Annotated in this window: 46 protein-coding genes, 1 tRNA gene and 1 pseudogene (1 of these 48 running past the window's edge); 20 read left to right on the top strand and 28 right to left on the bottom strand. The window is 69.6% G+C overall.

Going from position 1 to position 57,671, the window contains the following annotated elements:
- Positions 1 to 129, bottom strand: the 5' portion of a protein-coding gene (locus tag ACLQ2X_RS00240; protein ID WP_425679518.1) for a GNAT family N-acetyltransferase. The gene continues 111 nt to the left of window position 1, outside the view; only the first 129 of its 240 coding nucleotides appear in the window; it begins with the start codon at positions 127 to 129; the stop codon falls past the left edge of the window.
- A gap of 499 nt (positions 130 to 628) precedes the next feature.
- Between ACLQ2X_RS00240 and ACLQ2X_RS00235 the strand changes: the two genes are divergently transcribed.
- Both ACLQ2X_RS00235 and ACLQ2X_RS00230 read left to right on the top strand, forming a co-directional pair.
- The gene (locus ACLQ2X_RS00235) at positions 629 to 3,031 is read left to right on the top strand and encodes a phosphoketolase family protein (protein WP_425678827.1); all 2,403 of its coding nucleotides are present in this window, start codon (positions 629 to 631) and stop codon (positions 3,029 to 3,031) included.
- A gap of 684 nt (positions 3,032 to 3,715) precedes the next feature.
- Positions 3,716 to 4,891, top strand: coding sequence for a glycerophosphodiester phosphodiesterase family protein (locus ACLQ2X_RS00230; protein WP_425679517.1), 1,176 nt, complete (start codon positions 3,716 to 3,718; stop codon positions 4,889 to 4,891).
- Positions 4,892 to 4,968: 77 nt separating this feature from the next.
- On the opposite strand, the gene ACLQ2X_RS00225 is transcribed toward ACLQ2X_RS00230, so the two are convergent.
- The 5 genes from ACLQ2X_RS00225 to ACLQ2X_RS00205 form a co-directional block, all read right to left on the bottom strand.
- Positions 4,969 to 6,378, bottom strand: a complete 1,410-nt coding sequence (locus ACLQ2X_RS00225) for an ABC transporter substrate-binding protein (protein ID WP_425678826.1) — start codon at positions 6,376 to 6,378, stop codon at positions 4,969 to 4,971.
- A gap of 19 nt (positions 6,379 to 6,397) precedes the next feature.
- Positions 6,398 to 7,228 (bottom strand): carbohydrate ABC transporter permease, encoded by an 831-nt coding sequence (locus ACLQ2X_RS00220; RefSeq protein WP_425678825.1) that lies wholly within the window; start codon positions 7,226 to 7,228, stop codon positions 6,398 to 6,400.
- Positions 7,225 to 8,049, bottom strand: coding sequence for a carbohydrate ABC transporter permease (locus ACLQ2X_RS00215; RefSeq protein ID WP_425678824.1), 825 nt, complete (start codon positions 8,047 to 8,049; stop codon positions 7,225 to 7,227). Before ACLQ2X_RS00215 ends, ACLQ2X_RS00220 begins: the two co-directional genes overlap by 4 nt.
- Before the next feature lie 490 nt (positions 8,050 to 8,539).
- Positions 8,540 to 8,612, bottom strand: a tRNA-Trp gene (locus ACLQ2X_RS00210).
- 354 nt (positions 8,613 to 8,966) lie between these two features.
- Positions 8,967 to 10,022, bottom strand: a complete 1,056-nt coding sequence (locus ACLQ2X_RS00205; RefSeq protein ID WP_425678823.1) for an acetylxylan esterase — start codon at positions 10,020 to 10,022, stop codon at positions 8,967 to 8,969.
- Positions 10,023 to 10,088: 66 nt separating this feature from the next.
- On the opposite strand from ACLQ2X_RS00205, the gene ACLQ2X_RS00200 reads away from it, so the two are divergent.
- The 6 genes from ACLQ2X_RS00200 to ACLQ2X_RS00175 are packed head-to-tail and all read left to right on the top strand — an operon-like array spanning position 10,089 to position 17,951.
- Positions 10,089 to 11,018: an ABC transporter permease gene (locus ACLQ2X_RS00200; protein WP_425678822.1), complete on the top strand. Its 930-nt coding sequence runs from the start codon at positions 10,089 to 10,091 to the stop codon at positions 11,016 to 11,018.
- Positions 11,015 to 11,938 carry a carbohydrate ABC transporter permease gene (locus ACLQ2X_RS00195; protein WP_425678821.1) on the top strand — a complete coding sequence of 308 codons (924 nt, stop codon included), beginning with the start codon at positions 11,015 to 11,017 and terminating at the stop codon, positions 11,936 to 11,938. Before ACLQ2X_RS00200 ends, ACLQ2X_RS00195 begins: the two co-directional genes overlap by 4 nt.
- Positions 11,939 to 11,977: 39 nt before the next feature.
- Positions 11,978 to 13,621, top strand: a complete 1,644-nt coding sequence (locus ACLQ2X_RS00190; RefSeq protein WP_425678820.1) for an extracellular solute-binding protein — start codon at positions 11,978 to 11,980, stop codon at positions 13,619 to 13,621.
- Positions 13,622 to 13,627: 6 nt separating this feature from the next.
- On the top strand, positions 13,628 to 15,154 hold the full coding sequence (locus tag ACLQ2X_RS00185) for a GH39 family glycosyl hydrolase (protein ID WP_425678819.1): 1,527 nt from the start codon (positions 13,628 to 13,630) through the stop codon (positions 15,152 to 15,154).
- Positions 15,151 to 15,843, top strand: a complete 693-nt coding sequence (locus ACLQ2X_RS00180; protein WP_425678818.1) for a hypothetical protein — start codon at positions 15,151 to 15,153, stop codon at positions 15,841 to 15,843. The genes ACLQ2X_RS00185 and ACLQ2X_RS00180 overlap by 4 nt, the downstream gene beginning before the upstream one ends.
- On the top strand, positions 15,840 to 17,951 hold the full coding sequence (locus tag ACLQ2X_RS00175) for an alpha-glucuronidase (protein WP_425678817.1): 2,112 nt from the start codon (positions 15,840 to 15,842) through the stop codon (positions 17,949 to 17,951). The genes ACLQ2X_RS00180 and ACLQ2X_RS00175 overlap by 4 nt, the downstream gene beginning before the upstream one ends.
- A gap of 10 nt (positions 17,952 to 17,961) precedes the next feature.
- On the opposite strand, the gene manD is transcribed toward ACLQ2X_RS00175, so the two are convergent.
- From manD to ACLQ2X_RS00150, 5 genes are all read right to left on the bottom strand, one after another.
- Positions 17,962 to 19,170, bottom strand: coding sequence for a D-mannonate dehydratase ManD (gene manD, locus ACLQ2X_RS00170; protein WP_425678816.1), 1,209 nt, complete (start codon positions 19,168 to 19,170; stop codon positions 17,962 to 17,964).
- An 86-nt stretch (positions 19,171 to 19,256) separates the two neighbouring features.
- Positions 19,257 to 19,427 (bottom strand): hypothetical protein, encoded by a 171-nt coding sequence (locus tag ACLQ2X_RS00165; protein WP_013287071.1) that lies wholly within the window; start codon positions 19,425 to 19,427, stop codon positions 19,257 to 19,259.
- Between the two features lie 75 nt (positions 19,428 to 19,502).
- Positions 19,503 to 19,724 (bottom strand): hypothetical protein, encoded by a 222-nt coding sequence (locus tag ACLQ2X_RS00160; RefSeq protein ID WP_425678815.1) that lies wholly within the window; start codon positions 19,722 to 19,724, stop codon positions 19,503 to 19,505.
- A 96-nt stretch (positions 19,725 to 19,820) separates the two neighbouring features.
- The gene (locus ACLQ2X_RS00155) at positions 19,821 to 20,291 is read right to left on the bottom strand and encodes a hypothetical protein (RefSeq protein WP_425678814.1); all 471 of its coding nucleotides are present in this window, start codon (positions 20,289 to 20,291) and stop codon (positions 19,821 to 19,823) included.
- Complete coding sequence (locus ACLQ2X_RS00150; protein ID WP_425678813.1) at positions 20,288 to 20,839, bottom strand: hypothetical protein; 552 nt, start codon at positions 20,837 to 20,839, stop codon at positions 20,288 to 20,290. The genes ACLQ2X_RS00155 and ACLQ2X_RS00150 overlap by 4 nt, the downstream gene beginning before the upstream one ends.
- Before the next feature lie 487 nt (positions 20,840 to 21,326).
- On the opposite strand from ACLQ2X_RS00150, the gene ACLQ2X_RS00145 reads away from it, so the two are divergent.
- On the top strand, positions 21,327 to 22,757 hold the full coding sequence (locus ACLQ2X_RS00145) for an RICIN domain-containing protein (RefSeq protein ID WP_425678812.1): 1,431 nt from the start codon (positions 21,327 to 21,329) through the stop codon (positions 22,755 to 22,757).
- Between the two features lie 279 nt (positions 22,758 to 23,036).
- On the opposite strand, the gene ACLQ2X_RS00140 is transcribed toward ACLQ2X_RS00145, so the two are convergent.
- The 4 genes from ACLQ2X_RS00140 to ACLQ2X_RS00125 form a co-directional block, all read right to left on the bottom strand.
- Positions 23,037 to 24,698 carry an Ig-like domain-containing protein gene (locus tag ACLQ2X_RS00140; RefSeq protein ID WP_425678811.1) on the bottom strand — a complete coding sequence of 554 codons (1,662 nt, stop codon included), beginning with the start codon at positions 24,696 to 24,698 and terminating at the stop codon, positions 23,037 to 23,039.
- A gap of 456 nt (positions 24,699 to 25,154) precedes the next feature.
- The gene (locus tag ACLQ2X_RS00135) at positions 25,155 to 25,559 is read right to left on the bottom strand and encodes a cold-shock protein (protein ID WP_425678810.1); all 405 of its coding nucleotides are present in this window, start codon (positions 25,557 to 25,559) and stop codon (positions 25,155 to 25,157) included.
- Between the two features lie 121 nt (positions 25,560 to 25,680).
- Positions 25,681 to 25,920 (bottom strand): DUF5988 family protein, encoded by a 240-nt coding sequence (locus tag ACLQ2X_RS00130; protein ID WP_425678809.1) that lies wholly within the window; start codon positions 25,918 to 25,920, stop codon positions 25,681 to 25,683.
- A 67-nt stretch (positions 25,921 to 25,987) separates the two neighbouring features.
- Complete coding sequence (locus tag ACLQ2X_RS00125) at positions 25,988 to 26,755, bottom strand: thioesterase II family protein (RefSeq protein ID WP_425678808.1); 768 nt, start codon at positions 26,753 to 26,755, stop codon at positions 25,988 to 25,990.
- Positions 26,756 to 26,783: 28 nt separating this feature from the next.
- Here ACLQ2X_RS00125 and ACLQ2X_RS00120 point away from each other — a divergent pair, with 28 nt between their 5' ends.
- A complete protein-coding gene (locus ACLQ2X_RS00120) occupies positions 26,784 to 28,307 on the top strand; it encodes a 3-deoxy-7-phosphoheptulonate synthase class II (RefSeq protein ID WP_425678807.1) in 1,524 nt (507 codons plus the stop codon).
- A gap of 69 nt (positions 28,308 to 28,376) precedes the next feature.
- Here the strand turns inward: ACLQ2X_RS00120 and ACLQ2X_RS00115 are convergent, their stop codons facing one another.
- Genes ACLQ2X_RS00115 through ACLQ2X_RS00105 form a run of 3 tightly spaced genes read right to left on the bottom strand, consistent with a single transcriptional unit; the run spans position 28,377 to position 31,379 of the window.
- On the bottom strand, positions 28,377 to 29,063 hold the full coding sequence (locus ACLQ2X_RS00115; RefSeq protein ID WP_425679516.1) for an HAD-IA family hydrolase: 687 nt from the start codon (positions 29,061 to 29,063) through the stop codon (positions 28,377 to 28,379).
- Positions 29,064 to 29,109: 46 nt separating this feature from the next.
- The gene (locus ACLQ2X_RS00110) at positions 29,110 to 30,216 is read right to left on the bottom strand and encodes a Gfo/Idh/MocA family protein (protein ID WP_425678806.1); all 1,107 of its coding nucleotides are present in this window, start codon (positions 30,214 to 30,216) and stop codon (positions 29,110 to 29,112) included.
- Complete coding sequence (locus tag ACLQ2X_RS00105) at positions 30,213 to 31,379, bottom strand: DegT/DnrJ/EryC1/StrS family aminotransferase (RefSeq protein WP_425678805.1); 1,167 nt, start codon at positions 31,377 to 31,379, stop codon at positions 30,213 to 30,215. Before ACLQ2X_RS00105 ends, ACLQ2X_RS00110 begins: the two co-directional genes overlap by 4 nt.
- Before the next feature lie 248 nt (positions 31,380 to 31,627).
- On the opposite strand from ACLQ2X_RS00105, the gene ACLQ2X_RS00100 reads away from it, so the two are divergent.
- Positions 31,628 to 32,062 (top strand): type II 3-dehydroquinate dehydratase, encoded by a 435-nt coding sequence (locus tag ACLQ2X_RS00100; protein ID WP_425678804.1) that lies wholly within the window; start codon positions 31,628 to 31,630, stop codon positions 32,060 to 32,062.
- Between the two features lie 37 nt (positions 32,063 to 32,099).
- Here the strand turns inward: ACLQ2X_RS00100 and ACLQ2X_RS00095 are convergent, their stop codons facing one another.
- Together ACLQ2X_RS00095 and ACLQ2X_RS00090 are read right to left on the bottom strand one after the other, a co-directional pair.
- Positions 32,100 to 34,619, bottom strand: a complete 2,520-nt coding sequence (locus ACLQ2X_RS00095; protein WP_425678803.1) for a BTAD domain-containing putative transcriptional regulator — start codon at positions 34,617 to 34,619, stop codon at positions 32,100 to 32,102.
- Positions 34,620 to 35,213: 594 nt separating this feature from the next.
- A complete protein-coding gene (locus tag ACLQ2X_RS00090) occupies positions 35,214 to 38,150 on the bottom strand; it encodes an AMP-binding protein (protein ID WP_425678802.1) in 2,937 nt (978 codons plus the stop codon).
- 161 nt (positions 38,151 to 38,311) lie between these two features.
- Here ACLQ2X_RS00090 and ACLQ2X_RS00085 point away from each other — a divergent pair, with 161 nt between their 5' ends.
- Positions 38,312 to 39,361, top strand: coding sequence for a 3-dehydroquinate synthase family protein (locus ACLQ2X_RS00085; RefSeq protein ID WP_425678801.1), 1,050 nt, complete (start codon positions 38,312 to 38,314; stop codon positions 39,359 to 39,361).
- A 52-nt stretch (positions 39,362 to 39,413) separates the two neighbouring features.
- Here the strand turns inward: ACLQ2X_RS00085 and ACLQ2X_RS00080 are convergent, their stop codons facing one another.
- Positions 39,414 to 40,349, bottom strand: coding sequence for an ROK family protein (locus ACLQ2X_RS00080; protein ID WP_425679515.1), 936 nt, complete (start codon positions 40,347 to 40,349; stop codon positions 39,414 to 39,416).
- Between the two features lie 275 nt (positions 40,350 to 40,624).
- Here ACLQ2X_RS00080 and ACLQ2X_RS00075 point away from each other — a divergent pair, with 275 nt between their 5' ends.
- On the top strand, positions 40,625 to 43,453 hold the full coding sequence (locus ACLQ2X_RS00075) for an AAA family ATPase (RefSeq protein WP_425678800.1): 2,829 nt from the start codon (positions 40,625 to 40,627) through the stop codon (positions 43,451 to 43,453).
- Between the two features lie 56 nt (positions 43,454 to 43,509).
- Positions 43,510 to 44,280 carry a shikimate dehydrogenase family protein gene (locus tag ACLQ2X_RS00070; protein WP_425678799.1) on the top strand — a complete coding sequence of 257 codons (771 nt, stop codon included), beginning with the start codon at positions 43,510 to 43,512 and terminating at the stop codon, positions 44,278 to 44,280.
- Positions 44,281 to 44,359: 79 nt separating this feature from the next.
- Here the strand turns inward: ACLQ2X_RS00070 and ACLQ2X_RS00065 are convergent, their stop codons facing one another.
- Entirely contained in the window at positions 44,360 to 45,205 is an 846-nt protein-coding gene (locus ACLQ2X_RS00065) for a hypothetical protein (protein ID WP_425678798.1), read from the bottom strand.
- 543 nt (positions 45,206 to 45,748) lie between these two features.
- Between ACLQ2X_RS00065 and ACLQ2X_RS00060 the strand changes: the two are divergent.
- Positions 45,749 to 45,922, top strand: a pseudogene (locus ACLQ2X_RS00060) (transposase); the annotation flags it as partial.
- Between the two features lie 111 nt (positions 45,923 to 46,033).
- Here the strand turns inward: ACLQ2X_RS00060 and ACLQ2X_RS00055 are convergent.
- Positions 46,034 to 47,188 (bottom strand): acyltransferase family protein, encoded by a 1,155-nt coding sequence (locus ACLQ2X_RS00055; RefSeq protein WP_425678797.1) that lies wholly within the window; start codon positions 47,186 to 47,188, stop codon positions 46,034 to 46,036.
- A 406-nt stretch (positions 47,189 to 47,594) separates the two neighbouring features.
- On the opposite strand from ACLQ2X_RS00055, the gene ACLQ2X_RS00050 reads away from it, so the two are divergent.
- The 4 genes from ACLQ2X_RS00050 to ACLQ2X_RS00035 are packed head-to-tail and all read left to right on the top strand — an operon-like array spanning position 47,595 to position 51,381.
- Entirely contained in the window at positions 47,595 to 49,121 is a 1,527-nt protein-coding gene (locus ACLQ2X_RS00050; protein WP_425678796.1) for an FAD-dependent oxidoreductase, read from the top strand.
- A 28-nt stretch (positions 49,122 to 49,149) separates the two neighbouring features.
- Entirely contained in the window at positions 49,150 to 50,355 is a 1,206-nt protein-coding gene (locus ACLQ2X_RS00045; RefSeq protein ID WP_425678795.1) for a cytochrome P450, read from the top strand.
- Positions 50,352 to 50,582 (top strand): ferredoxin, encoded by a 231-nt coding sequence (locus ACLQ2X_RS00040; RefSeq protein WP_425678794.1) that lies wholly within the window; start codon positions 50,352 to 50,354, stop codon positions 50,580 to 50,582. Before ACLQ2X_RS00045 ends, ACLQ2X_RS00040 begins: the two co-directional genes overlap by 4 nt.
- Positions 50,583 to 50,595: 13 nt before the next feature.
- Positions 50,596 to 51,381, top strand: coding sequence for a DUF2306 domain-containing protein (locus ACLQ2X_RS00035; RefSeq protein ID WP_425678793.1), 786 nt, complete (start codon positions 50,596 to 50,598; stop codon positions 51,379 to 51,381).
- A gap of 68 nt (positions 51,382 to 51,449) precedes the next feature.
- Here ACLQ2X_RS00035 and ACLQ2X_RS00030 read toward each other — a convergent pair whose 3' ends face one another.
- Both ACLQ2X_RS00030 and ACLQ2X_RS00025 read right to left on the bottom strand, forming a co-directional pair.
- On the bottom strand, positions 51,450 to 52,541 hold the full coding sequence (locus tag ACLQ2X_RS00030; RefSeq protein ID WP_425678792.1) for a Gfo/Idh/MocA family protein: 1,092 nt from the start codon (positions 52,539 to 52,541) through the stop codon (positions 51,450 to 51,452).
- A 166-nt stretch (positions 52,542 to 52,707) separates the two neighbouring features.
- Positions 52,708 to 54,207, bottom strand: a complete 1,500-nt coding sequence (locus ACLQ2X_RS00025) for a DHA2 family efflux MFS transporter permease subunit (protein ID WP_425678791.1) — start codon at positions 54,205 to 54,207, stop codon at positions 52,708 to 52,710.
- A gap of 76 nt (positions 54,208 to 54,283) precedes the next feature.
- On the opposite strand from ACLQ2X_RS00025, the gene ACLQ2X_RS00020 reads away from it, so the two are divergent.
- A complete protein-coding gene (locus tag ACLQ2X_RS00020; RefSeq protein ID WP_425678790.1) occupies positions 54,284 to 54,727 on the top strand; it encodes a winged helix-turn-helix transcriptional regulator in 444 nt (147 codons plus the stop codon).
- Positions 54,728 to 54,752: 25 nt separating this feature from the next.
- On the opposite strand, the gene ACLQ2X_RS00015 is transcribed toward ACLQ2X_RS00020, so the two are convergent.
- The 3 genes from ACLQ2X_RS00015 to ACLQ2X_RS00005 all read right to left on the bottom strand — a co-directional run.
- A complete protein-coding gene (locus tag ACLQ2X_RS00015) occupies positions 54,753 to 56,360 on the bottom strand; it encodes a bifunctional 3-(3-hydroxy-phenyl)propionate/3-hydroxycinnamic acid hydroxylase (RefSeq protein ID WP_425679514.1) in 1,608 nt (535 codons plus the stop codon).
- Positions 56,361 to 56,383: 23 nt separating this feature from the next.
- The gene (locus ACLQ2X_RS00010; RefSeq protein ID WP_425678789.1) at positions 56,384 to 57,154 is read right to left on the bottom strand and encodes an arylamine N-acetyltransferase family protein; all 771 of its coding nucleotides are present in this window, start codon (positions 57,152 to 57,154) and stop codon (positions 56,384 to 56,386) included.
- Between the two features lie 26 nt (positions 57,155 to 57,180).
- Positions 57,181 to 57,671, bottom strand: a 491-nt coding sequence (locus ACLQ2X_RS00005) for an acyl carrier protein (protein ID WP_425678788.1), incomplete at its 5' end; no start/stop codon positions are given.

Raw genomic sequence — 57,671 nt, 5'->3', positions numbered from 1 at the left:
GGCCGCGATCGTCATCCGGAACGCCGGCGGCGCGAACCGCTCGGCCCCGAACGCCAGCCCCACGCTGACCGCCTCCCGTCCCAGCCCGCGCCCGGCAAGATCCGGCCGTAGGGCGGCGGGTACCGCCAGGTGACGACGTCAGCCGCGTACTGCGCCGTCATCGGAACAATGCGCATCGACACAGTGCAACGGCAGCCCAGCCGGCGGTCAAGCCAAAAATCGACTGCCCGGCAACGGAGACCTATGTTCAGGACGACGGGCCGACGGAGGCGCGAGCATGATCGGGACCTTGGTCGAGAACGGTCTCAGGGCGTGACGCCGCTCGACCCGCCCGGAGAGCCGCTTCGCTCAGGAGGGAGAGGTCATGAAGGGAACAGTGCGCCAACGGCCCGGACATCGTCTCCACCCGGGCAGTCACCGTCGACGCGCCACCGGAAGCGGTCTGGCCCTGGTGCTGGGCATCAAGCAGCGCGCGGAAGGCGCGTCATGAACGTGCCCGGCCGTGCGTGGCGTCGGTCGCCACCGGAGGCCGAAGGTCCCTCGGCTTGCGGCCTGCGGCCCCGAGTGGCCGGACTGCGCTGGGCATAACGTAGGTCCCGACAAGACGAGATCTGCGAAAGGAACCACCGTGACCGCGGCCGTATCCGAACTCCGTACGCTCGTCGAGCTCGACGACACCGAACTCGCTCGTCTGGACGCGTGGTGGCGGGCGAACAACTATTTGACCATCGGGCAGATCTACCTCCAGGGCAACCCGCTGCTACGCGAACCCCTGTCGGCCGAGCACATCAAGCCCCGCCTGCTCGGCCACTGGGGAACCAGCCCTGGCCTGTCGCTGATCTACGCGCACGCCTCCCGGCTGATCCGGCACACCGGACAGCAGGCGATCTACCTGGCCGGTCCGGGGCACGGCGGCCCGGCACTGGTGGCCGCCGGCTATCTGGAAGGCACCTACAGCGAGATCTACCCGGACGTCAGCCAGGACGAGGCCGGGATGCTGCGCCTGTTCCGGCAGTTCTCCAGCCCGGGCGGCATTCCGTCGCACGTGTCGGTGACCACGCCCGGCTCCATCCACGAGGGTGGCGAGCTGGGCTACGTCCTGGTCCACGCGTTCGGCGCGGTCATGGACAACCCGGACCTGCTGGCCATCGCGGTGGTAGGCGACGGTGAGGCCGAGACCGGCCCCCTCGAAGGCTCCTGGAAGGGCGTGTCCTTCCTCAACCCCGAACGCGACGGCGCGGTCCTGCCGATCCTGCACCTCAACGACGCCAAGATCGCCGGCCCCACCGTGCTGGGCCGCAAGGATCCCGAGGAGGTACGCGCCCTGCTGCGTGGCCACGGCTACGACGTCATCGAGGTCGAGGGCTCCGACCTGCCCGGCATGCACCACCGCTTCGCCGCCGCCCTCGCCACCGCCTGGACGAGGATCCGCGACATCCAGACCGCCGCCCGTGACGGTTCCTGGGACGGCACCCGCCCGACCTGGCCGCTGATCATCCTGCGGTCACCGAAGGGCTGGACCGGGCCGGACTCCGTCGACGGGATCACCGTCACCGGGACGTGGCGGTCACACCAGGTGCCGCTGTCCGGCGTCAAGGACAACCCGGAGCATCTCGCCCTGCTCGAACGCTGGCTCAAGTCGTACCGCCCGGAGGAGCTGTTCGATTCCGCCGGCGCGCCCGTCGCGGCGATCCGGGACCAGGCCCCCGACGGTGACCTGCGGATGAGTGCCAGCCCGCACGCCAACGGCGGGGTGCTGACCCGGGATCTGGACCTGCCGGACTTCCGCTCCTACGCGATCGACGTGTCCCGCCCGGCGCAGCAGCGGGCCGAGTCGACGCGCAAGCTGGGCGAGATGATGCGTGACATCTACGCCCGCAACGCCGACCGGTTCCGGTTGTTCTGTCCTGACGAGACCAACAGCAACCGCCTCGGCAGCGTCTTCGAGGTCTCCGACCGCGCCTTCATGGAGCGGGTGACCCCGGAGGATGTGGCGATCAGCCGCGACGGCCGGGTCATGGAGGTGCTCAGCGAGCACAACTGCCACGGTTGGCTGGAGGGCTACAACCTGACCGGCCGGCACGGCATGTTCGCCACCTACGAGGCGTTCGCCATGGTCAGCGCCTCGCAGACCGTGCAGCACGGCAAGTGGCTGCAGGAGGCCAAGCACCTGCCGTGGCGCGAGAAGGTGCCCAGCCTCAACGTGCTGCTCACCTCGACAGCGTGGCGCAACGACCACAACGGCTTCTCCCACCAGGGGCCGGGCCTGATCCAGGTGGTGCTCACCCAACGCGGCGACGTCGCCCGGGTCTACCTGCCGCCGGACGCCAACACCCTGCTGTCGGTGGCCGACCACTGCTTCCGGTCCCGGTCGTACATCAACCTGATCGTGATCGACAAGCAGCCGCAGCTGCAGTACCTGTCCATGGACGAGGCGATCGAACACTGCGCCCGCGGGGCGGGGATCTGGGAGTGGGCCGGCACCGACGACGGCACCAGCGACCCCGACATCGTCCTCGCCTGCGCCGGCGACGTCGTCACCATGGAGACGGTCGCGGCGGCGCAGATCCTGCGCGACCGGCTGCCCGGCCTGAAGGTCCGCGTGGTCAACGTGGTCAACCTGATGACCCTGGTCCGACCCAAGGACCACCCGCACGGCATGAGCGAGACCCTGTTCACCGAGCTGTTCACCGACGACGTCGACGTGGTGTTCTCCTTCCACGGCTACCCCGGCGCGATCCACCAGCTCGTGCACGGCCGCCCGGACGCGGACCGGTTCCGCGTCCGCGGCTTCATCGAGCAGGGCACGACCACCACCCCGTTCGACATGACCGTGCGCAACAAGGCATCGCGGTACCACCTCGTGATGGACGCCATCAACAACGCCAGGCGCCTCCCGCGCGGCGCCGCGGAACTCAAGGCGTGGTGCCAGAGTCAGCTCGACCGCCACGAGACGTACGTGGTGGAGCACCTGGAGGACATGCCCGAGGTCCGCGACTGGACGCTCGGCGACTGGGCCGCACGCGGCTGAGCCGCACCGGGACGGTGGCGTCAGCCCGGGGTTGACGCCGCCGTCCACCGTCATGTTGTCGTGGCCGACGCCGCGCAGCAGGTCGATCGCGGTCGCCCGGATCTGTCCGACGATCATGGTGACCGGAAGCGGCGGATCGGTCCGCAGTAGGCCCGCGGCGATCCGTACCGCCTCCAGGGCCGCCGCGTCGGCCCGGTCCGCGTGCCGGTCGGCGTCGGCGCCGCTGAGGTCGTCGGCGATGGCGTCCACGGCCGACCGTACGGCGGCGGTCAGCGCGCCGATCGCGGCGGCCAGATCCGGCGGTGTGGCGGTGTGCCGGCGGGTCAGGGTCACGCCGGCCCGGGCCAGCACCCGGATGTTGCGGGCGGCGTAGTCGAGCTGCCGCAGCGTCGCCTCCACCTCGACGAGCACGGCGGCGCCTGTGCGTGACGGTCGAGGAACTGGTCCGCCCGGCTCCGGCGCAGACGGGCATGGCCGCAGACGCCACCGGTTCGGGCGCCGAGCACACCATCGACGGCGGACTGCTCCTCGGACCCGCTCTGAAGGCCGAGGCGGCATGCCAACCACAGACCGGCACGGACCCCACCGCGGAGTTTCCGGCCGGCGGGTTGGCCGCGGGTGATGCCGGCGATGGCGGCCCAACGGACGACGGCAGATCCTCTAGACTGCGTCGCCGTGACGAACATGGTGCCGTCCGGCCGCGCGGACGGCCTCGGCGTCGGAACGGCGGAGCCTGCCCAGACGTGCATGACATACGCGCACCGGGGCTCGTCCGGCATGGCGCCGGAGAACACCGCGGCCGCCATCGAGCTGGCCATCGCCGAGGGGGCCGACTACGTCGAGACCGACGTGCAGCTCAGCGCCGACGGGGAGCTGGTGGTCATCCACGATGTCACGCTCGCCCGCACCACCGACGCCAGGCAGGTGTTCGCCGACCGCGCGCCCTGGAACGTGCACGACTTCACCGTCGCCGAGCTGAGGAAGCTCGACGTCGGCGGCTGGTATGACGACGCCTTCAGCGACCAGCGCATCCTGACGCTCGATGACGTGCTGGACCTGCTCGGGGGCAGGGTCGGCCTGAACCTGGAGCTGAAGGCGCCCGCCGCGAACCCGGGGCTGGCGGGGGCCGTGGCCGCCCGGTTGCGCCGGCGTCGCGACTGGGTCGGGCCGGACGGTCGGCCGCGGCAGCCGCTCATCGTCGGGTCCTTCGACGAGCAGGCCCTCCGGGACTTCCACGACCGGCTGCCCGCTGTCCCGGTCGCGCTGATCGCCTACGACGTGCCGGCGAGCACGAGGATGACCGAGCTGGCCGAGTGGGTCTTCTCGGTCAACCCGGACATCCGCCGGTTACGGCCCGAGGAGGTGGCCCGAGTCGTCGAGGCGGGCATGGCCGTCGTGCCGTGGACCGTCGACGCGCCGGAGTTGTGGCGCCGGGCCCTCGACGCCGGCGTCCACGGGATGATCACCAACTATCCGTACGCCCTGCGGAACCTGCTCCACGGACGCGACCCGCTGGCCGGCCCGGCGGAGGTGGTCATCCAGGACGTCGTCCACCACTGCCCCGGCGACGAGCCGTCGTCGGCCGGCGAGCATGTCACCCTGCGCAACGTCTGCGGGCGGCCGGTGGACGTCAGCGGCTGGTACCTGCGCAGCCAGCTCTCGGACCGGGTCATGGTGGGCGACGGCTACGTCATCGCGCCGGGCGGGCTGCTGCGGGTATGGACCGGGCCCGGCACAGACGACGCGGCCAACTTTCACAACGGCCGCGCCGCCGCCGTCTGGAACGGCACGAAGGGTGACTCCGCCGGGCTGCACCGCGCCGACGGCGCGATCGTCGGCCTGCACGCGTACCTCGTCTGACCCGGTGGCCGTGCCCGGCATGGCGAAGGGGCGGCTCCGACGGAGCCGGCCCTTCGACCCGAGGTTCCGCGCGTCGGTCAGCTGACCGACTTGTTGTAACTGTCGATCGCGGACTGCACGCTCGCCGCGGCGTCCTTCATGGCCTGGTCGGCCGGTTTGCTACCGACGATGGCCGCCTCCAGGCCGTCCTCGGACGCCTTCCGCGCCTGCGGCATCACGCCGAGCAGGCAGCCGGCCGACGCGACCGACGGCGGCAGCGCGTGCAGCTGGTCCACGGCGGTCTTGAACTGCGGATACTGCGCCACCCAGTCCTTGTCGATCTGCTCGTCGAGAGCCTTGGCGTTGACCGGCACGTACCCGGTGCCGGTGTGCCACTTGGCCTGCTGCTGCGGGCTCGAGGCGAACTTCAGGAACTCCCAGGCGGCCCGCTTCTCCTTGGCGCTGTGGCCGACACCGTTGATCCACAGCGAGGCGCCACCGATGATCGGTCCGCCCGTGGCCGAGCTGCTCGCCTTCGGGTACGGCGCGGTGAGGACGGTGAACTTGCCCTTGGCCGCGTCGATGTAACCCCGCATGGCGCCTGTGGACTCCAGATGCATCGCCACCGTGCCGGCCTTGAAGGCGGCCTGGGCGTCGTCGGTCTTGCGGCCGGTGTTCGTCGCGTAGCCGCCCTTCACGAGGTCCGCCCACCACTGCGCGATGCGCACGCCGGTCTCCTGGTCGAACTGCACCTTCGTGGCCAGGCCCTTGCGGCCGTTGCTGTTGTCGCAGTACTCCTTGCCGTCGGTGGCGATCAGCTGCTCCACCAGCCAGCCGTAGATGGCGGCGCCGAAGCCGTACTGGACGGTTCGGCCGCCGGCCCCCTTGACGGTCAGCTTCTTCGCCGCCTCCCCGATCTCGTCGAGGTTCCGCGGCGGCTTCGCCGGGTCGAGGCCGGCTTTGACGAAGGCTTCCTTATTGATATAGAGCAGCGGGGTGGACGTGTTGAACGGCATCGACTGCAGCTTGCCGTCGATCGAGTAGTAGTTGGCGATGTTCGGCTCGATGTCGCCGGCGTTGAAGTTGTCCTTCTCGATGAACTTGTACATCGGCACGGTCTGCTTGGAGTCGACCATGAAGCGGGAGCCGATGTCGTAGATCTGCACGAGCGCGGGGGTGCTCTTCTGCTGCACCGAGGCCTTGTACTTGGCGATGGTCTCGTCGTAGTTGCCCTGGTAGATCGCCTTGACCTCGGCCTTGCCCCCGCTCTGGGCGTTGAAGTCGGCGACCAGCTTGTCGATCGCCGCGGCGTTGGCACCCTTCATCCCGTGCCAGAACTCGATTGTGGTCTTGTCGGTGGCCTTCTCCAGCACCTCCGCACCCGGGGCATCGAGCGCGTCGGTTGCCGAATCGGTGCCGGACCCCGAACCGCCGCACGCCGTCAGCGCGGCGGCGGCGGACAGGGCGGCGAACGCCGCCAGGGCCCGACGGAGCTTGGGTTGTCTCACGGGTTCTCCACTTCTTGAGTTAACGCAGCGCGCCGGCGGTGATGCCGCGGACGATGTAGCGCTGGCCGAAGAGCACCACAGCCAACGTCGGGAGCAGGGACAGCGCGACCCCCGCGAGGACGAGACCCGGTTGTGCCACCTCGGCGTCGTTGAGCTGCGAGATGCCGATCTGCAGCGTCTGGTACTCGGAGTCACGGATCAGGATCAGCGGCCAGAAGTACTGGTTCCACGCCGAGAGGAACACGTAGACCGCGACCGCCGCGATCGAGGGCTTGGACAGGGGCACGATGACCCGCCACAACAGGCGCCAGTGACCGCAGCCGTCGATCACCGCGGCGTCCCGCAACTCGGTGGGGAACTGCAGGAAGGCCTGTCGCAGCAGGAACGTGCCGAAGGCCGAGGCGAGGAAGGGCAGCACCAGGCCGAGGTAGGTCAACCCGCCCCGCGCCAGGCCCCAACCGGAGATGGCCAGGTAGTTGGGGATGATGATCGCTTCCCACGGCACCATGAGGGTGGCGAGGAACAGCCCGAACGTCGCCGCCTTCGCGGGCAGGCGCAGGAACGCGAAGGCGTACGCGGCCAGGATGCTGGTGATGATCTGCGCCAGCGTGATGATCCCGGCCTGGACGGCGGAGTTGACGTAGAAGCGGCCCAGCGGCACCGAACGGAAGACGTCGGTGATGTTCTGCCAGTAGAGCTCGCTCGGCACCAGGGCGGGTGGGTAGGTCGCCAGGTCACCGGGGCCCATCACCGCCCCGACGAAGCCGTAGTAGATGGGGAACAGGACCGGGATCGCGGCGAAGACGAGCACCACGTAGACGGCGACGCGCCCGAGGCTGAACTTTTTCATCGGTAGTGGACCCGCCGTTCGAGGATGCCGAACTGGACAGCCGTGCAGCCGAGCATGACGACCAGCAGCACGACGGCCTGCGCGCTGGCCGACCCGAAGTCGGAGGACCCGAAGGCGAACGCCTTTTCGTAGATCGAGTAGACAAGCGTCGTCGTGGCCTGGTCCGGGCCACCCTTGGTCAGGATGTGGATCTGCCCGAAGCTCTGCAACGCGTGGATGGTGGACACCACGACAAGGAAGAACAGTTGTGGGGAGAGCAGCGGCATGGTGATCCGGGTCGCCAGCCGCCAACCGGACGCGCCGTCCAGCCGCGCCGCCTCGACCACCTCGGGCGAGATCGCCGCGACGCCGGCGGACAGTACGAGGACGTTGTAACCGAAGTTCATCCAGACCGTCGCGACGCACACCGCGGCCAGCGCGATCGACGGGTCGGTGAGCCAGTTGACCCGGTCGAACCCGAGGGAGCCGAGCATGCCGTTCGCCACGCCGATCGCCGGGTTGTAGATGACGGCGAAGATGACCGACGCGGTCGCCACCGAGAACGCGAACGGCAGCGCGAAGGCGGTACGGAACACGCGTACGCCGCGGATGCGCGCCTCCAGCAGCAGCACCACGAAGAGCGCGCCCAGGACAGCGGGCACCACGGAGAAGAGCGTGAACAGGCCCGTGGTGGCCAGCACCTTGCCGAACTCGGGGGACAGCAACTCCCGGTAGTGCTCGGCGCCGACGTACACCGACGGGGCGCCGAACAGGTCGTTGCCGTGCACCGACAGGTACAGGGTGCGTCCCAGCGGCCAGAACACGAACAACGCGAAGACCACGACGGACGGTAGGAGAAGGAGCCACCCGAGACCGGACTCGACGAGGCGCGCCGACTTACCCCGCCGGGTGGCGGGGGACGCGGGCACTGTGGTCGATACGCGGTCATCTGGTGGGGCGTCGACGGTGCGAGGGACGGGCACGGCAGCACAGTACCAACGGCATGGGCGGAAAGAAATCCTTCACTGCGCGACCCTGAGCTGGGGGTTCTTTTCCGCCACTCGTGGGAGCGCGACCTCGGCTCACGGTCTCACCGGCGGTCGGCGGCCGGCGCCCCGATCGCCGACTTCTTCTCACCCGAGCCGTTCGCCGTCCCGCGGATGGGGCAGCCCGCCGACATCACCGCACTGCTGCTGTTCCTCGCCTCACGTCTCCCTCGTCCCGGAGGTGTGATCCCCGGCCGGCCCGTGTGGGCGCCGGCCGAGGTCTTGCCATGCCATCCACTGTGGAGTCGAGAATGTGCGACACCGCCGGCCGCGGCCGGGGCGAAAGCAGGGGCGGCAGGACTCGAACCTGCGACCTTCGGTTTTGGAGACCGGCGCTCCACCAGTGGAGCTACGCCCCTGTGGAGTTTGTTCCGGTAACGAAAAAGCCGCCCTGTCCCTGGCGGGGTGGGCGGCTTCGCGAATGCGTCTGCGCTATTCGCGCCGCCACCCCGGCTTCCAGTTCTGCTCGCTCGGGTAGAGATCGTGGGCTCGCCCGGTCGAGGGCAGCACGACACCGCCGCGCGGCATGAACCGCGTGGTTTCGCTGCAGGCGCACCGCGACACGGGGAACTCCTCGGGTTGATCGGGATGGCCTTGCTCCATCAAAGGTAGGGGCGACGTACACGGTTGGCTATGGACATTCCGAAGCCACGTCACCCGGCCGGGGCTCACCCGCGACGACATCCGTTGCCCGCCGGCGTGTCACCGTGCCGCTACCGGGCAGCGTTCGACGTCCACGCCGGCCCGGCCGCCGTCGCGCCGGGACCGATCACCGCGTCGAGCCAGCGCAGCTGCCGCCGGACGTGGACGGCCTCCCCGCCCTCGTGGCCGTTGAACGGGTACGTGTGCATCTCCCGTGGCGGCGCGGTCGATCCGCTGGCGGCGGCGTACTGGTTGTAGGCGGCAAAGCCGGTGCTCGGTGGGCAGACCTCGTCCCGCAGGCCGATCCCGAAGTGCGCCGGGGCCGTGGCCCGCCGGGCGAAGGTGACACCATCCACATAGGACAGCGTGTGTCGGACGGGCTCCTCGGCCTCGTGGTGCACCGCCAGGTAGCGGGCGATCTCGCCGTAGGGGGAGGCCTCGGTCAGTTCGATGGCGCGCTGGATGTCGCACAGGAACGGGGCGGTGACCAGGAGCGCGGCGAGGTCGTCGACGAGGCCCGCCGCCGCGAGCGCGAGTCCACCACCCTGGCTGTTGCCCACCGCGGCGACGCGGTCCGGGTCCACCCCGGGCAGTACGCGGGCGGCGTCGATCGCCCGGACCGCGTCGGTGATCAGGCGGCGGTAGTGGTAGTCGTCCGGGGCCAGGATTCCCCGCGTGGCAGGGCTGGGCCCGCCGGGCGCGTCGTGCGGGTCCGGGGTGTCCCCGCGGCTGAACAGTCCGGCCTGTCCCCGGTTGTCCACCAGCAGGTGGGCGTAACCGGCCACCGGCCAGGTGAGCCGCTCGCCCGGCAGGCCCCGGCCGCGTCCGTAGCCGGGATACTCCACCACGGCCGGCAGCGGTGCGGGTATGCCCGCGGGACGGGTGTACCAGGCCCGGACCGGTTCGCCGGCGAAGCCGGCGAACGTCACGTCCCACACGTCGACAAGCCGCAGGCCGGTGGGTTCGGGACGGACGCCGACGAGCACCGGGGTGGCCGCGGCGGCGGCGAGGGTGGCGCGCCAGAACCGGTCGAAGTCGGCGGGCTCGACAACGGCCGGCGTGTAGCGACGGAGCTGGTCGAGGGAGATATCAATCGACGCTCTTGACACGCTGATAACGATACCCATAAATTTCCGCAAAGCTTACGGCTCATTACCGGAAAGTTCCGGCCGACGGTCAGGGGGAGGACGAGCTTGGCATCCCCGACCCTGCGCAGCCGTCGTACGCCCTGGCGGCGGGCCCTGCGCCGGGACTGGCAGCTCTACTCGCTGGCCGTCCTGCCGCTGCTGTTCTTCCTGACGTTCCGCTACCTGCCGATGCTCGGCAACGTGATCGCGTTCCGGCGCTTCCAGCCGGGCGGCAGCCTCTTCGGCGAGTACTGGACGGGGCTGCGGTACTTCCGCCTGTTCTTCACCGACCCGACCTTCTGGAGCGTGTTCACCAACACGCTCGTGCTGGGCGCGCTGACCCTGGTGTTCTGCTTCCCACTGCCGATCGTGCTCGCGCTGCTGCTCAACGAGGTGCGCAGCCGCACCCTCAAGCGGTTCGTCCAGTCGGTGTCCTACCTGCCGCACTTCCTGTCGATCGTGATCGTGGCCGCCATGGTCCTCCAGTTGCTGTCGGTGGACGGCACGGTGAACCAGATGCTGCGCGCCGTGGGCGGCGAGCCGGTGCCGTTCATGCAGCAGGCCGGCTGGTTCCGGACGATCTACGTCTCCTCCGAGGTCTGGCAGACCGTCGGCTGGGGCACCATCCTCTACCTCGCCGCGCTCACCACCGTCGACGGCGACCTGTACGAGGCGGCCCGCATCGACGGCGCCAACCGGTGGCGGCAGACCTGGCACGTGACGCTGCCGGGGATCCGGCCGACGATGGTGACCCTGCTGATCCTCAACATCGGCGCCTTCATGGCCGTCGGCTTCGAGAAGATCCTGCTGCTGTACAACCCGCTCACCTACCCGACGGCGGACGTGATCTCGACCTACCTGTACCGGGTGGGCATCGTCTCCGGGAACCTCAGCTACGCCGCCGCGATCGGCCTGTTCGAGTCCGTGATCGGGCTGACGCTGGTGCTGTCGGCGAACGCGATCTCCCGGCGCACGGTGGGGACGAGCCTGTGGTGAGCACGCGCGCGCGTACGCGGACGCCGGCGATCCGGCCGCGTGGCCCCCGACCCACCGCCGGCTACCGGGTCTTCCAGGTGGTCAACGCCGTCGTGCTGACCGGCGTCGTGGTGGTGACCCTGTATCCGTTCCTCACCATCGTGGCCCGCTCGCTCAGCGACAACGCGTACATCGTCGCGGGTGAGGTGAACCTCGTGCCGCGGGGGTTCAACCTCACCGCGTACCGCGTGGTGACGTCGGACCCGACGTTCTGGGTCAGCTACCGCAACACCGTCTTCTACACGGTGGTCGCCACGCTCATCTCCGTCGTGCTGACCACCTGCTACGCGTACGTGCTGTCGAAGAGGCACCTGCGGGGCCGGACCGCGCTTGTCGGGATCGCCGTGTTCACCATGTTCTTCACCGGCGGCCTGATCCCCAACTACGTCCTGGTCACCAGCCTGGGGCTGAAGAACACCGTGTGGGCGATCGCCCTGCCCAACGCCGTCAACGTGTTCAACCTGCTGGTGATGAAGGCGTTCTTCGAGAGCCTGCCGGTCGAGCTGGAGGAGGCCGCCGCCGTCGACGGGCTGGACACGTACGGCACGCTGCTGCGGATCGTCCTGCCGCTGTCGAAGGCGATGGTCGCCACGATGGTGCTGTTCTACGCCGTCTCGTTCTGGAACTCCTGGTTCGCCGCGTTCCTCTACCTGGACCGTCAGGACCTGCTCCCGGTGACCGTCTATCTGCGCAACCTCATCGCGGGCGCGACCGACGCCACGCAGACCGGCGGCGGCCTCGGCAGCGCCGACATCGTCCAGTCCGCCGCCACCATCCAGTCCGTGACCATCGTGCTGACGATCCTGCCGATCCTCGCGGTCTATCCCTTCATCCAGCGGTATTTCGTCTCCGGAATCATGCTCGGCGCCGTGAAGGGATAGCCCGCCCACGCACCACACCACCACCGGAAGGAAGAATCCATGGCCAAGCTTTCCCGGCGCCAGGTGCTGCTCGCCAGCGGCGCGGCCGCCGTCGTCTCCCTGGCGGGTTGCGGCGACGACACCCCGGACAAGAAGGACCTCGACCGCAACCGTGCGGGCGCGATGGAAAAGTACGGCATCGGGGACCAGTTCAAGGCCACCGCGCCGGTCACGTTCTCGATCCTCTACAACAACCACCCGAACTACCCGCTCAAGCCCGAGTGGCTGTTCTGGACCGAGTTGGCCGGGCGGACGAACGTCAAACTGGACCCGGTCGCCGTGCCGCTGAGCGACTACGAGCAGAAGCGCAGCGTGCTGGTCGGCTCCGGCGACGCTCCAATGATCATCCCGAAGACCTACCACCCGCAGGAGAGCTCGTACGTCTCCTCCGGCGCCATCCTGCCGATCAGCGACTACCTCGACCTGATGCCGCACTTCAAGGACAAGATCGAGCGGTGGAAGCTCCAGCCGGAGATGGACACGCTCCGGCAGGAGGACGGCAAGTTCTACCTGCTGCCCGGGCTGCACGAGAAGCCCTGGCAGGACTACACGCTCGCGGTCCGCACCGACGTGCTGGAGCAGTTGAAGATCCCGTCCCCGACCACCTGGGACGAGGTGTACGCCATGCTCAAGGCGATGAAGGCGGCCCACCCGGACGTCATCCCGTTCTCCGACCGGTTCGGCAAGCCCAACCCGGCCGGCAACCTGCTGAACATGCTCGCCCTGGCACACGGCCTGCCCGGCGCCGGTTGGAACTACCAGCCGACGAGTTGGGACGCCGGGGCCGGGAAGTACGTCTTCACCGGCGCCTCGGACGGCTACCGGCAGGTGGTGGAGTATCTCCACAAGCTGGTCGCCGAAGGGCTGCTCGACCCGGAGACGTTCACCCAGACCGACGACCAGGCCCGGCAGAAGCTCGCCAGCGGCAAGTCGTTCGTGATCAGCACGAACGCGCAGACCCTGGTGAACGACTACCGCCCGGACATCGCGAAGATCAACCCGAACGCCCGGCTCGGCAAGATCCTCTTCCCGATCGGGCCGGCCGGCCCGGTCAACGCGGCGAGCCGACTGGAGAACGGCGTGATGATCTCCAGCAAGGCCCGCGAGGGCAAGAACTTCGTGGCCATGATGCAGTTCGTCGACTGGCTCTGGTACTCCGACGCCGGCCAGGAGTTCGCCAAGTGGGGCGTCGACGGAACCACGTACACCAGGGACGCCTCGGGCAAGCGCACCCTCGCCCCCGACGTCAACGTCATCGGGCTCAACCCCAAGGGCAGCAAGCATCTCCAGAAGGACTTCGGCTTCTACAACGGCGTCTTCGCCTACGGCGGCAAGCTCGACCTGGTGCAGTCGTTCTTCGCACCCGAGGAACTGGAGTTCCAGAAGGAGATGAACGCCCGCAAGGCCGCGCCCTGGGTGACTCCGCCACCCGCACCCCTCAGCGACTCCGAGCGGGAGCAGACGACGCTGTGGGCGACCGCGCTGAAGGACCACGTCACCCAGAACACGCTGAAGTTCGCCCTCGGCCAGCGGCCGCTGAGCGAGTGGGACGCCTACGTCTCGGAACTGAGGGGCAAGAACGCGCAGGCCTACACCGACCTGGTCAACAAGGCGTACGAGCGGTACCGCAAGAGCCACGGCTGACCGGCGATGCGCGGCACCGTTCCCGAGCGGCCCGTCGGCCGGCTGACCGACGCGTGGCGCACCTGCGTGGGCACCGGCCGGTTCGACCTGGCCCTGCGACGCGACTATCAGGACTCGCTGGCGCTTGTGCAGCGCGACATCGGCTTCCGGCACATCCGCGGGCACGGGCTGCTCAGCGACGGCGTCGGCGTGCACCGCCCCTACACGTACCAGGGCGAGCGCCGGGTGCGGCACGCCTTCACCTACGTCGACCAGGTCGTCGACGCCTACCTCGGAATGGGCATCCGCCCCTTCGTGGAGCTGGGGTTCATGCCCTCGACGCTCGCCTCCGGCGACCAGACGGTGTTCTGGTGGCGGGGCAACGTGACGCCGCCCCGGTCGTACTCCGAGTGGGGAGCCCTGGTCCGCGCCACGGTGGCCCACCTGGTCGACCGGTACGGCCTCGACGAGGTGCGCGGCTGGCCCATCGAGGTGTGGAACGAACCCAACCTGACGGCCTTCTGGTCGGGTGCCGACCAGGACGCCTACCACCGCCTGTACGAGGTGTCGGCGCACGCCGTCAAGGACGTCGACGCGGCGCTCCAGGTCGGCGGTCCGGCCCTCTCCCCCGGGGCCGACGAGTGGCTGAAGCCCTTCGCCGAGTTCGTCACCGACCGCGACGTGCCCGTCGACTTCGTCAGCCGGCACGCCTACACCTCCGGCCCGGCGCGGCACCTGCCGTTCGGCACGCGGCAGACCCTGGCCCCGGCCACGGAACTGCTGGCGCAGTTCGCCGCGCCCCGCCGGCACCTGGCCGGCACCGCGCTGGTCGACCGCCCGGTGCACATCACCGAGTTCAACTCCTCCTACCGGCCGGACAACCCCATCCACGACACGGCCTTCCACGCCGCCTATCTCGCTCCGGTGCTGGCCGGCGGCGGGGACCTGGTCGACTCCTTCTCCTACTGGACCTTCAGCGACGTGTTCGAGGAGGAGGGGGTGCCCACCGCGCTGCTGCACGGCGGCTTCGGCCTGCTCACCCACCGGCAGGTCAAGAAGCCCACCTACCACCTGTACGCGTTCATGGCCCGGCTCGGCGACGAGGTGCTCGCCCGCGGGCCGGACCACCTCGTCACCCGGCACCCCGACGGCCGGGTCGCGGTGCTGGCCTGGGCGCCTGTCGACGTCAGCGGCCGGGAGCCGGCACCCGATCGGCACACCCTGTCGCTGTCGGTTCCGATCGGCCCGCCGGGCACCGCGTCGGCGTTCCTGCTCCGCTCGTCGGTGGGCGAGGACGCCGGCAACGCCTGGGCGGCCTGGCGGGAGATGGGCAGACCGCACTCGCCCCGGCCCCGGCAGCTCGACGCGTTGCGGGAGGCCGCCGAGCCGGCCCGTACCCATCGCGCCCTGCCGGTCGTGGCCGGGCGGGCCGACCTCGATCTCGTCCTCACCCGGCACGAGGTGACCCTCGCCGAACTGACCGCGGTGGTGGACGAGACCCCGCCGTGGTGGGACGACGACCGGTTGCTCGACCCGCCCGGGGACCGACCGTGAGCCGCGGCCCGACCGGCGGGCGGCGGGAGTTCGGCGACGGGCCGTTGTCGCGGGCCGCCGCGGTGGTCCACACCCTGCTCGTGGTCGAACTGCTGCTCCTGGTGAGCATGTTGCCCGGCCTGGCCGCGCTCGTGCTGCTCGACCGCGACAGCAGCAACCTGCCGCTGGTCGCCGCCGCCGCGCTGCCGGTCGGTCCGGCCGTCTCGGCCGCGCTGCACACGCTGCGACACCAACGCCCCGACCTGACCGAGCTACGCCCCGCCGCCACGTTCCGCCGGGCCTACCGGGCCAACCTGCCGGGCGTGCTGCGGGTCTGGGCACCGGCGCTGCTGTGGCTGGCCGTCATCGCGGTCAACCTGGCGAACCTGTCCGTCGCCGCCGTCCCCGGCTGGTGGGCCGTGCCGCTGGTGGTGGTCGGGGCGGGGGTGATCCTGGTCGGGGTCAACGCGCTGGTGATCGTCTCACTGTTCACCTTCCGCACCCGCGACGTGCTCCGGCTCGCTCTCTACTACGTGGCGCGCAAGCCCGGCGTCACATTCGGCAACGTCGTGCTGCTGGCCGCCGCCGCCGGCGTCACCGCGGTGTTCTCCGAGGCGGTACTCGCCCTGCTGGCCGCGCTCCTGGTGCTGGCGTTGCTGCGGATCGGCATCCCCATGATCGACGACATCCGGGCGGAGTTCACCGCATGAGCGTTCCGGTCACCGGCCGTGCGTCGGCCGACACCGGCGAGTCGGCCTGGCACCCCGCCTGGCTACCGCCCGCGGCGTTCCGCGAACTCGGCTCCCGGCCGGTGCTGGTGCACGGCGACGGGCCCCTGGTCGACACCGTCCTCGACGAGGTGAGCCGGGCCTGCGCCCGGTACGGCGGGCGGCTCTGGCACGGTCCACCGTGGCAGGTCGACGTCGACCTGGTGCTGGCCCTGCGCGCGGCCGGCCCGGTGCCGAACGCGGCGGCGGAGGCCGCCCGGCTCGGTGCGACACCGGCGGTGAACGGCACCGGCGACGGCTCCCTCGGCGACGAGGGATACCTGCTGGCGCGGGTGAGCGGCGTGACGGTGGTCCTCGCCGACGCGCCGGGCGGCCTGCTGTACGGGATGTTCCACGTCCTCCGGCTCGGCGCGGCGGCCTTCGACGACGACCTTCCGGCGCGGCGGCACCGGCCGGCACTGGACCGGCGGATGCTCGACCACTGGGACAACGTGGCCGTGCACCCGGTGTCGGGCCAGGTCGAGCGGGGCTACGCCGGCGGCTCCCTGTTCTGGCGCGACGGTGCCGCCCGGCACGAACCCGCCCGGCTGCGGGACTACGGACGCCTGCTCGCCGCCTGCGGCGTGAACGCGGTCTGCGTGAACAACGTCAACGTGCACGACACCGAGGCGCGACTGCTGACCGACCGGCTCGGCGACGTCGCGGAGATCGCCGACGTGCTCCGCCCGTACGGCGTCCGGGTGCATCTGTCGGTGACCTTCGCCGCCCCGGTGGTCCTCGGCGGCCTGCCCACCGCCGATCCGCTGGACGAGCGGGTACGGGCCTGGTGGGCCGCCGCCACCCGGCGCGTCTACCAGCGGATCGGCGACTTCGGCGGCTATCTGGTGAAGGCCGACTCCGAGGGCCGGCCCGGCCCGTTCGCGTACGGGCGCGACCACGCCGACGGCGCGAACCTGCTCGCCGAGGCGCTCGCCCCCCACGGGGGCGTGGTGCACTGGCGGGCGTTCGTCTACGACCACCACCAGGACTGGCGGGACCGGTCGACCGACCGGGCCCGGGCCGCCCACGACCACTTCGCGCCGCTGGACGGACGATTCGACGACAACGTGATCCTCCAGGTGAAGTTCGGCCCGATCGACTTTCAGGCACGCGAGCCGGTGTCCCCGGTGCTCGCCGCGATGCCGGCCACCCGGGTGGCGGTGGAGTTGCAGGCGACGCAGGAGTACACCGGCCAGCAGCGGCACGTCTGCTACCTCGGCCCCTGGTGGAGCGAGGTGCTGCGGTTCCGGCTCCGGGGCGCGGCCGGCGGCACGATCGCCGACGTGGCGGCCGGCCGGGCGGGCACCGGTGGCGGTCTGGTCGCCGTGGCCAACGTGGGCGACGACCCGTTCTGGACCGGGCACCCGCTGGCCCAGGCGAACCTGTACGCCTTCGGCCGGCTCGCCTGGGATCCACGGCTGGATCCCGGCGCGATCCTCGACGAGTGGATCGACCTGACCTGGCTGCCGGTCACCACAGACGATCCGGAACCGGTGCGCCGGACGATGCACGCGATCATGGACGATTCCTGGCGCACCTACGAGCGCTACACCGCCCCGCTCGGCGTCGGCTTCATGGTGCGGCCCGGCCACCACTACGGCCCGGACGTGGACGGCTACGAGTACACCCCGTGGGGCACCTACCACTTCGCCGACCGCGACGGCCTCGGGGTGGACCGGACCCGGGCGACCGGGACCGGCTTCACCGGCCAGTACCCGCCGCCGTGGTCGGAGGTGTACGAGTCACGCGAGCGCTGCCCCGACGAACTGCTGTTGTTCTTCCACCACGTCCCGTACCGGCACGTGCTGCACAGTGGCCGCACCGTGATCCAGCACATCTACGACACACACTTCGCCGGGGTCGAGGAGGTGGCGGCGATGCGGGAGCGCTGGCGGCTCGTCGCCGGGGCGGTCGACCCGGCCGTGCACGACCGGGTGGCCGAGCGCCTCGACGAACAGTTCCGCAGCGCCGTCGAGTGGCGGGACCAGATCAACACCTACTTCTTCCGCAAGTCCGGGGTGCCGGACGCGCACGGTCGCCGCATCCACTGAACCGGCGCGCTCACCAGGGGTGCACGGTGCCGTCCGCCAGCCGGTTCACCGGCAGGTAGGCCGGTGCGTACGGGTAGCGGGCCGCGGCCTGTTCGTCGATGTCCACCCCGAGCCCCGGAGTCTCGGCCGGATGCAGGTAGCCGCCGTCGAAGTGGTAGCCGTGCGGGAACACCTCGTCGGTCGCCTCGGTGTGCCGCATGTACTCCTGCAGGCCGAAGTTGGGGATGGCGAGGTCCAGGTGCAGCGCGGCGGCCATGCAGACCGGCGAGAGGTCGGTGGCTCCGTGCGAGCCGCTGCGGACGTGGTGCAGCGCGGCGAGGTCGAAGATGCGTCGCAGGTGGGTGATCCCGCCGGCGTGGACCACTGTGGTGCGGACGTAGTCGATGAGCTGTTCCCGGATGAGCTGGGCGGCGTCCCAGATGCTGCTGAAGACCTCGCCGACGGCGATCGGCGTGGTGGTGTGCGAGCGGATGAGCCGGAAACCCTCCGGCAAGTCTGCCGGGACGGGGTCCTCCATCCAGGTCAACGCGTACGGCTCCAGGCTCCTGCCCAGCCGCGCCGCCTCGATCGGGGTGAGCCGGTGGTGCACGTCGTGCAACAGCCGCAGGGTGGGGCCGAACTCCTCGCGGACCCGGGCGAAGACGCTCGGCACGTGGGCCAGGTAGGCCTCCGTCGACCAGATCGTCTCGGTCGGCAGCGCGGCGTCGGCGGGCTCGTAGAACATCTTGTCGGCGCTGACGCCGTACGTCCGGGGCAGGCCTGGCACGCCGCACTGCACCCGCACCGCGCGGTAGCCGAGGCCGACGAAGCGGGCGACCTCGCTCAGCACCTCGTCGACGGTCTCGCCGTTGGCATGTCCGTACACGGTCACGCCGTCGCGGGACCGGCCGCCGAGCAACTGGTAGACCGGCAGCCCGGCGACCTTGCCCTTGATGTCCCACAGCGCGGTGTCCACCGCGGCGACGGCGCTCATCGTGACCGGCCCACGCCGCCAGTACGATCCCTGGTAGAGGTACTGCCAGGTGTCCTCGATCCGGGCCGGGTCGCGCCCGATCAGCAGTGGCACCACGTGGTCACGCAGGTAGGACGCGACGGCCAGTTCCCGGCCGTTGAGGGTGGCGTCGCCGACGCCGGTGACCCCCTCATCCGTGACGACCTTCAGGGTCACGAAGTTCCGGCCGGGGCAGGTCACGATCACCCGGGCGTCGACGATTCTCATCCGGTCTCCCCTGCGGTCGGCGCGCCGGTCACCCAGAATTATCCATCATTGTCGATAGATTGGGTGTCCGGTGCTGGCCGGGCCCGTCAGGCCGGTTCGGGTACGCCCCCGGGCTCCCCGTCGTCGGGCATCGGCTCGACCGGCGCCTCGGGCAGTTCGCCCGGCGTGTCCGGGAGGAGTTCGCCGGGATCGTCCGGCACGTCCTCACGCGGGTCGATCGGCGGGTACACCTCGGGATCGAGGTCGGGGTTGGTCATCGGCTCAGTATCCGACGCCTCCGCCGCGACCGCTCGCCGAGCACACCAGCCCCTGCCCCTCCGATCCACGCGCGGTCACGGGGTCTCACCGTCGCCGACCGAGGGCGCGGACGACCGGTCCGCCGGCTTGCGCACCCACAGCCACGCTCCCGCCGACAGGCACGCCGCACCCCCGATCGCGACCGCCGTCTCGGCCAGCTCAGAGAGATCGTCGAGGAACGGGAAGGTGTGGGTGGCCGCCATCGCCAGCAGCCCGATCAGCAACAGGAGGCCGGCGGCAATCCGCTGGAGAATCATGTGCTTCATTGGATCATGACCTCGCCACAGCCCGCAGGCGCCGCCGCCCCGGTCGTTGCCGAGTCACCGCGAGCAGGGGCGTGGGCCCCTGCCCGCTCATCTGGTGCGCTCGATCACACCGGTCAGACGGAACCCGTCGGCGGACACGGTGCCGCTCCCCCAGAAGGACGAGGTCCCCGGGATGTTGGCCAGCGCGTCCAGGCTCGGGTCGTTGCCGCCGACCTTGGGCCCGTACGTGACGCTCCACCGCCCGCCGGCGTAGCGCAGCAACAACGTGCCCGGGTACTCGACGTACGGCGGGATCGGGTTCGTACCGCTGATCCACACGTTGCCGTTCGCGTCGCCGGCGACGGCGTACACCCGGCCGGCGGGTGCCGGTCCGGCCACCCGCTGCCACGTCCGGCCGTCCCAGTGCAGGATGACCGGTTTCGGGGAGGAGTCGAAGTCCTGGGTGCCGACCGCCCAGGCGTCGGTCGACGAGCGGGCCCACACGCCGGTGAGCCGGGCGCTCGGGATCGACGGAATCGGGGCCACCCGCCACGACCCGCCGACGCGCTGCACGATCATCGGCTCCGGGTATGGCGCGTCGGCGAGGTGCCGCTCACCGGCGGCGAAGACGGCACCGTCGTTGGTGCGCGAGACCGCCCGGAGGACACCGTTGAGCCCTTCGTCCCCGGTACCGCCACCCGGCCGAACTGACGGGTGTCGCCTTCGACGACCAGCGGCCGGCCGCCCTCGTGACCGACGAGCACGGCCCGCCCGCCGCCGGTCGCGGCCACGTCCAGCAGGTCCGAGGTCCCGGGCGGGGCGGACCACGGCGTGTGGGACGTCCAGGCCTCGCCGTCGAAGTGCCCGGCGTACGGCTCACCGAAGCGCCGGGTGCCCACCGTCCAGACGTCGCCGGCGTTTGCCGCGTCCACCTTGTACAGCAGCTGCGCCTGGTGCGGCAGCCGCCGTTCCGCCCACGTCTGCCCGTTCCACTGGAGCAGGGCGTACGGCTGGTCGATCGAATAGTTCCGTAAGAGAGTGGTAAGAACGGCTCCTCCGGCGGTGAGCGGGGTCAAGGTGCTGCGCGGCGAGAAGTCGTCGAGTGCCGACACCCAGCAGGGCACCACCGGAGGTCTCCTTGCATCGAGCGGCGGTCGCGTCACGGTCGTCGCGGCCCCACCCGGTGGCGACCGCCGGGCCCGACCATGAAAAGGAAGCGATATTCGTCGATGCATTGACACTCCGGACGGGATCGCGAACACTTGTCCGCAACGCGCATGCAACACAACCGGAAGGCATTCGTCTGCCTCCGCGTGACGCGCCGGAGCCGCTCGGGCGGCACGTCAACCACACCCTGACCGCGAAGCCCCGGGGTCGCGCGCGATCCAGCAATGTTAGCGCTAACAAGATCGCCATCCCGAGAGGACTCTACGGCTGCCGGACCACGGCGGGCAGCAGCGGCTTCGGTGATCAGTCTGATGTCCGAACCCAGAGAGGCCAGATCACGTGATTGACCACTTCCTGACGCGGATCACGTCGCCGCGGAGCCACGCAGCGGGCCCACCCCGGAGCACCCGGCCGTTACGCCGGCTGCTGATCGTGCTGGTGGCCGCGATGACGGCGATGGTCGGCGGTGTCGTCGTCTTGTCGTCGCCGGCCAACGCCGCCACGAACCAGTTCCGAGGCATGAACTGGGCTGTGCTGGGCGACAACTTCAGCACCGGTCCCCTCGTCGTGCAGGGCCTGAGCTCCTCCGACAGCAACGCGACGGTGCGGGCCAAGGCCAACGCCCTCTATGACGACATGGCGTCCACCATGGGGGTCAACACCGTCCGGCTGCCCATCAACACCCACACGGTAGGGACGGCGTGGTGGGAGGCATACCGGGGCGCCATCGACGCCGCCACCGCCCGCGGATTCACGGTCATCCTCGCCTACTGGGAGGACGGCGCCGCCTCCGGCGGCAGGATCACGAACCTCGCCGCGTGGAACGCGATGTGGTCCACCGTGACAAACACGTACGGCGCGAACCCCAACGTCTACTTCGAGCCGATGAACGAGCCGCACGGTTACAGCTCGACGGAGTGGCGCAACGTCGCGGCCAACTGGCTCAGCTACCACTACTCGGCGGTGCCCAGCCGGGTGCTGATCGGGGGCACCGGGTTCAGCCAGGACCTGCGGGACATCTGCAACGACACCCGCTTCAACTCGACGTTGCTCTCGTTCCACTACTACGCCTTCTTCTACGGCGCGATGACCTACGACGCCTTCCGGAGCCACATCCAGACCCGACTCGGCACCTGCGCCGGCCGGGCCGTCGCCACCGAGTTCGGCGCGCCCATGAACGACGGCCGCAACTACGCCGACGCGAACAGCACCGACAACTTCGTGCGCTACATCCGCGCCATGGCCCAGGTCATGCGTGACAACCGGATGGGCGGCACCTACTGGCCCGCGCTCGGCGGCAAGCCCGGCACCATCGGCTACGACTGGTACTCGATGTATTCGCTCAGCGGCGGCGGCACCGACCTTAATCTGACGGTCCGGAACACCTCCGGCGCCGACCAGGTCCGCTATGCCTGGGGCGACACCATCGGCGGCGGCCCCACGACGCCGCCGCCGACTGACACGTTCTACCGGGTCGTCGTGCGGCACAGTGGAAAGGCCATGGACGTCCAGGCACCGAACACCGAGAACGGCTCGCGCGTCGGCCAGTACACGTACAACGGCAACACGTGGCAGCAGTGGCAGTTCCAGGACGCCGGCAGCGGCTACTGGCGCCTCGTCAGCCGCAACAGCGGCAAGTGCCTCGACGTGGTGAGCGCGTCCACCGCCGACGGCGCCGAGCTGATCCAGTACACCTGTGGCAGTGGCACCAACCAGCAGTTCCAAATGGTCGCCAACGGCAGCTACTTCCAGCTCCGGGCACGACACAGCGGCAAGTGCGTGGACGTACCGGCCGCATCGACCGCGGACGGTGTGGTCCTCAAGCAGTACGCGTGCAACACCGGCGCCAACCAGCAGTGGTCGCGTACGACCGTCTGAACGACCTCGGCCGCTGCCGTAGCGACGGGCCGGATCGAGCAGGCCCGCCGGCCACGGTCACCAGCCTGCCGCCCGCCGCTGATGCGCGGCGGGCGGCGGTACGCAGCCGGCGCCGTCGGGCGCCCGTGACCTCATGGTCTGCGGGCGCCCCCGTCTGCTCGGCGTCGGGGGCACGCCACGACGCTTGCCGTCATGGACGGCGTATGTTATGGCAGGGTGGCCCTGACGTGCCAGCAGGTGGTCGCGGGTCCGCTGCGGTCGGTGCGGCCGTCCCTCTGGTCACCGGCGCAGGTGGCCGATGCCGTGCTGGTCGAGCCAGGCGACCGTCCGAGGCACGAACGTCGGCGCCCCCGGGCCGGCGCTGACGTCCGTGGCGACCAGCGGTACCTGGGCGGCGACCGGGAGCAGGGTGGACTGCCAGCACGCCGGAGTGGCACAGGCCGAGCGGTCGTCGACGCGCCAGGCGGCGGCCACGCTGCGGCCGTCCGGGTCGGCCGGGCGGTATTCCAGCCACCGGCGCAGGTCGTTACCGCCGTCGATTCCGGCGACGAGGACCAGGTTGAACGAGCCCTGGACGCGAAGCAGGCGGATCTGCTCCTGCACGCCGACGATCGACAGGCCGGTGCCCACGCACGCGGGCCCGCCGTCGCGCCAGCAGGTCCAGACCGCCGCGGGATCGGCGCCGCCGGCCGCCGGGAAGTCGTAGTACGAGATGTCGAAGACCACCGCGTTGTCGTCGCCGAACACCTCCGCCGCCGCGCTCCAGAAAGAGCGGGTGGCGAGAATGTCGCTCTGGCGCAGCGACACGACGGGTGTGATGCCGGCCCGGACGAGCCGGTCGACGTACCGGGCCACCTCGTCGAGGTAGCCGACGCGGTTCTGCCGATCGGTAGGGCTGCCGGTGTAGACGAAGCAGGCATCGCTCAGCACGACCCGCACCGCGTTGACGCCGCGGGCCCGCAGCGCGCCCACGGACGCGTCGTCGACCGGGCCGTCCCAGCGGATCGGTCCCCACGCGCACCCGCCGGGCACGGCAGACCTGACGATTCCGCGTGGCCGGTACGGCCTCGGGTCGGCGGTGACGGTGAGGATGCGGTTGCCGAACGCCTTCAGCGCGGGTGCGGCGCCTGGTGTCTGCGGCGGGAGCACCCGGACGCCGCGGACCTCGGCGGTGGCCTGGGCGCCGCCGCTGTCGTAGGCAGTGGCGGTGATGCGGGTACCGCTGTTCGGCGGCACGCCGCGCCAGTCGAACGCGTACGGCGCGGTGGTGTCCACGGCGAGCAACGTGCCGCGCTCCCGGAACTCGACCCGCTCGATCCGCCGGCCGGCCGCCGCCGTGGCCTCCGCGCGGATCGGGATGACGCCCGGCGCGGCGAAGAAGTCGTTGGGTCGGGGCGAGGTGAGCGCCACCGACGGCCCGCCCGGCTGCGGGCTGGGCGGTGCGCTGGGCCGCGGACTCCCCGAGGCGGGCGGGGGCGACGAGGAGGGCGGGGGCGACGAGGGGGGCGGGCTGGCGGCGTCCACGTTGCACGGCTGGCCGCTCAGCACCCAGTCGGTCGGCTCGGGGTCGGCGTCCCGGTAGTTGCCGCCGAACCGCACCGTCACCGAGGCGCCGGTCGGCAGCGTGGCCCCCGCCGGTGGGCGGAGCATGGTTACCGGGTACAGCTCGCCGCTGCCGAGCGTGTAGCCGTCCGGCAGCCGGTCGTGGCCCATGGTGATCGACTGACCGCTGGCCTGCCGGAACCGCAGCCACCAGTCGGTGAGGGGAGAGCCCAGGTTGGTGAGGGTGAGTTCGGCCCAGTAGCCGGTGGACCACTCCCGGGTGATCGTGTAGTCCACCGTGCACACCGTCGCGGCGTAAGCCGGCGGCAGCACCATCGTCATGGCCCCGCCGACGACGACCGCGGCGGCCGTGGCCAGCGCGAGAATCCTGCGTCGCATCACATGCCCCCGCATTTATCGATAGATATCGTTTTACACAGCGTCAGCGCTCGGGGCACGCTCTGTCAATACCGTGGTGCCACCGGACGAGCGACTTTGTGTGCCGGCGAGCTTCTGACCACCGCGCGGTGGAGTCTCATCCGGTACAGCCGGAGGGCTCTGATCGGCACGAAGATCACATCGCCACGTACTGCGGGGTGGGCCAGGCCGGCGAGACCGCGTAGATTTCCGAGTTCGACCTGGGTGCGGTGTGTTGGACACGACGGGGCGGAAGCCCGTTACCGGTATTTCTGGTAGCGGACTTCCGCCCTGCATACATCCATGGTGGGCGCGAGACTGGGATCGAACCGGTGACCTCTTCGGTGCGAAGCAGGACATGCCCTCTGCACTGCGCTGACAAGAATCCGCAGCCAGGAGTGGGCGTACGCGCGCCGCTCATCCCGTCGTGCCAGGGCTTCAGTCCTCCACCCAGCCGTACCTGTGTGCCATCGACAGCAGCGCCCGCCGGGCCGCGAGGATCTGCGCGGCCGTCAGGGTGGGGACGTCGGCCATCAGCGCTTCGGTGACCGTGTTCTGGAATTCGGCCGTCGAGAGCACCTCGCATTCCCCGTTGTCGAGCGCCGTCGGCACCTGCGGAGAATCGGACGCCGCGGCGGGGGCACTATCGATGGCGACACTGCTCGCCTTCAGGCCGCGGTCGGTCGCGTCCACCTCGTAACGGACTCGCAAGCCGGGGCGCACCAGGTGCCTGTCGGCGCCAAAATCGTTGGCGTGGACGAATACATCCTCGCCGCCCTCCAACGGGGCGATGAAACCGTAGCCCCGGACGTCATCGAAACGAACCAACGCACCAACCGCCACAACAACTCCTACGCCAGAAGAAAAAACTGCACTATGACAGGGTGTTACGCCGCCGCCGCCGACCACTGGCCCGGCTCTGCCGTTGCCGTGCCAGGGCCCCGCTTGATCAAACCGTCGGGCCTCATTCAGCTATCCGGGTGCGCATGGTCCAGCGGAAGACCACCGGCCCCTCGGCGGTGCCCGAGGCTCCTTCGCAACGTTCGAAATGCTCGTAGCCGCCGAGATGCTCCAGTTTCACCTTCGCCACGCCGCGCGTGACCGAACGCACCCGGAGATCTTCCGGGAGATTCGCCGGACCGCCCTCCAGAATGGCCTCGACAATCGATTGCGCATACCGGGGGGTCATCGATTCAGCGGACAAGGCCCACCTCCGTCTTTGCTTCTATCGTGCGGGGCAGCGCCGCCCCTGCGGTACCCGAGACCACCCCCTAGGCGTGCGGTCCGCCCTGCTCGGCCAACACCCCCGTCACCACCGCGGCGACAGCGGAGCGCTGGGCGTCGAGGTAGAAGTGGCCGCCGGGGAAGACCCGCACGTCCGTCGGGCCGACGGTGTGCTCGCGCCACGCCCGCGCGTCGTCCAGGGTCGCTCGCGGGTCGTGGTCGCCGACGAGCACGGTCACCGGGCAACGCAGCCGGCGCGCCGGATCATGCCGGTACGCCTCGACGGCCTGATAGTCGCCACGCAACGCAGGCATGACCATGGCCATCACCTCTTGGTCGGCCAGCAGCGTGTCCGCGGTGCCCTGCAGCATGGCGATCTCGGCAAGCACGTCAGCGTCGTCCCGTATCCGCAGGTCGCCCTCCCGGCGACGGGCGGGTGCCGGTCGTCCCGAGACGAAGAGGTGGACCGGATCGACGCCCCCGGCTTCCAGACGGAGCGCCACCTCGTACGCCACCACCGCCCCCATGCTGTGCCCGAACAGCGCCAACGGCCGGTCCATGCGCGCAGTGAGGACCTCGTGAACCTCGTCAGCCAGCCTCATGAGGTCGGTCACGGGCGGTTCGGCGCGCCGGTCCTGCCGTCCCGGGTACTGCACCGCCAGCACCTCGGCGCCGGAACCAACCTGGGTCACGAACGGGGCGAAGTAACTGGCCGACCCGCCGGCATGCGGCAGGCACACCAACTGCACTGCACCGTCCGGGTTCGGATGGTAGCACCGCAGCCATCGACCATCCACATCGGATGCAGCGGCCACAGGAAATCACCTCTCGATCGGCACTGAGATGAAGCCTCCCGCCAGCCCTTCCGGATGCTCAACCCTTATCCGCCCCCTACACCACCACATTCTTCGAATTTCGCGACACCAATTACCGTTGAATAGGCCGGAAGCCGTACCGACGCCATATCTTCATGGAATGGAATCAATGGTTATGCGCTCCGAAAACGCGATCGGCGATGAACAGCCAATACGGGAGCAACTGCCGGAGCTCGCCCCGGATCTGCTGCGCCGACTCTCGGCTGCCCTGCGGTTGCCCGCAGGGCAGCAGCCGTCCTGGCCTCTCCCGGACCGCGCACGGGCGGCCCGGGAGTTGCTGAGCCGAATGCCGCCGATCGTGCCGCCCGGGGAGACGGACGAGCTGAAGCGGCGATTGGCAGCAGTCGCGCAGGGCGAGGCGTTCCTCGTTCAGGGCGGGGACTGCGCGGAGACGTTCTCTGCTTCCGCCGAGCACATCCAGGGCAATGTCAAGACCCTGCTCGCGATGTCGGTGGTGCTCACATACGCCGCGGACATGCCCGTCGCGATCGTTGGCCGGATGGCCGGGCAGTACGCCAAGCCCCGGTCGCGGGCGGTCGACATTCTGGGGCTGCCGGCGTACCGAGGCGACATAGTGAACTCGCCGGTCCCCACCCCGGCCGGGCGGACACCCGACCCCGACCGCCTACTGGGAGCCTATGCGGATGCCTGCCGGACGAGGAACTTGATGCGCGCCGCCTCCCATACGCCGGGGCTCGGCGACATCCATGAGGTCAACCAGGACTTCGTGCGGACGAGCCCGACCGGCTCGCGGTACGCACCGCTGGTCCAGGATATCGAGCGGGCGCTCCGTTTCGTGGCGGCGTGGAACACCGATCACCGGGACCGACTGCGGACCGAGGTGTTCACCAGCCACGAGGCTCTGCTGCTCGATTACGAGGTCCCACTGCTCCGGGCCACCGGCGACGGCTCGCTGTACGCCAGCTCGGGCCATCTGCTCTGGCTCGGCGAGCGCACCCGGCAATTCGACGGCGCCCACCTGGCGCTCGCCGAGTTGCTCAGCAATCCGGTCGGGGTGAAGATCGGCCCGGGCACCAAGCCGGACGACGCGATCGCGTACGCCGAGCGGCTCAATCCGGAGCGGGAGCCCGGCCGCCTGGTCATGATCACGCGGATGGGTCGGCACCGGATCCGGGAGGTCCTACCGCCGATCGTCGCCGCGGTCACGGCAGCCGGACATCCTGTGGTGTGGCAGTGCGATCCGATGCACGGCAACACCCACGAGTCGCCGACGGGTTACAAGACTCGTCACTTCGACGACGTGCTGGACGAGGTCAGAGGGTTCTTCGAGGTACACTGCCGGCTGGGCACGCACCCGGGTGGCATCCACGTGGAGTTGACCGGTGACGACGTCACCGAGTGTCTCGGCGGCCCCCACCAGCTCACCGACGCCGACCTCTCCGGCAGGTACGAGACCACCTGCGATCCACGTCTCAACGCCCGGCAGTCGATCGAACTGGCCTTCCTCCTGGCCGAGCTGGTCCGACGCTGAGGCCCTAGGCAAGTGCCAACGGCCTCCCACCGGTGGGTGGGAGGCCGTTGGCACTTGTGACGGCCTGCGTCAGGTTCGGTGCATCGCCGGGAAGAGCCGCAGCAGCTCGGCCGGTCGGTGCAGCACTGCCTGCGGCTTCGCCGCCAGCAGCCGCTCGGTGTCGGACTCCCCCCACAGTGCGGCGACCGCAGCCACGCCGGCCGAGTGGGCGCTCAGGATGTCGGTCTCGGCGTCCCCGATCATCACGGCTTCCTCCGATTCGGCGCCCCACAGGGAGAGTGCTAGCAGCACCATGTCCGGTGCCGGTTTGGCCCGGGCCACTTCGTCGCCGCCGATGACGTGGTCGAATAGTCCGAGAAGTCCCAGCCCGTCGAGCAGGGAACGGGCGCGGGGCCCGCTCTTGCCAGTGGCGACCGCGAGTCGCAGACCCCGGGCCCGCAAGCCGTGCAGGAGCTCGGTGACACCCTCGTACGGCCGGATCCGGTGCGCCAGCCGGTAGCTCTCCCGGACGAACGGCTCCTCCATCTCGGGAGGCAGGCCCATGATCATCATGATGTCCGGGAAGTAGCGTCCGAGATGGCGGTTGTACTCGTTGAAGGGCGCCTCGCCGGCCCCGACGACCTCCGCGTACGCGATCCGGAATGCCTCGCGCATCACCTGCATGCTGTCCACGATCACACCGTCGAGGTCGAAGATCACCGCAGAGATGCGGTGGCCCGTGAGGTCATCGGACCAGGCAGGCTCCAGGTCGGGCATCGGCGTCGGGTTCATGTCTGCTCCCAAAGGGATAGAAGTGGCAGGTTCAACGGCTCGTCACTTGTGGTGACGCAGCCGAGGCCCCGAAGTGCCGGGCGGAGGCATAGAGCCGCTCGATCACGTCGATGGCGCGGGCCGCCTCGGCGACGCCGCGGCCCTTGGCTGCCGGGTCGGTCAGCCGCACCGCGATGTCATCGAGCTGACGGTCGTACTCGGCACCGATCGCCTCTTCGGTGACCGGCACGGGCTCGACGCGGCCGTCACGGTGCACGCTCAGCGAGGAGACCTCTACTCGATTCGGACTGAAGCCGAAGGTGCAGCGCAGCAGCGCGCTGCCGGCACTGCCGTCGATCCGGACGGTCGTCACGTCGCGTTCCTCGTGCGAGGCCCAACTGGCCTGCAGTGCGATCGAGACACCGTCCCCGGTGACCAGGAACCCGCGGGCTGTGTCCTCCACGTCGCCGCGCGACATCTCCCCGGTCCCATCGCCTCGCCAGTCCGCGCGGCTCGCCGCCCGGTTGATGAAGTCGTCGGTCACCATGCCGACGGCCTGGGTGACGTCGACCGGGCCCAGCAGCGGCTCGACCAGGTCCAGCAGATGCCAGCCCAGATCCAGCAGCGCGCCGCCGCCCGACAGCTGGCGCCGCGTGAACCAGCCCGCCCCGTCGGGTATGCCGCCGGCGCGTACCCAGGAAAGGTCGATGTGCCGGATCGAGCCGAGCCCGGCGGCCACCTCGCGCAGTGCTCCGACGTCGGAGCGGTACCGCGCGGCGCTTCCGGCCAGCAGCACCGCCCCGGCCGAGCGTTCCGCGTGCGCCAGCTCAACGGCCTCCGCCGAGTTCAGGCAGACCGGCTTCTCCACGAACACCGGAACGCCCCGGCGCAACAGGTCCACCGCTACGGCATTGTGCAGATGGTTGGGCACGGCGACCACGGCGAGGTCCACATCGGCGCCCAGTTGCTCCGTGCTGGCGAGCAGACGCGCGCCCGGCGCATGGTCACGGACCGCCGCCCGCGCGGCCGGGGCGGCGTCGACCACCGCGGCCACCTCGAACGCCGGATGCCGGAGGAGGCGGGGTAGCCAGATGCTTCGTGCCGCCCAGCCCGCCCCGACCACACCCACCCGGTACGGGCCGGTTGTCACCGCGCTCATCGACGGGCCACGACCTCAGCGAGGATCTCAGCGACCCGGTGCATCTGCTCCTCGGTGCCGAGCAAAGTCCGGTGATGCAGCCAGATGCTGTCTCGGAAGATTTCCTCGGTGTTCGGGCACCGGCGCGCGATGTCGTCGATCGTCTCCATCGGTGCGGCCCGCTCCCAGAACGCGTCGCACCGGTAGATCGCGCGGAACGCGGCGAAGGCGGGCACGCCACGGGCGACCAGCTCGTCGACGAGTTGGTTACGCTCCTGCTCCCGCAGACCGGGAATCCGGAACATCGCCATGTAGTACGGGTTGCGGTCAACCCGCGCGTCGCGGCCTTGCGGCGTGACCCCCGGGATCTCCGCGAGCAGCCCGGCGAGCAGCGGCCAACGTTGCTCACGGGTGTCGATCTGCGCGTCGAGCCGCGACAGCTGGGCCCGCAGCACTGCCGCGGAGAATTCGTTGAGGCGGAAGTTCGACCCGGACGTCCGATGCAGGTAGCTACGGTCCTCGCGGGGCCGGCCGCAGCTGTGACGCAGGAACGCCTGCTCGTAGAGCGCGGCGTCGGGAAACAGCACCGCACCGCCCTCACCGGCGGTCATCAGCTTGCCGTTCTGGAAGCTGAAGGCCGCGATGGAGCCCAGCTCGCCGACGCGCTTGCCCTTCCAGCGGGCGCCGTGCGCGTGTGCGGCGTCCTGCACCAGGGGCACGCCCGTTGCCGTGGAGAGCTTGCTCAGCGCGTCCATGTCCGCCAGGTGGCCGGCCATGTGGACCGGCATGATGGCACGCGTCCGGTCGGTGACCGCCGCCTCTGCGGCGACCACGTCGATACAGTACGTCTCCGGTTCGACGTCCACTGGCACCGCGACGGCACCCAGGCGCTGGGCCGCCTGTGATGACGAGATAAAGGTGAAGGCCGGTACGATGACCTCCGTGCCGGGCCCCACGCCAAGCACTTCGAGCGCCAACTCCAGTGCGTGGGTTCCGTTCGTCACGGCGAGCGTGTGGCTAGCGCCGTGGTATTCGCCGAACTCCTCCTCGAACGCGTCGACCTCGCTGCCGGTGATCCGCCACCACTGTCCTTGCTCCAGCGCCCGTAACACGCCGGCGCGCTCCTTGTCATCGAACTGGGGCCAGTGCGGAAGATTCAGGTTCTCGGTCCCCTGATCCGTCATCGACACTCCATTCTGGGCGCCACACGGGAATTCATCCCTCTTGGTCCTGACCATCGATACACGCGAACACGCAATTGCTTTCAATCAGCCGCGGGCCGACGCTACCGCAGGCCATGCCGCCACTATTCCCCTAGCCAAACCCCTACCGACCCCTATGTCCGGCGCGTTTTGCGGGATGGCATCGCCGAATGTGCGGGCAGGGCGCTAGAGTGATCGCGATTTCGCAGGACCACAATTTGAGGTGCGACTTGAGCCAGTTGTTGTTACTGAATGGCCCCAATCTCGGGATCCTGGGCCGAAGGGAGCCGTCGGTCTACGGCACCGACACGCTGGCCGATATCGAGAAGGCCGTTGCCGCCGAGGTCTCCGGACGGAGTTGGCGGGTGCGGGCGGTGCAGCACAACTCCGAGGGTGATCTCATCGACGCTGTCGAGGCCGGCTACGACACCGTCGGCGCGATCGTCAATCCGGGCGCGCTCATGATCGCAGGATGGGGCCTGCGCGACGCGATGGCGAACTATCCGCACCCCTGGATCGAGGTGCACCTGTCCAACGTGTGGGCCCGCGAGCAGTTCCGCCACGACTCGGTCCTGGCGCCACTTGCCGCCGGCATCATCGTCGGGATGGGCTCACTCGGCTATCGGCTGGCGGCACGCGCGCTGCTGGAGCTGGTCGCGGCATAATCGACACGTCGATCTTCCCGGCACACGTCGCCGCCGTTCACACGGCGACCGGGCGGGCCGAGCGGGGTATCTGGGAGTACGACACGTTACGCACAAGCGCGTCCCGGAAGCCGTAGTTGCGCTCTCCCTCACCGCCAGGGCCATCCACACACTGAAGGAAGCACTTGCGATCAAGCGCCTCCAGGTGCAGCTGGGCCTCGCCCTGGTCGCAACCGGCGAGGGACGCCACCCTGGTCGCGGTGATCTCGCCGCCCAGCAGCGCGGCGACCTGCAACACCGCCTTCTCCGAGCCCGGCAGGCGATCGAGCTGTGCGGAGACCATGGTGTACACGGAGTGCGGCACGGAGACCACGCCGGCCTCCGGACTACAGCCGCTGGCCGTAGCGGGCAGGGCGACCTCCCGCCGGAGGGAGACACCCTCCTGCAGCATTCGGACGTACTCCAGGGCGAACAGCGGGTTGCCGCCCAACTCGGGGGCCCGTTGTCGCTCGTGCGACTCCGGGCCGGCCAGTCCCTGACTGTGGATCAGTTTGTTGACCAGCCAGTTGATCGCCGCGGTGGAGAGGGGATTCAGGGTGACGGTCGTGGCGTCGGCCTCCCCGCCGCCCCACTCAGGGCGGCGGTGGCGCAGCTGTGGTCGCGCGGTCGCCAGGACCACGAGCGGGACGGGCCGACTCCAGTCCGCCAGGCTCTCGATGAAGTCGAGGAGTCGATCGTCGGCCTGGTGCAGATCCTCGAGGACGACGGCCAGCGGCATGTGCCCGGCGATCTCCTCCAGCAGGGCCCGGCAACTCTGCGCCACCGCCAGGCAGGCAGGCGGGTCGCTCATCCCCACGCCCAGCAGGGCGCGCAACTCGTGCGTGATCGACGAACCTCGGGCGTCGCCACCGAACAGGTCCCCGACCATTCGCGTGAGCTTCTCGTCGGCCGTAACGGCATCGTCCTCCGGACCGATACCCGCATACATCCGGACCAGGTCGGCCAACGGCTCGAACGGCGTGCCGTCTCCGAAGGGTCGCGCCTGGCCCACGAGGTACCGGTACGGATCGGCGGTCCCGCCGATCTGCTGGCAGAGTTCGATCACCAATCGGCTCTTGCCGATGCCTGGCTCCCCCAGCAGTGTCACCAGGTGCGGGTGGCGGCGTCGCCGGGCATCGTCGAGCAAGCCGGTGACCAGGATCATCTCCCGTTCCCGCCCGACGAACGTGGTGAGGGTGTGCGCCGAGCACGCCGTGGGGGCGAGTTCCACGGCCCACCCCTGCGAGTGCGGCAGCGGCACGTAGCCGAACGCGCAGCCGGCCACCTGCCGTGTCGTGTCGCACACCCGGACCTCGTCGGCGCGCGCCGAGGCGAGCAGTTCGTCGCCCCGCAGAAAGATCCCGCCGGCGACGTCCACGGCCGCCGTTCCTTCCCGCTCCACGTACGTCGCGAGGGCCTCGCCGGTGGCCACCGCGGCACGGACGGTGAGCAGCCCGGCCCCCAGCCGGCTCGAGTTCCATGCGCGGATGCGGTCCCTGATGCACAGGCCGGCCCGGATCGCCCGCTGGGCATCGTCCTCATGAGTGCGGGGGACGCCGAACAGGAGAACCCATACCGAAGCGACGTTGCCGTGTACGGTCCCGCCGAAACGCTCAGCCTCCTCCCGGATAAGGACGCTCAGACTCTGGAATGCCTCGTCGAACTCCTCGAGATCCCCGCTGCCGAGCCGGGAGGCGGGTTCGGCGCGGACGAGAAGGGCGCTCACCGGCTTGCGTTCGGCCCTGGAACCGTGCGCTTGGCACTGCTCCTGCTCCGATACCGGCTGGGGCGCCAGGGTGACGCGCGAGCCCGGCTCGGTCGGCGGCGCCAGCACCGGGTCGTGATTGAGGATGCACCGTTCAAGATCCCGCAGCTCACGGCTCGGGTCCAGGCCCAACTGGTCGGCGAGCACGGCCCGGGTCCGCCGGTATGCCGCGAGCGCGTCCACCTGACGGCCGCACCGGTAGAGGGCGAGTATCAACTGGCCACACAGCCGCTCTCGAGCTGGTTCGGCCTCCGCTTCCCGAACCAGCTCACTGACGACCTCGAAGTGGCGACCGGCGGCAAGTTCCGCCTCGAAGCAGTCCTCCAACACGTTGAGCCGCGACCCGTTGAGAACTGCCAGCTCGGGCCACTCGACGCCATCTTCAGCCAGGTCCGCGAGCACCGGGCCCCGCCACAGCCTCAGCGCCGAGCGTAGGGTGGCCGCTCCGGCGGCGGCCGCGCCGGAGGCGAGCTCCGCCCGCCCCCGCTGCGCCAGGTCCTGGAAACGCAGCGCGTCCACGTCCGCTGGGCTCACGCGTAGGGCATAGCCGGGCGGGCGCGTCTCGAGTTCGACGTCCGGGAGCATCCGGCGCAAGTTCGACACCGCGTTCTGCAGCATCTTGCGGACCGTCGCTGGCTGGTCATGCCCCCAGAGCGCGGTGAGCAATTGGCTGGTGGCGACCGCCTCGTTCGCGTGCAGGAGCAGATAGCCGAGGGTGGCCCGCTGCTTAACTCCGTTCAGCAATATCAGTCGACGTTCGTGCTCGATCTCCAACGGGCCCAGGACCTTGAATCGCACAAGAACTTCCCTTCTTGTCCGGAACCTCCGGCCCGGGTGCGCATGTCACGAGAGACACGGGTCGCTGCAGCTCCCATACCTTGCCCTTCCGGCAAACCGGCCGCGCCGATCAAAGGCGGCCCTCGACCCCGTGTCGACGATGAGCAACTCGACGACCGCCGACTCGACGGCACCCTCTGCGCGCGGGGCCGGAGGGCACCACGACGTGCCACACCCACCTCACGTGGACACATTCTGGCTTCACTACCCCACAAGGTCAAGTCCTTACAGAGCGTGATGGGTGAGATGTACGTCAATTGATTAAGCGATTTTTCATTTCCGGCACGTAAACCCATGCATCGACGAAAAGGGCCTCCGGATACGCGGAAACCGTGGCCGATCTGGCTCGTCGAACTTGAGCGGGGTCGGCGGCTGAGCGGACCCGAGCGTGAAGGGCTCGCAGCCCGTCGCTGATCATCTGAGTGTCGAGTTCGGATGGTCACGAGTGAAGAGCTGCGAGCCCCTCACGTCCGGGTCACCGCCAGCCACGAACCCCGCTCAAGTTCGAAGAGCCCCGATACTTCGTTCCTACTACGGTTCATCCGACGAGAAAGCGGACCGGCGGGGGCGTTCCCCGGCCTCCACCTTCGGTGCCTGGCGGAGCGACGTCCGCACTCCGGTCGAATTCGAATCCACGCCCACGATATCCATCAGGTCGGCAAACAGCGGGGACAGCTCGATCGCAGCCATCGGACGGGGATCCGGCCGCGCCGCGACGACAACCGACCGGTCGACGGTCAACGCGGCATCGAACATGGCAAGATCGTCCCTGACGGAGAGGGCCACTAGGCCGAGGGGGGAGACCCCGGGCGATGACACGTCGCCCGCGATCACCAGGGCCGGCAGACCCCGGGACGCCCGACGCTGCGCCAACGCCGCCACGAAGGCGTTCGTCACCGCCGGCTCCGCCCGGCGGCCCGCTCCCACCACGCCCTCCGTCGTCGTGACCGATACGGACAGGACGCTCGGGAAGCCATCGCCCACCTGATCCAGGACCGCGGCCAGCCGCCTGTCCCAGTCTGCCGACGTACCGCCGATGACCTGCACGAACGTGGTCCAAGGTCGGCGTTGGGCGTGCGCGGTCTCCGCGACCTCGCCAGGGTCGTCAGCGGCGACGAGCCGGACCTTCGCTCCCCGGGCGGCGAGCTCCTTGCCCAGCGTCACCAGCGGAGGGCCACCCCGGCCGGGCTGGTCCAGCAGAACCAGGTGGCGAACGCCGTGCCCCGTGACGAGATGGCGGGCGAGCGCCGCTCCGCGCTCGGTGCTCGCTCCGCTAAGCAGTACCGACCCTTGCGGGTCGAACGTCCGGGGCGGACGCACCGAGGACGCGGCCGAGCGCACCAGGCGGGGCACCAGGACGACCCCCGAACGCACCGCCGCCTGTGGCTCGGCCGAGGCGACCACCCGAGCCAGGGCCGCCACGGCACGCTTGTCCGCGGCGTCGAGGTCGATCACCAGAGTGCCGCCGCCCTCACCACGATGGGCGTGAGCGATCGCGCCGTGCACGGACGCCAGACATAGGTCCGGCACCTCCTCGCCGCTCTCCAGCGCGAGAGCGCGTACGGTGGCCACCGTCAGCTGCGCGGACGGCAGCGCCGTACGCCAGGAGTGCAGTTGCGCCTGCAAACCGTCCACGACGGTCGCCGCCGCGGCCACGACATCCACCGCTCCGACAGCGGGTACCACCACCACCGTGTTGGCCGGCCGTGGTGCACCCCGGGCGATGGCCCCCAACACCGCGCTCACGTCGGGGTAGGTGACCGCCTCGGCGCCCAACTTGCCCAGGGTGGTCGCGACGAGACCGGCCTCCACGCCCCCGACCACGGCCCAGTCACCCGACACCGGAGCGGCCCGGGAGGCGGCCCCGGGAATCCAGTCCACGTGCAACAACGCGTCGAAGTGGCTGCCGGCCGTCACCCGCAGCCGGGTCGGCCTACGCAGCAGTCCGGGGCGGATGATCTTGCCAGACGAGGTACGCGGAATTCGGTCCACCTCATACAGCGCCTCGGGGACCATGTGCTGTGGCAGCCTCGCGCGGCACGCCGACAGCAACCGCTCCGCGTCGAGCCCACCGGGTCCCGGCACCAGGAAGGCGACCGGCACCTCGCCGAGCACCGGATGCGCCTTGCCCACGACGGCGGCATCGCTCACACCCGGGACGCCGCGCAGCACCTCCTCGACCTCCAGCGGGCGGATCGTCTCCGTGCCCCTGACGATCAGCTCGTTGAGCCGGGCGGTGAACGAGACGAAACCCGTCGGATCCCGGCGCGCCAGGTCACCCGTACGCAACCAACCGTCGCGGAGCGTGGTCGCGGTCGCCGCCGGGTCGTTGTGGTAGCCCGCCATGATGCTCGGACCTCGCACCCACACCTCGCCGTCGCTACCATCCGGCACGTCAGTCCCCGTCTGCGGGTCCACCAGCCGTACGCTGAGCCCTGGCACCGGCAGGCCGGCCGTCACTCCCTTCGCCGTGGCACTCGGCCACGTGATCGCGACGGAGCCGCACGTCTCCGTGCTGCCGAAGGCGTCCAGCAGCGGCGCACCGTACACGGCCTGGAAGGCACGCCGGAGCGACAGACTCGCGGGTGCGCCGCCAGTCAGGCACATGCGCAGTTCCGGCGGTGGTTCGAAGCGGGCCTCCGCGGCGGCCTCGACCAACCGCTGGTACATCATCGGCGCGCCACCGAGGAACGTGGCGGACTCGTCGCGCAGCACGCGTAGCACCTCGTCGGCTGACAGATCCTCGACCAGCCGGGCCGTCGCGCCCACCGCACTGACCCCGAGCAGGCAGACGATGTGCCCCAAGCTGTGGGAGAGCGGCAGGGGCCACACGACCCGGTCCTCCTGGCAGAGCCCCGAGACCGGCACGTAGCCGGCGGCGACCGACCACAGACAGTTGCGCTGAGTGGAGAGCACCCCCTTGGGCCGCCCGCCCGTCCCCGAGGTGTAGATGAGCCATGCGAGATCGTCCAGGCGCAGGTCGTCACGGGGTGCGGTCGCCGGCTCCGTGGCCGCCAGCGTCTCAAACGACACCGACCCGGGAGACGATCGTCCCTGCGCCGGGCCGGTCACCACGATGCGCAGCCGCGGTCCGGCCGACAAGTGCCTCCGGAGTGCGCTCTCGTGAACAGGATCGGTGATGAGCACGCGTGCGTCGCTGTCGCGCAGCAAGCCGCCCAGGTGGGCGGGCGAGGCGCGCGGATCCAGTGGTACGGCGATCCCGCTGGCACGGGCGATGCCGAGATAGCTCTCCACCGTCTCGACCCGGTTGCCGAGGCAGATCGCCGCCCGGTCCCCCGGCTGCAGCCGCCATTCGCACAGATGCCCGGCCAGCCTGCCGGTACGCGCGGCCAGCTCCGCGTATCCGACCGCGCGACGCCCGTCGCTGAACGCCGTCTTGTCCGCCAGGCGGCTCGCGTGCCCGAGGAGAAGCTCATGGACAGGACGGATCAGATCCGTACGCAGCACAGTGGTGTCCCTCCACGATGACAGCCGGCCGTCTGCCAGTCTCGGGGGGCTGACCAGCCGGGAGAGCCCCTAGCCGTCCCCCTATCAGAACCCAGAACTTCAGTGCTCCCCGACCGCGCGTCGGAAAACATGAAAGTCTGCCGACCGGTGAAGGAGGAACCGTGACTGAATCGCCGCGACGCATCGCAGTCGCCCTGGGTGCCCGCTCCTATGAAGTCGTGATCGGCCCGGGAGTGCGCAATCTACTTCCCGAGGTCATTGCGGGGATGGGAGCGCGGCGGGCCGCTGTAGTGTCGGCGCGGCCCGCGCGCTGGACACCGTCACCCGGCGTACCGGCGACGTTCATCGCGGCCCGTGACGGCGAGGCGGACAAGACGCTCAGTACGGTGGAGGCCCTCACCCGCGACTTCGCCCGCTTCGGCCTGACCCGCTCGGACGTGGTGGTCTCCTGTGGGGGCGGCACGACGACCGACACGGTCGGGCTCGCCGCGGCGCTGTACCACCGAGGGCTGCCGGTCGTTCACCTACCTACCACTCTGCTCGCCCAGGTGGACGCGAGTGTGGGCGGCAAGACCGCGGTCAACCTGCCGGAGGGCAAGAACCTCGTGGGCGCCTACTGGCAGCCGAGCGCGGTTCTGTGCGACACCGACTACCTGCGCACGCTCCCCGAGAGGGAACGGATCAGCGGATACGGTGAAATCGCTCGCTGTCATTTCATCGGTGCCGGCGACCTGCGCCATCTCGACCTGACGGGCCAGATCGCCGCCAGTGTTGCGCGCAAGGCCGTCATCGTCGCCGCCGACGAACGCGACACCGGGCTGCGCCACCTGCTCAACTACGGCCACACCCTGGGCCACGCCCTGGAACACGCTACCGGCTTCGCCATGCGCCACGGCGAGGCGGTCGCGGTCGGCACCGTCTTCGCGGGCCGGCTCGCCGGCGCCCTCGGCCGCATCGGAGCCGATCGGGTGCAGGAGCACCTGGAAGTCGTTCAGCACTACCAGCTGCCGACGGAGCTTCCCGCCGATGTGGACTCGGATCGCCTCGTATCGCTCATGCGTCTGGACAAGAAGGCCGCCGGTGGTCTCTCCTTCGTGCTGGACGGTCCGCAGGGCGCGGAACTCGTGCACGACGTACCGGTGTCGGTGGTGACCGACGTCCTGCGGTCGATGCCGCGTGACGGAGTGGGGCCGATGCCTGTCGCCGGTTGATGCCGACGGGGCCGATCCGCCCCGCCGATACAGCTCGGGAGGGAATCGCCCGCTACCGTCCCCTAAGCGTCGCTGACCGGTGGGTCGCGCCCGCCCCTGCCTGATTCTCCGAGGCGGGGCTCCGAGTTCGCCGCGCGATCAGGACGGCGCCGTACAGCGAGGACAGACCGCCGAGCCTCGCCGGGCCGACGGAGGGCACCTGCTGGCCCGGCCTGCTCAGTTCCGTGACGAAGCTGGCCACCGCGTCGACGTAGCTCTGGACCCCGGCGGCGAAGCCGCCACCGATCAGGACCCGCGACGGACGAAGCAGCTCGGCGACGGTGGTGACGGAAACGGCCAACGCAGCCGCGCCGTCGTTCACCGCTGACTGCGCCCACGCTTCGCGCCCTTCGAGTCCACGCAGGAGGCCGTCGAAGGTGACGGGGGCGCCCCGCAACTGCTCGGCCCGGCGCAGGACCGCCGGTCCGGACGCCGTCGCCTGCACGCATCCCCGGCGACCGCAGTCACACACGGCGCCGAACCGATCGACGATGATGTGGCCGATCTCGAACGATCCGACGTCCGGGTGCGGCGTCGGCCTGCCTTCCAGGATCATTCCGCCGCCGACGCCCGTGCCCACCCCGACGTAGAGCAGGTCGCGGCTGCCTGATGCCTCCGCCTCCGCCAGCGCCGCCAGTCCACCGTCGTCGGCGTAGGCCACCGGAAGGCCGGGAAAGAGCGCCTGGACCCACCTGCCGAGGTCGACCCCCGCCCAGCTTGGACGGCCTGGCCAGGTCACCACCCGGCCGCGATCATCGAGCGTAGCGGGCAGGGCTATCCCGATCGACCGGATGGACCCACCCCACTGCCGGCGCAGCAGATCGATCTGGTCCTCAAGCACGCGCAGATCCGCCGCCGGGCCGCCCTCCGGCCATCTGACCGCCGTCTCGTACGGCTCGTGGTGGTCGCTCTCCGCCCTGATCGCCAGCTTGGTGCCACCCACGTCGATGCCTAGGTAACTGATGTCGCCCCCCGAGTCTCGCTCCGCGGTGTCATCGCGGTCACCTTCCGTGCCGACGAGCGCAGCGTAGAGGGCGCGACCGCGACGTTCGAGGGCCGCGACCCACTGGGTGGTAATCCCGACAGCGGCACCTGAGCGCCGGTCCCTGCCGATTACCGCTTAGTGGGCAATCAGTCTCCTCGATGCAGGATCCCGGTGCTAGCGTTCTCGCTTGCTGTGAGTGGGCATTCAAGTGCTCCCCGTATTGTCACCCGGGGGATGACATGACGCTGATCGAGCGTGAGAAACAGATGTTGCTGCTGGACCGGCTGGCCCAGCGAGCCTTCGCCGGCCAGGGACAGATCGCTCTGGTGACGGGCCCACCCGCCACCGGGCGGACGGCACTGCTGCAGGCGTACGCCGACACGGCGGCAGCCGGCGGGGCCCTGACTCTCGTCGCTGCCGGCGCGCCGTTTGAGAGCACCGTCGGGTGTGGGGTGCTGGGCCAACTGGTGCACGGCACGATGCCCGAGCCGTACTCGGAGCGGATCACCGTCCTCCTGCAGGAGGCCTGGAACCGGGGCGACACCGAGACCGAGCCCGGCCGGGATCCGCAGCTGCTTCAGCTGTTCCAACAGATCTGCCTGCTGCTCCGCAAGCTCGCCGCCGACCGTCCTCTGCTGATCGGTGTCGACGACATCGGCCACGCCGATCCCGCCTCGCTTGCCTTCCTGCAACAGCTCGCACGCCGGCTGCGGTCCGCGCGCATCCTGATGATCCTCGCCGACACCGAGTCGTCCGGCTCCCGGTCGCCCTTCCGGGCCGAGGTGGAACGCCATCTGCACCTGCACCACGTCGACCTGGGACCGTTGTCTCGCCAGGGTGTCCGGCAACTGTTGCACGAGAGGGTCGGTCCGGAGCGGGCCGACCGCCTCACCGCCGAGTTCCATGAGGCCACCGGCGGTAACCCGCTGCTGCTCAGCGCGCTGGTGGACGAGCTGGACGATCCCACCGGAGCGCCGCGGTTCGGTCGCGCGCTGCTGGACTGCCTGCACGGCCATGGGCCGGTCATGCTCTCCATCGCCCGGGCCACGGCGGTGCTCGGTGACAGCTCGGAGCGCTCAGCCCTCCTGTCTCTTGTGGACGCCGAGCCCAACGCCGTCGAGGCCGCCCTGTCGGTCATGACGGCAGCCGGTGTGATGCACGCCGGCACCTTCCGGCACGGGGCCGCGCGCACCGCCGTGCTCGAACAGATTCCCGCCGAGGAGGGGGCGGACCTGCACCGGCGTGCCGCGCAGCTGTTCTACGACAACGGCGCGCCGGCACGGACCGTGGCCCAGCACCTGCTCTCCGCCGGGCCTGTACTGCCCTCCTGGGCGACCGCCGTTCTGGTGGAAGCCGCCGAGCAGGCCATTGCCGAAGGCCACTGCGACGACGCGGCGGCCTACCTCGAATCGGCACTACGCGCGGACGCCGAACCAGCCAGGACAGGTGGCATCCGGGCCCGCCTCATGCAGATCGAATGGGAGATCAGCCCGTCGCTCGCCGCCCGGCACCTGCCGAAGCTGCTCGACGCGCTGCGCCGCGAAGAGCTCGATCGCCGCGACGCCCTACTGCTCTGCCGGCAACTGCTCTGGCTCGGGCACGTCGAGGAAGCCGCCGAGGCGCTCAACCTGGTCCGCGACGACGCGTACGACGATCCACAGGGCCGGACGGAACTGCGCGACCTCGACCAATGGCTCGCCTATGCTCACCCGCCGCTGGCCCGTCACCGGCACACCGTCCTCACTGGGAACGAGATCGAGGGTGCTCTCGTCACCCCCACGGTGGATCCGTGGCTCCACGCCACGGCGGCCATCACCACGCAACTGGCCCGCGGTCGCGCGGCCGAAGCCGCGGACCGTGCCGATCTGACGCTGCGTGACCTGGAGCTGGGACGCCGCACCGGATGGAGCGAGGAGGCCACGGTGGCGGCGCTCGCCGCGCTGGCCCAGGCCGACCTGTCGCAACAGGGCCTCCGGTGGGCAGGCCGGCTGCGACAGCGCGGTGACCGCAAGGCTGGCCAGACCCTGGCCGCCATCCTCTCCGCGGCGCAGGCTGGCTTCGCGGTCGGGCTCGGCGACCTCTCCGGCGCCGTCGAGCACGCCCGGGCCGCGCTCACCGAACTCACCCTGAAGGCGTGGGGAGTCGCCGTCGGGCTTCCTCTGTCGTACCTCATCCTGGCGCAGTCCCGACTCGGTCACCTCGACGAGGCGGGCGCGCGGGTGGCACAAGCCGTTCCGGAGGCCATGCTCCAGACGCGGTACGGCATCCACTACCTGTACGCCCGAGGGCACTATCACCTGGCGATCCGCCATCACCACGCCGCCCTGGCGGACTTCATCGCCTGCGGCGAGTTGGTGCGGGACTGGGGTCTGGACGCGCTCGCCCTCGTACAATGGCGTGCCGGGGCCGCCGAAGCTTGGTTGCGGCTGGGCAACGAGGATCAGTCCCGCCGGCTGATGAGCGACGAGCTGACCGGTCCGGCCAGCAGCGGTGCCCGCAGCCGCGGCCTGGCACTCCGTATCCTCGCCGAACTCGGGCCGGTGAACCGGCGCCCGCAGCTGCTCACCGAGTCACTGGAGCTGCTGGAGAGCTGCGGAGATCGCTACGAACAGGCGCGGACGCTGGCCGACCTGGCCTCGACCTATCACGCCCTGGGCCAGAACAGACGGGCCCGGGTGGTGTTCCGGCGGGCACTTCATCTCGCCCTGGTGTGTGAGTCCGACCCCTTGTACCGGCAGTTGCTCTCCATCGGGGACGAGCTCGGCGAGAGCAAACCCGCGCCGCAGGACAACGACCGTCTGGACGAGCTCACCGACTCCGAACGGCGGGTCGCCTCGCTGGCCGCAATGGGCTACACGAACCGGGAGATCGCCCGCAAGCTCTACATCACCGCGAGCACGGTGGAGCAGCATCTCACCCGGGTCTACCGCAAGCTCAAGGTGCCACATCGGCGGGAACTCCCCACTGATCTGACGTGGCACGACGGGAGCATCGCCCGGATCCGGCCAGCCGGTGCCGGTAACCAGCCACGGAAGACGGCACGAGGCGCGCGGTCGGTCGCCTCGTGACCGTTGACCCCGGCAGCACTCCGCCGGCCATCACCGGGTCCACCCGACTCTTCGTCGTGATCGGCGACCCGATCTCGCAGGTTCAGGCACCGCGGCTGCTCAACGGTGTGTTCGCGGAGTTGGGCACGCCTGCTGTCCTGGTGCCGGTGCACATCCCCGCCGACAGCCTGAATTCGATCCTGCCGGGGATGCTGAGGATCGCCAACCTTGACGGTGTCCTGGTCACCGTGCCGCACAAGGCGGCGGTGTGCGGCCACGCGGACCGGGTCAGCGCAACCGTCGACGTAGCCGGCAGCGCCAATGCCCTCCGCCGTGAGCCGGACGGCGCCTGGTACGCCGAAAACTTCGACGGCACGGGCTTCGTCGGCGGCCTGGCTGCCGCCGGGCACAGCGCACGAGGCGACGACGTCACACTTGTCGGCGCGGGCGGCGCGGGCAGTGGCATCGCCGCGGCGCTACTGGGCGCCGGCGCTGCCCGGATCCGTGTGTTCGATGTGCACCGGGCCCGGCTCCACCGTCTGATCAACCGGCTCGAGACGCACTGGCCGGGTCGGGCCGTGGGCACCGGACGGCCCGACCTCACGACGGCGGACCTGGCGATCAACGCCACCCCGCTGGGGCTGCACCCACATGACCCGCTGCCGTTCGATCCGAGGGAACTGCCCCCCGGGGCGCTGGTGGCGGACATCGTGATGGACCCCCACGAGACAGCGCTGCTGAGCACAGCCGCCGCGAGTGGCCGGCGAATCCACCACGGCCGGCACATGCTCCAGCATCAACTCGCCGCCTACCGGGCGTTCTTCGGGCTCGACGAGACCGGTGGCTGACGGAGCGGACCCACCGGTCGCGTGCCGGATCGTGGCCCGCTCTCGTCCAGCCAGCCTCACCCCAATGGGCCGGATCGGATCAGCCGACGCCCTCGGTGACCAGATGCTCGGCGGGCACCGCCCAGGAGACCGGGACGACCTCCGGCATCCTGGCCATCGCCGGTCGGAGCGCCCGAGCCGCCACTGCCTCCACCGTCTGCGACAGCCCCAGCCGGTGGTGGGTCAGCCGCGCATGGTCGAACAACGCGTAGTTAATCAGTACGCCCGGCCGGTGGCGGTATTCGTCGACCAGGAAACGCAGCTTCTGCGCGTAGGCACACCAGTCCCCCCGGTCGTCCTTGTCGAGCGTGTCGGGGTCACTGAGGCCAAGGATCGTGCTGGCGGCCTCGTCCGCCCGCGTCGCCATCAACAGGCGCTCCCCTGCGGTGGCCCCGTCACTGCCCAGTAGCCAGAGCAGGAACAAGAAACCGCCGCGGTCCTCGGACGGCAACAGCTCACAGACCAGACGCAGGTTCAAGGCAGCCAACCTGACCCCGTCGCTCTCCTCGGGCGTTGCCCGCGTGGAGAGGGCGAGCGCCAGGTCACTGGACATCGCGGACAACAGTTCGTTCAGCTCGATAGCCGGAACCGGGTCCTGATCCTCGATCCGATGGCGAGACAGCACGTCGATCCTCCCCTCGGGCACCTGCGTGAGTCGGACGGCCTGTTCCAGGCGATCGATCACGGATGGCAGCCCGTGCAGCCACACCTCGACACCTCCACTGCCGTCGAGACAGAACCGGAACCGCCAGCGCGCATCGCGGTCGCCTTCCCGCAGCTGCCGCAGCAGGGCGGGCACGAGTGTCGGCACGGTGGCCTCTTCACGAACAACGACGGCCGAGCCGCACGGACGGTGCAGGCGCAGTTTCAACACTTCACGGGTCACGAGATCATGCCTCACTCCGAACGAGGGTGTGGTCGGACAGCGCTGGTGGGTCCTGCGGGTCACGCTATGTCGCCGGCCGGCCCCCGAGCCACGCTTGCCGGGGCGACGACCGGGACGCAGGGAGGGGATAGGGAGGGCAATAGGGGTGGCGCCCGCTGAAGTCGTGTACGACTTGCCGTGGCGGGCGCGTTGCGTAGATGAGAGACGGCCATCGCGTCGGGCCTCAAGACGGCCACGTCAGCGAACGAGGAGAGTGCGCAATGGCCGCACGTGAGAGTGTGAACCTTGGTGAACTGCTGCGCGAGCAGATCGAGGGCTCCCGTTGCGGGCGATGACCAAAACGTTCACGCAGGCGGTGCTGTCCGCCGAAGCCGATGCGATCCGCGACGCCGGGCCTGGGGCAGCGCAGTGACGAGCGGATGAACTCCGCAACGGTCACCGCTCGCGGGAGTGGGGCACCCGGGCCGGCACGATCGACCTGACGGTCCGAAGCTGCGGCAGGGTACATGCTTTCCGGACCGCCTGCTGACGTACCGGCGGCGGGCGTTCCTGCGATCGCTGACCGCCCGCCGCCTGGCCGGAGTCCGCCTGGTCATCTCCGACGCCCACGCCGGTCTGGTGCAGGCCACCGGTCGAGTCCTACCCGGAGCCGCGTGGCAGAAATGCCGAACCCATTACCTGCGGCTGTCCTCGCCGAGCAGACCTACGCACCACCAGCGCGGACGTGACCGCACAGGTAGGGCTCCGGGGGTTCCGGACCTTGGGGTGGGTGCCGAAGAACAGAGACCCCGGGTACGGAGCCGGGGACCTCTGTTCTTCGCGGCACGATCAACTGGCGCGTGCCTCGGGGACCACCGCGGGCAGCGCCTCCACGGGCGCCGGCTCGACGGCCACACCCCGAGTCCGGTCGGCCTTGCGGCTACGGGCGAAGTAGCGCATGGCGGGTTCCTCGACGCCGATGTGCAGCAGCCAACCAGCCAGCAGCGTCACGGCGAACAGCGCGATGGCCACCAGAATCGCCGTCGGGGTGCTGTACCTTTCGGTCCCCAGCACGGCTGGCCGGCCGTAGAAGAGTGTAAATCCCTGTACCAGGTAGAACCCGAAGGACACCTTGCCGAGCCAGATCATCCAGCGGTTGCCGAGGAAGCCGGTGACACCCCGGATGTCGGCGGAGGCGCCGGCACAGATGAGAACACTGAACGGGATCGCCATGACCAGACTGAAGTTGAACGGCTGCGGGATGTACATGGCCCCGATGTAACCGAGGGCGAGCAGTGCCAGCACGGGACCGACGCCCACCCGCGGCCAGCGACCGGCCAGCACGAGCCGCGCCAGGAGCATGCCTAGGACGAACTCGAACATCCGCGTCACCGGGAACGTGTAGTTGAACCACATCTGGGGGAAGGAGAGCGGGATCAGCGGCGATTTCGGGGTGTCCGGAATGATGTAGAGAGTGATCAGCGTGACCATGGCCATGCCGGCCAGCATGCCGGCAGCCCACCACCAGAGCCGGCTCTCGGAGATCTTCCGGACGCCGACGATCAGCAGCGGGAAGAGAGCGTAGAACAGCAGCTCCGCGCAGAGCGACCACGACGGCGCGTTGACCCCCAGCTGCACGGCGGGAATGTTCACGAACGAGTTCACCAACAGCAAGTTGGGCAGCCAGGTGATGAGAGGAATGCTGCTACCGAACAGCAGCATGATCGCGCCCCAGACCGCCAGGTGACTGGGGAAGATCTTCACGAACCGGCGGCGCCAGAAGGCACCAAGCGCCTCGCCGGGACGCCAGGCCCAGGTGAGGACGAAACCGCTGAGCAGGAAGAAGAAAGATACGCCCAGGTAGCCGGCCGGGCCGAACAGCCGCAGCAGCGACGCGGTCAGCCCTTCGTCGGCGAAGGGGTTGATGGGGCCTTCCGGTGCCACCGGGTCCAGCGGCTGCATGAGGTGGATGAGGAAGACCAGCAGGGCGGCGAAGAATCGCATTCCGGTCAGGGAAGGCAAATCCTTCCGTGGCGGGCTAGCTACGCCCGCATCTTTAGGTGACGTTGCCGTAGACAATGTATTTCTCCTCTCGCGGCGAGGTTTCGACAAATGCACTCGGCGGGAATGGTCAGCAGCAGAATATGAACGTTCCCGGGTGCCCGATACCCGCAACTCCCCCCTACCTGCGCGTCGGCCGGCCTGGCACCGCCTCGACATCCCTGTGAGGTGCAGGTACGCCGTGAAGAAGTTAGGGGATGATTAGGGGTGCCAGCTGGGAATGCGGCAGGGATAGCCTTTGTGCGAATTAACGGCGGGAGCTGCGCAAAAGCGCCTTTAATTGATGCGCCCGCAGGGCAGCCGTGAGCCATCCGGCGTGCCGTCCACGAGGAAAATGGGGTATCTCAGAATGGACAGGAGAAACGTCCTTCGCGCCGGCGGCGCGCTGTTGGCGGGCGCGCTGGCGGCAGGCGCCGCCGGCGCTGCGGCACCGGTGGCCGCAGGAGCGGCCACGCCCCGTTGGAGCCGCCTGCGCGGACAGCTCACCGGAGACTTGGTCCTGCCGGGCGACGCCGCGTATTCCCTCGCCAAGCAGACGGAGATCGCGGCCTTCGACTCGATCAACCCGGCCGCGATCGTGTACTGCGAGACGCCGGAAGACGTTCGCGCCACCATCCGTTTCGCCACCTACAACGGCCTGGCGGCCCGCACTCGTAGCGGGGGGCACAACTTCGCCGGCTGGTCCACCGGCGAAGGCGTCATCATCGACGTGTCACGCTTCAATCAGGCACAGGTCACCGGCAGCACGGTGCACATCGGGCCGGGCACTCAGGGCATCGACGCGCTCACCAAACTGGGGCCGTTGGGTAAGCAGCTCGCGGCAGGCACCTGCCCCACCGTCCGGGCGGGCGGGTGGCTGACCGGTGGCGGCGTCGGCTTCCAGACCCGGACCTTCGGCGTGGGCAGTGACCGACTGGTCTCGGCTCTGATCGCCCTCGCGGACGGACGGGTCGTCCGGGCGTCGGCCACGGAGTATCCCGACCTGTTCTGGGCGATCCGCGGCGGCGGCGGCGGCAACTTCGGAATCGTCCTCGATTTCGAGGTCACCCCGATCAACGCGCCCCGGATGGTCTACTACAACCTCGCCTGGTCGTGGGACGACGCGCCGGCCTTCCTGACGGCCTGGCAGCAGTGGTCGGTGGCGGCCCCGCGAACGCTGAGTTCTCAGGTCATCGCTGTGCTTCCCGACGCCGCGCCGGGAACAGCACCCATCGTCCTGATGCAGGGGGCGTACTTCGGCCCGCAGGCGAGCCTGGAGACCGCGCTCGCCGAACTCGCGAGTGAAGCCGGCGCCCAGCCGGTGAGCAGCACCGTCCTGGACAAGCCCTACACCGAGGCCATGCTCAACGTCTACGGCTGCGCGGACCTCTCGACCGACCAGTGCCAACGGGTCGGCACCAACCCCGAGGCCACGATCGCTCGCGCTGGATGGCAACGGCTGCGTACCCGGCTCTCCAGCCGGCCCTTCACCGCCGGAGAGGTCAACGCTGTACTGGCCGCCTTCGACGCGGACCGGCGCCCCGGCAACACGCGGTACCTCTCCTTCACCGGTCTCGGCGGTGCCGCCAACGACCCGTCGCCGTGGGCCACCGCATACGTCCACCGGACCACCGAGTTTCAGGTCGGTTACGGGGTCGCCATCGCGAATCCCCGGCCCGACGCGGCGGACGCGCAGGCCGCGTCGGCCTGGACCGACCGCGGGTTCAACGTGATCAACCCGCTCTCGAACGGCGAGTCGTACATCAATTTCCCGGACATGTCGCTCACCGACTGGCAGCGGTCGTACTACGGCGGCAACTACGCCCGTCTGCTGATGGTCAAGGCGAAATACGACCCGTACTCCTTCTTCAACCACCCGCGCAGCATCGGCAGCTGAACCGGAGACCACCGTGGAGGACAACGCTATGACGGTCGTCAAGCAAGCCGTGGAGAACTACCCGTTCGGTCCCGCGGAGGCGGTGGATCTGCACGCGCGCTACGCCGAGGTACGCGCCGAGCGCCCTCTGACCCGGGTCACCATGCCGCACGGTGGGGACGCCTGGCTCGCCACCCGCTACGACGACATCAAGGTCGTACTCGCCGACCCGCGTTTCAGCCGGGCGGCGACCGTCGGCAAGGACGTGCCCCGCATCAGGCTGTTCTTCGAGGAGGAGAACATCCTGAGCATGGACGACCCGGAGCACAGCCGGCTGCGCAAGCTCGTGGCCAAAGCCTTCACCATGCGTCGGGTCGAGCAGATGCGCGGACGCTCGCAGGAGATCGCGGAGGCGCTCGTCGATGACCTCATCGCCTCCGAACAGCCCGCCGACCTGGCGGAGAAGGTGGCCTGGCTGCTTCCCATCACGGTGATCTGCGAGATGCTCGGCATCCCCGTCGAGGATCACCGCAAGTTCCGGGGTTGGATCGACACCTGGCTGGTCGTCGGCGACGAGTCCGAGGTCGAGGCGATGAACGAGGCACGCTACGAGAAGCTGCCCGAGTACATGAGGGCAATAATCGCCAAGCGTCGGGAGCAGCCAACCGACGACCTGCTGTCCGCGCTGGTCGCCGCCCGCGACAACGACGACCGGCTGAGCGAGGACGAGCTCGTCACCATGGGCATCGCGCTGCTGGCGACCGGGCACCACACCACCGCCAACCAGCTCGCGAACTACCTCTACATCCTGCTAACCCAGCGGGAGTACTGGGAGCAGCTGGTGGAGGACCCGTCGCTGATCCCCAGCGCGGTGGAGGAGTTGCTGCGCTTCACCCCGCTGAGCCCCTACTCGGAGAACACCCGGATCGCCATGGAGGACATCGAACTCGGCGGACAGGTGCTGAAGGCCGGCGAGGCCGTGATGGTGTTCCCCGCTGTCGGAAATCGGGACCCCGAGGTCTTCGAGCGTCCGGAGGAGCTCGACCTCACCCGCAAACACAACCCGCACATCGCGTTCGGCCACGGCATCCACCACTGTCTCGGAGCGCCCCTGGCTCGCATGGAGCTGCAGATCGCCCTCAGCACCCTGATTCGGCGCCTGCCGACGCTCGCGCTCGCCGTGCCGGCCGAGGAGGTGCCGTGGAAGTCGGAGCACGTCGTCCGCGGCGTTGGCGCCCTGCCGGTGCGCTGGTGAGCCCGGGAAAGTGGCGGGTCGAGGTCGACCACACCGTCTGCCGAGGGGCCGGGCTCTGCAACGGGAATCTGCCGCACCGGTTCGTCCTCATCAATGGCAAGTCGGTACCGATCACACCGGCCATCGACCCGGACGACGAAGTGCTCGACGCCGCGGACTTCTGCCCGTTCGGCGCCATTCGGGTCACTGACGAGCTGTCCGGGCAAGTGCTCGTGGCCGAAGACTGATGAGGAGATCCTCATGACGAGAGCGACAACCGTGCCGAAGGAAGCAGCCGGCGACTCGCTGCCAGCGCCGGAGGAGTCCCCTGCCGCCGCGCCGCGCCGGCAGCACCCCTGGTGGCGGCGGCCCTGGATCCTGCCGCTGACGGCCGTGGTCCTGGTCTTCCTCTACAACGCGGTACCTCGTTACTGGACCTTCGACAAGGCCCAGTCGCTGATCCCGCAGCCGGGCAACTTCGAGCTGCACTATCCGCTGCTCGTCGGTCACGTGACCTTCGGCACGATCGCGTTGGCCACCACGGTGCTACAGGTCTGGCCGTGGCTGCGCCGGCGTCATCCGCGCATCCACCGGATCAGTGGTCGGCTCTACGTCTTCGCCGGTGTCCTGCCGAGCGCGGTACTCGCCGTGTCGGTGGGTGTCGTCAGCCTGTCCGGCCCATCCGTCCGCGTCAGTAGCGTGATCTCGTCATCGCTCTGGGTGGCCTGCACCCTCATCGGCTGGCGCATGATCCGGCAGGGACGGCAGACCGACCACCGGCGCTGGATGATCCGCAGCTTCGCGCTCACGATGTCCATCGTCATGAGCCGCGTCCTGGGCAAACTCTTCACCGCGACGATCCTGCCGATGCCGGATACCACCGACCTCGCCCAACTCGCGGTCTGGGGACAGTCACTGGCCGGCCTGGCGGTATGGCCGGGCTGGATCCTTCCGCTGCTGTTCGCCGAATGGTGGGTCGTGGAACGAGGCAGCGGCCGCAGGTACAAGGCTCGCACGGCACGCCGTATTGCCGCTGGGGCCCCATAGGACTTACCTCCCACCCCCGCCACGGGATCGTGGCCACTTCCGAGGAAGCGGCCACGATCCCGTGGCGTTCAACCCACCGGCTGCCGGTTCCCTGTCTCCACGGAGCGCTTGATGGCATCGAGCAACCGGTGGGTCTGCACAGCGGTGGTCAGATCCGGGCCCGTCGCCGTACCGCCACGGATCGACTCCGCCAGGTCCCGATAGACCTGCCGGACGTTGGCGACCACCGGGCCCTCGGCCGCCGACGGGGTCTGGTAGCGGTCGGGCACGGGCAGGGGCGCGGCTCCGTCGCCCTCGTCCAAGGTGACGTCGAGCTGCGGCGCCACCAGAGAGGCGTCCCGGGAGGCCAGGACCAGACGACCCCTGCGGCCGTGAAATGCGATACGGAAGCCCTCCCCGGCCGGTCCGCCCGTCATGATCTGCGCCGAGCCGACGGCTCCGGACTCGAGGCTGCCGGAGACGGCGATCTGGTCCGGCGAGGTGACCGTCACCTGGTGGCCGGTCTCCAGGATGGTGACGGGTGAGATCCGCGTGGCCATGGTCGCGGAGACCTCCGTAAAAGCCCCGGCCATCTGGCAGAACATGTTGAGCGAGTGACCACCGACGATGGTCAGGTGGTTCACGCCCTTCTCGGCGTCGAACAGGTCCGCGTAACGCTCCGAGGCGGTCTCCGGGGCGGGCAGTGAGTAGGTCAGGGAGGCGGAGAGCAGGTCTCCGATGGAGTCTTCTTCGAGGAGGTCGGCGACGAACCGCACCGCCGGGTGGTGCCGGCTCTGCAGTCCCACCGCGCTCTGCACTCCGGCCGCCACCGCGGCGTCGCGGTAGCCGGCCGCGGTGGCCGCGTCGAGCGCCACCGGCCACTCGCTGTAGACGTGCTTGCCCGCCCGGATGGCGCCGTCGATCAACCCCTCCCGCCGCGGCAGTTGAACGGCGATCGTGACGAGGTCGACGTCCGGATGGTTCAGCAGTTCATGTGCGTCGCCGAAGGCCAGCGACGCCCCCCAGGCGTGTGCGGCGGCATCCGCGCTCTCCTGGCTGGTGGAGGCCACCGCCGTCAGGGTGTAGTCGTCGAGCCCGGTGAGCGCCGGCAGGTGCACCCACCGCCCCCAGCCCCGCTCCGAGTGCGCGCCCACCACACCGATGCGAATGGTGTCTGTCATCGTCACTTCTTCCCGCCGGGGCGATACGGTCCCGGTCAGCTCTCTGGTGGTCAACTTTGTTCCACTGGTACGCGTACGAGCCGAGCCGGCCGGCACCCGAGGGTGCGGGACCGGGCTCGGCCCGTAGCCACGCCGGGATCCGGGGGGGTGTCCCCGGCGTAGTCACTCAGTCGGACACGCTGGCGGCATCCAACGCCGGCTCGGGGGCAGCGGTTGCGGCCGCCGGCCGGAGCGCGACGAAGGCGATGATGAGTGCGATGACGACGAAGGAGGCGGCAGCCAGGAAGGCGACGCTGTACCCCCCACGCAGCGCGGACAGCAGTTCCTCGCCCCGATCCACCAGGGTGTTGCCCCGCGAGGTCGCCAGGGTGGCGAGGACTGCGGTGCCGATGGCCGCGCCGGCCTGCTGGGCGGTGTTGGTCAGGCCCGAGGCGACACCGGCGTCGGCGGGGTCGGCCCCGGACATCGCGAGCATCATCAGTGCCGGCAGGCCGACGCCCATACCGGCGCCCTGGATGATCAGGGTCGGCAGGATGTGACGCACATAGTCACCGTCGACCGGGGCCCGGCTCAGCAGGCTCAGACCGATGATGATGCCGATGAGGCCGACGATGAGCAGGGTGCGCTGGCCGAATCTGGCCGTCAGCCGGCCCGTGAAGAACACGGAGATCGTGCCGATCACCAGCGGGGCCGGCAGGAAGGCCAGGCCGGTCTGCAGGGCGTTGAACCCGAGCACCCGCTGCATGTAGAGCGCGGTCAGGAACTGGAATCCGAAGCCTGCGGAGAACACCAGGACGATGATGATGTTGGCGGCCGACACTTGACGCTTGCGGAACAGCCGCAGTGGCAGCAGCGGCTTGGCGGCCAGCGCCTGGCGCACCACGAAGCCCACAAGAAGGGCAACAGCGATGGCACCGAAGACCAGCGTCTCGGTGAGGCTGGTCGACTCGTCGGCGATCCGGACGATCGTGAAGACCGCCAGTGACAGGCCGGAGGTGACGAGCACGGCTCCCAGCACGTCGGCACCGGCCGACATGCCGAGGCCCGGGTTGGTGATCAGGAGACGTACGCCGAAGGCGAGCGCGGCGATACCGATCGGCACATTCACCAGGAACGCCCAGTGCCAGCCGAGCGTCTGGGTGATGACGCCCCCGGCGATCAGCCCGATCGCCGCTCCACTGGCGGAGACGAAACTGTAGATGCCGATCGCCTTGGCCTGCGCCCCCTGCTCCGGGAACAGGCCGACGATCATGCCGAGGATGACAGCCGAGGCGAGTGCGCCACCCACACCCTGCACGAACCGCCCGGCGACCAAGACCTCCTGCGTGTTGGCGATGCCGCAGACGACCGACGCCCCGGTGAAGAGGGCGAGGCCCGCCAGGAACACGTTCTTGCTGCCGATGAGGTCGCCGAGGCGTCCCGCCAGCAGAAGCAGACCGGCGAACGCGATCAGGTAGGAGTTCATCACCCAGGCGAGACCAGCCTGGTCGAAGCCCAGGTCACGCTGGATTCTCGGGAGGGCCACCGTAACGATGGTCCCATCCAGGATGACCATCAGCTGCATCGTGCAGAGCACGGCGAGAGCCAGGCCCGGTGAGCTGACTCTGGGTGAAGATTTCAAGGTCACGAGGTTCTTCTCCTGCTCGTCCGTAGCTTCAGGTCTCATCCGTTGCCGTAGCGATACTTCTTGTTACTGAGTACATGGTCTGTGACTATGAGGAGTAGCGAAAGGAGGCACTTTGATGTCCCAGAGGAACACCGGTGTACCGGTGTCGGCTGTCGAGGACTGCGAGACGCCGCAGGCACGCCAGGCATGCTCGGTCCTGGAGGCCATGAGCAGAGTCAGCGGCAAATGGAGCATCGGCATCCTCCTGATGACCACGCAGGGGCCGGCGCGCTTCACCGAACTCGAGCGGGGGATCAAGGGCATCAGCCGGCGAATGCTGACCCTGACCCTGCGCAACCTGGAGCGCGACGGACTCCTGTCCCGCACGGTCTACCCGACTGTGCCTCCCCGGGTGGAGTACGCGGCCACACCGGTGGCCCTTGAGCTCTACGAGACCCTGCTGTCACTCGCCAACTGGGCGCAGCGCCACCACGACGGCATCCAGCAGGCCCGTACGCTCTACGACCTCGCTGCCACGACCGCCCCGCCGGACCGGTCGCTAGCCGGCAGCAGCCACTGAGGCCGGCCGCCCCGCGCGAGCGGCCTCACCGCTGTGGGACACCTCTGGTCGCGGAGAGGCATGCCCGAAGCTCGTCGACAGCGTCGCGAAGCCCTGCCACATCCGAGGCGCCGGCGAAGACGTAGTGGTCCGGCCGAACGATCACGCCCAGCAGGTGCCGATCTGCGAGGAACGTTCGGTAGGCGCCGTCTGGATCATTCAGCCGGTACGTCGCCGCGCCGAGGTGTCGCGCGACACCGCTCGCGGTTTCCCGGTGTTCGGCGTCCTCGGCTCCGAGGTGCACCAGCACGGCACCCACACCGGCCAGGAAGTCGAGCTGTTCACCGGTCAGGACCGCAGCAGGATCGGCGGTGGCCACCAAGAGGATCTCGTCCCCGCCGACGATCTCATCGAGACGTCCGGTGCGGCCGTCAGCGGCGACAACTCGGGGTTGGGGTGTCAGGTCGCCACCGCCGGGCGCGCGAGTCAAAGGTCCGGCCAGCAGCGACTGGAACGGGGGCGGCTCGGGCCGGCTCACCTGACGCCGCCTCATCGCCGTCATGACCGTGTCCCGGTCGGCCGCCGCCCGGGCATCGGTCTGACAGATGACCTTGCCGAGGTCCATCGACATCTTGATCGCGTGCTGGACGTGGGCGCGTCGCTCCGTCGTGTACGTGTCCAGCAGGCCGTCGTCGGCCCACCCGCGCAGCACCGCGTCGAGTTTCCAGCTCAGATTGGCCGCGTCGCGGAAGCCGGAGCTCATCCCCTGGCCGGCGAAGGGCGGCATCAGATGAGCGGCGTCCCCGGCGATCAGCAGCCGCCCGGCCCGCCACTGCCTGGCGTAACTGGCCTCGAAGGTGTAGACGGCGTGCCGTTCCATGACCGCCGTCTCCGGGGTGACGCCCATGGTTCCCAACAGCCGCCAGGCCTGTTCTGGCGTGTCCATCGTGTGCCGGTCCTCGCCAGGCAGCAGCATGAATTCCCACCGCCGGTGGCCCGGTCCCGCGGAGACCTCGGTGCGTGGCCGCGCCGGATCACAGATCTGCAGGTTGTTCGGCACGAAGGCCCGATCCTCGCGTAGCACCACGTCACAGATCAGCCAGTCGTGGCAGAATCCCAGATCCACCATCTCGGTGCCGATGTGCCGGCGTACCATGCTGTTGGCGCCGTCGCAGCCGATTGCGCAGCGGGCGGTGATGCGTAACCTGTGACCATCGCGGTCGACGGCCACGGCCTCGACGGAGTCGCCCACCTCGCCCAACTCCACGACATCCGCACCGCGCACCACCCGGAGGCCGGGCTGTTCGGCGCCGTGCGCGGTGAGTGCGGCCTCCAGCCCGGGCTGATACATCGAGATCGAGTCGGGCCAGCCGTTGCGGCCCTCGACTCCGGGGGCCCCGATGTAGATCAGTTCCTCGCCGTCAGCATTACGCCAGAGATAGTCGCCGGAGGGTTCACCGAACTCGGCGATGCGCCCCCCGACGCCGGCCGCGGCGAGGATGCGGGCCGCCTCGCCGTCGAACGCCACGGCCCGGGGCATGGGATACGGCGCCGGATGCCGCTCGACGACCACGATCCGCCATCCACGCTGGGCGAGCAGGTTGGCGGTGACCTGACCCACCGGACCGTACCCGACGATGAGGACGTCCGCCACGTACTCTTCCACGGCCCCTCCCCTCAGGCCCGCAGCAGGATGTCGTCGAGAACTTCCTGCAACTCGTTCGGCCGCACCAGCACGCGGACCTGTTCGTGGCCGTCACTCACCCGCAGGAACCGCCGACCGACCAGGGTCATCTGGCCACGGTCGGTCGCGCGGGCGCGGATGTGCAGGACGTGCGCGGCCAACTGACGTGCGTAGGCGTTCAACTCGGGGTTGTCGGCGGACCACTCGGCGACATCGCGGGGGCGCTCCCGGAATCGGTAGACGGCCCTCCAGTCGCCTTCCCGGACCTGACGCTCAAGGACTAGAAAGCCGTCCTCGGCGACGACCTTGAACCGGCTGCCGTATTGCTCCTGGGCCTCGTCCGCGGACCTGACCGGCTCGATGTACGAGGGCCCGGAGAAGCCGACGTCCACCAGCCATCGTTCGCCGTCGAGGTTCACCCCCGTGAAGACGTGCTCAAGTTCCGGGCCGTACGTCCCGTCCGGGGCCCGCACGCCGGCGGAGAGGATCATGACGTCGTAGCCGATGCGGCGCAGCAGCTCCCGGAAGAGCCCGTTGAGTTCATAACAGACGCCACCCCGACCGCCGACTATCACCGCCGCGAATATCTCATCGACGTCGATGTCTACGCCGTCCCAGATGCCAAGCCCCCGGGCCTCGTTCAGGTAGTTGTCGAACGGAACGTTCATGAGATGAAGTTTGTGCAGGATACGTAGGGTGTCGAGATCAGGCACGAGTGGCCCGGTGTAGCCGAGTTTCGCGACGTACTTCTCCACGTTGAACATCTGGGCTCTCCCTTGTCCGTGACAGGTCAGGCGTGGACAGCCGGCTCCGGATTCTCGTCGAAGGTGAGCCGGTCGAGGATGTACTGCGCCACCATGGCCGGTGTCGGTTGATCGAAGACCAGCATGGCCGGCAGCTCCAGGCCCGTGAGCACGTTCAGCCGGTTGCGTAGTTCCACCGCGGTCAGCGAGCTGAAGCCGATCTCGAAGAGGGCGCTGTCGGCACCGATCTGCTCGCTGTCTTCGTGGCCGAGGACAGCGGAGGCCTCCGAACGGACCGCGGTGACCAGAGCCGGCAGCCGGTCGTGACCGGGCAGCAGGGCCAGGGAGTTCAGCAAGGGTTGTCCGTCGTTCATCTCGGTCTCCTCGAGCATGCCGTCGATGAAGACGGCCTCGGCTGCGGTGTCGTGGTGGGTGGGTTGGCTGTTGAGCCAGTAGTCGTGGTGTTGGAAGGCGTAGGTGGGTAGGTCGGCGTGGTGGGTGGGGAGGTGGTGGTAGGCGTGGTGCCAGTTGACGGGGC

It is taken from the genome of Micromonospora sp. DT31 (genome assembly GCF_049841795.1).
Lineage (GTDB): Bacteria > Actinomycetota > Actinomycetes > Mycobacteriales > Micromonosporaceae > Micromonospora.
Note: the sequence above shows the minus strand (reverse complement) of the source record. Positions and strands in the feature narration are given on the sequence as shown.

Bases quoted from the DNA above. Each gene is read 5' to 3' on its own strand.
- ACLQ2X_RS00160 (WP_425678815.1), bottom strand. From the start codon at position 19,724: ATGATTCTCCAGCGGATTGCCGCCGGCCTCCTGTTGCTGATCGGGCTG.
- ACLQ2X_RS00155 (WP_425678814.1), bottom strand. From the start codon at position 20,291: ATGATCGTGCAGCGCGTCGGCGGGTCGTGGCGGGTGGCCCCGATTCCG.
- ACLQ2X_RS00075 (WP_425678800.1), top strand. From the start codon at position 40,625: ATGACGCTGATCGAGCGTGAGAAACAGATGTTGCTGCTGGACCGGCTG.
- ACLQ2X_RS00145 (WP_425678812.1), top strand. From the start codon at position 21,327: ATGACGGCGATGGTCGGCGGTGTCGTCGTCTTGTCGTCGCCGGCCAAC.
- ACLQ2X_RS00110 (WP_425678806.1), bottom strand. From the start codon at position 30,216: ATGAGCGCGGTGACAACCGGCCCGTACCGGGTGGGTGTGGTCGGGGCG.
- ACLQ2X_RS00020 (WP_425678790.1), top strand. From the start codon at position 54,284: ATGTCCCAGAGGAACACCGGTGTACCGGTGTCGGCTGTCGAGGACTGC.
- ACLQ2X_RS00010 (WP_425678789.1), bottom strand. From the start codon at position 57,154: ATGTTCAACGTGGAGAAGTACGTCGCGAAACTCGGCTACACCGGGCCA.
- ACLQ2X_RS00220 (WP_425678825.1), bottom strand. From the start codon at position 7,228: ATGAAAAAGTTCAGCCTCGGGCGCGTCGCCGTCTACGTGGTGCTCGTC.
- ACLQ2X_RS00230 (WP_425679517.1), top strand. From the start codon at position 3,716: ATGGTGCCGTCCGGCCGCGCGGACGGCCTCGGCGTCGGAACGGCGGAG.
- ACLQ2X_RS00120 (WP_425678807.1), top strand. From the start codon at position 26,784: ATGAAGCCTCCCGCCAGCCCTTCCGGATGCTCAACCCTTATCCGCCCC.
- ACLQ2X_RS00025 (WP_425678791.1), bottom strand. From the start codon at position 54,207: ATGAGACCTGAAGCTACGGACGAGCAGGAGAAGAACCTCGTGACCTTG.
- ACLQ2X_RS00055 (WP_425678797.1), bottom strand. From the start codon at position 47,188: ATGCGATTCTTCGCCGCCCTGCTGGTCTTCCTCATCCACCTCATGCAG.
- ACLQ2X_RS00105 (WP_425678805.1), bottom strand. From the start codon at position 31,379: ATGACGGATCAGGGGACCGAGAACCTGAATCTTCCGCACTGGCCCCAG.
- ACLQ2X_RS00035 (WP_425678793.1), top strand. From the start codon at position 50,596: ATGACGAGAGCGACAACCGTGCCGAAGGAAGCAGCCGGCGACTCGCTG.
- ACLQ2X_RS00050 (WP_425678796.1), top strand. From the start codon at position 47,595: ATGGACAGGAGAAACGTCCTTCGCGCCGGCGGCGCGCTGTTGGCGGGC.
- ACLQ2X_RS00205 (WP_425678823.1), bottom strand. From the start codon at position 10,022: ATGGGTATCGTTATCAGCGTGTCAAGAGCGTCGATTGATATCTCCCTC.
- ACLQ2X_RS00030 (WP_425678792.1), bottom strand. From the start codon at position 52,541: ATGACAGACACCATTCGCATCGGTGTGGTGGGCGCGCACTCGGAGCGG.
- ACLQ2X_RS00185 (WP_425678819.1), top strand. From the start codon at position 13,628: ATGCGCGGCACCGTTCCCGAGCGGCCCGTCGGCCGGCTGACCGACGCG.
- manD (WP_425678816.1), bottom strand. From the start codon at position 19,170: ATGAGAATCGTCGACGCCCGGGTGATCGTGACCTGCCCCGGCCGGAAC.
- ACLQ2X_RS00175 (WP_425678817.1), top strand. From the start codon at position 15,840: ATGAGCGTTCCGGTCACCGGCCGTGCGTCGGCCGACACCGGCGAGTCG.
- ACLQ2X_RS00190 (WP_425678820.1), top strand. From the start codon at position 11,978: ATGGCCAAGCTTTCCCGGCGCCAGGTGCTGCTCGCCAGCGGCGCGGCC.
- ACLQ2X_RS00045 (WP_425678795.1), top strand. From the start codon at position 49,150: ATGACGGTCGTCAAGCAAGCCGTGGAGAACTACCCGTTCGGTCCCGCG.
- ACLQ2X_RS00165 (WP_013287071.1), bottom strand. From the start codon at position 19,427: ATGACCAACCCCGACCTCGATCCCGAGGTGTACCCGCCGATCGACCCG.
- ACLQ2X_RS00140 (WP_425678811.1), bottom strand. From the start codon at position 24,698: ATGCGACGCAGGATTCTCGCGCTGGCCACGGCCGCCGCGGTCGTCGTC.
- ACLQ2X_RS00115 (WP_425679516.1), bottom strand. From the start codon at position 29,063: ATGCCCGACCTGGAGCCTGCCTGGTCCGATGACCTCACGGGCCACCGC.